The sequence below is a fragment of the Streptosporangium brasiliense genome (genome assembly GCF_030811595.1).
Taxonomy (GTDB): Bacteria; Actinomycetota; Actinomycetes; order Streptosporangiales; family Streptosporangiaceae; genus Streptosporangium; species Streptosporangium brasiliense.
The window spans coordinates 7223711-7279727 of record NZ_JAUSRB010000002.1 but is presented as its reverse complement, the minus strand read 5'-3'; the positions used below and the strand labels follow the sequence as shown (position 1 = coordinate 7279727).

Annotated in this window: 57 protein-coding genes (2 of these 57 cut by a window edge); 19 read left to right on the top strand and 38 right to left on the bottom strand. The window is 69.1% G+C overall.

What is annotated here, in order from left to right:
• Positions 1–435, top strand: the 3' portion of a protein-coding gene (locus J2S55_RS42240; protein WP_306872968.1) for a hypothetical protein. 336 nt of this gene lie to the left of the window's left edge; the window shows 435 of its 771 coding nt (coding positions 337–771); the start codon falls outside the window, past its left edge; its stop codon occupies positions 433–435.
• 369 nt (positions 436–804) lie between these two features.
• Here the strand turns inward: J2S55_RS42240 and J2S55_RS42235 are convergent, their stop codons facing one another.
• The 11 genes from J2S55_RS42235 to J2S55_RS42185 form a co-directional block, all read right to left on the bottom strand.
• Positions 805–2013 carry an MFS transporter gene (locus J2S55_RS42235; protein WP_306872966.1) on the bottom strand — a complete coding sequence of 403 codons (1209 nt, stop codon included), beginning with the start codon at positions 2011–2013 and terminating at the stop codon, positions 805–807.
• A complete protein-coding gene (locus tag J2S55_RS42230; RefSeq protein WP_306872964.1) occupies positions 2010–3335 on the bottom strand; it encodes an ATP-grasp domain-containing protein in 1326 nt (441 codons plus the stop codon). Before J2S55_RS42230 ends, J2S55_RS42235 begins: the two co-directional genes overlap by 4 nt.
• Positions 3328–4854, bottom strand: a complete 1527-nt coding sequence (locus J2S55_RS42225) for an amino acid adenylation domain-containing protein (protein WP_306872961.1) — start codon at positions 4852–4854, stop codon at positions 3328–3330. Before J2S55_RS42225 ends, J2S55_RS42230 begins: the two co-directional genes overlap by 8 nt.
• Positions 4855–6681 (bottom strand): hypothetical protein, encoded by a 1827-nt coding sequence (locus J2S55_RS42220; protein ID WP_306872958.1) that lies wholly within the window; start codon positions 6679–6681, stop codon positions 4855–4857.
• Entirely contained in the window at positions 6678–6935 is a 258-nt protein-coding gene (locus tag J2S55_RS42215; protein ID WP_306872954.1) for a phosphopantetheine-binding protein, read from the bottom strand. Before J2S55_RS42215 ends, J2S55_RS42220 begins: the two co-directional genes overlap by 4 nt.
• Positions 6936–6937: 2 nt before the next feature.
• A complete protein-coding gene (locus J2S55_RS42210; RefSeq protein WP_306872951.1) occupies positions 6938–7807 on the bottom strand; it encodes an aspartyl/asparaginyl beta-hydroxylase domain-containing protein in 870 nt (289 codons plus the stop codon).
• Between the two features lie 32 nt (positions 7808–7839).
• Positions 7840–8841, bottom strand: coding sequence for a proline racemase family protein (locus tag J2S55_RS42205; protein WP_306872949.1), 1002 nt, complete (start codon positions 8839–8841; stop codon positions 7840–7842).
• Between the two features lies 1 nt (position 8842).
• Entirely contained in the window at positions 8843–9676 is an 834-nt protein-coding gene (locus tag J2S55_RS42200) for a PhzF family phenazine biosynthesis protein (protein ID WP_306875845.1), read from the bottom strand.
• A 2-nt stretch (positions 9677–9678) separates the two neighbouring features.
• On the bottom strand, positions 9679–10779 hold the full coding sequence (locus J2S55_RS42195; RefSeq protein WP_306872946.1) for a DUF6421 family protein: 1101 nt from the start codon (positions 10777–10779) through the stop codon (positions 9679–9681).
• A 24-nt stretch (positions 10780–10803) separates the two neighbouring features.
• Positions 10804–11589 carry a DUF6202 family protein gene (locus tag J2S55_RS42190; protein WP_306872944.1) on the bottom strand — a complete coding sequence of 262 codons (786 nt, stop codon included), beginning with the start codon at positions 11587–11589 and terminating at the stop codon, positions 10804–10806.
• 460 nt (positions 11590–12049) lie between these two features.
• Positions 12050–12934: a LysR family transcriptional regulator gene (locus tag J2S55_RS42185; protein ID WP_306872941.1), complete on the bottom strand. Its 885-nt coding sequence runs from the start codon at positions 12932–12934 to the stop codon at positions 12050–12052.
• Between the two features lie 82 nt (positions 12935–13016).
• Between J2S55_RS42185 and J2S55_RS42180 the strand changes: the two genes are divergently transcribed.
• Complete coding sequence (locus J2S55_RS42180) at positions 13017–13937, top strand: MBL fold metallo-hydrolase (protein WP_306872939.1); 921 nt, start codon at positions 13017–13019, stop codon at positions 13935–13937.
• A gap of 190 nt (positions 13938–14127) precedes the next feature.
• Here the strand turns inward: J2S55_RS42180 and J2S55_RS42175 are convergent, their stop codons facing one another.
• On the bottom strand, positions 14128–14748 hold the full coding sequence (locus J2S55_RS42175; RefSeq protein ID WP_306872935.1) for a TetR/AcrR family transcriptional regulator: 621 nt from the start codon (positions 14746–14748) through the stop codon (positions 14128–14130).
• Positions 14749–14982: 234 nt separating this feature from the next.
• Here J2S55_RS42175 and J2S55_RS42170 point away from each other — a divergent pair, with 234 nt between their 5' ends.
• Both J2S55_RS42170 and J2S55_RS42165 read left to right on the top strand, forming a co-directional pair.
• The gene (locus tag J2S55_RS42170) at positions 14983–16134 is read left to right on the top strand and encodes an FAD-dependent oxidoreductase (RefSeq protein ID WP_306872932.1); all 1152 of its coding nucleotides are present in this window, start codon (positions 14983–14985) and stop codon (positions 16132–16134) included.
• Positions 16135–16757: 623 nt separating this feature from the next.
• On the top strand, positions 16758–17111 hold the full coding sequence (locus tag J2S55_RS42165; RefSeq protein WP_306872931.1) for a beta/gamma crystallin domain-containing protein: 354 nt from the start codon (positions 16758–16760) through the stop codon (positions 17109–17111).
• 472 nt (positions 17112–17583) lie between these two features.
• On the opposite strand, the gene J2S55_RS42160 is transcribed toward J2S55_RS42165, so the two are convergent.
• The 3 genes from J2S55_RS42160 to J2S55_RS42150 all read right to left on the bottom strand — a co-directional run bounded on the left by J2S55_RS42160 (position 17584) and on the right by J2S55_RS42150 (position 19315).
• The gene (locus J2S55_RS42160; protein WP_306872928.1) at positions 17584–17796 is read right to left on the bottom strand and encodes a DUF6223 family protein; all 213 of its coding nucleotides are present in this window, start codon (positions 17794–17796) and stop codon (positions 17584–17586) included.
• A gap of 191 nt (positions 17797–17987) precedes the next feature.
• Complete coding sequence (locus tag J2S55_RS42155; protein WP_306875841.1) at positions 17988–18686, bottom strand: sulfotransferase family protein; 699 nt, start codon at positions 18684–18686, stop codon at positions 17988–17990.
• A gap of 227 nt (positions 18687–18913) precedes the next feature.
• The gene (locus tag J2S55_RS42150) at positions 18914–19315 is read right to left on the bottom strand and encodes a DUF6223 family protein (RefSeq protein ID WP_306872926.1); all 402 of its coding nucleotides are present in this window, start codon (positions 19313–19315) and stop codon (positions 18914–18916) included.
• Between the two features lie 276 nt (positions 19316–19591).
• Here J2S55_RS42150 and J2S55_RS42145 point away from each other — a divergent pair, with 276 nt between their 5' ends.
• Both J2S55_RS42145 and J2S55_RS42140 read left to right on the top strand, forming a co-directional pair.
• Entirely contained in the window at positions 19592–20842 is a 1251-nt protein-coding gene (locus tag J2S55_RS42145) for a sensor histidine kinase (protein WP_306872924.1), read from the top strand.
• On the top strand, positions 20839–21537 hold the full coding sequence (locus tag J2S55_RS42140) for a response regulator transcription factor (RefSeq protein WP_306872921.1): 699 nt from the start codon (positions 20839–20841) through the stop codon (positions 21535–21537). Before J2S55_RS42145 ends, J2S55_RS42140 begins: the two co-directional genes overlap by 4 nt.
• 336 nt (positions 21538–21873) lie before the next feature.
• Here the strand turns inward: J2S55_RS42140 and J2S55_RS42135 are convergent, their stop codons facing one another.
• Positions 21874–22557 (bottom strand): class I SAM-dependent methyltransferase, encoded by a 684-nt coding sequence (locus J2S55_RS42135; protein ID WP_306872918.1) that lies wholly within the window; start codon positions 22555–22557, stop codon positions 21874–21876.
• Positions 22558–22776: 219 nt separating this feature from the next.
• Positions 22777–23976, bottom strand: a complete 1200-nt coding sequence (locus tag J2S55_RS42130; protein ID WP_306872915.1) for a DUF418 domain-containing protein — start codon at positions 23974–23976, stop codon at positions 22777–22779.
• A 112-nt stretch (positions 23977–24088) separates the two neighbouring features.
• Here J2S55_RS42130 and J2S55_RS42125 point away from each other — a divergent pair, with 112 nt between their 5' ends.
• Positions 24089–24841 carry a TetR/AcrR family transcriptional regulator gene (locus J2S55_RS42125; protein WP_306872912.1) on the top strand — a complete coding sequence of 251 codons (753 nt, stop codon included), beginning with the start codon at positions 24089–24091 and terminating at the stop codon, positions 24839–24841.
• A gap of 176 nt (positions 24842–25017) precedes the next feature.
• Here J2S55_RS42125 and J2S55_RS42120 read toward each other — a convergent pair whose 3' ends face one another.
• A complete protein-coding gene (locus tag J2S55_RS42120) occupies positions 25018–25827 on the bottom strand; it encodes a DUF2306 domain-containing protein (protein ID WP_306875838.1) in 810 nt (269 codons plus the stop codon).
• Positions 25828–25969: 142 nt separating this feature from the next.
• Here J2S55_RS42120 and J2S55_RS42115 point away from each other — a divergent pair, with 142 nt between their 5' ends.
• Positions 25970–28696, top strand: coding sequence for an AAA family ATPase (locus J2S55_RS42115; protein ID WP_306872910.1), 2727 nt, complete (start codon positions 25970–25972; stop codon positions 28694–28696).
• Positions 28697–28870: 174 nt separating this feature from the next.
• Here J2S55_RS42115 and J2S55_RS42110 read toward each other — a convergent pair whose 3' ends face one another.
• Complete coding sequence (locus J2S55_RS42110) at positions 28871–30556, bottom strand: IS4 family transposase (RefSeq protein ID WP_306861995.1); 1686 nt, start codon at positions 30554–30556, stop codon at positions 28871–28873.
• Positions 30557–30805: 249 nt separating this feature from the next.
• On the opposite strand from J2S55_RS42110, the gene J2S55_RS42105 reads away from it, so the two are divergent.
• The 4 genes from J2S55_RS42105 (at position 30806) to J2S55_RS42090 (ending at position 33593) form a co-directional block, all read left to right on the top strand.
• Positions 30806–31219, top strand: coding sequence for an SgcJ/EcaC family oxidoreductase (locus tag J2S55_RS42105; RefSeq protein ID WP_306872905.1), 414 nt, complete (start codon positions 30806–30808; stop codon positions 31217–31219).
• Positions 31220–31334: 115 nt separating this feature from the next.
• Entirely contained in the window at positions 31335–32390 is a 1056-nt protein-coding gene (locus tag J2S55_RS42100; RefSeq protein ID WP_306872902.1) for a sigma-70 family RNA polymerase sigma factor, read from the top strand.
• A 70-nt stretch (positions 32391–32460) separates the two neighbouring features.
• Complete coding sequence (locus J2S55_RS42095) at positions 32461–33042, top strand: helix-turn-helix domain-containing protein (protein WP_306871840.1); 582 nt, start codon at positions 32461–32463, stop codon at positions 33040–33042.
• Complete coding sequence (locus tag J2S55_RS42090; protein WP_306872211.1) at positions 33039–33593, top strand: transposase; 555 nt, start codon at positions 33039–33041, stop codon at positions 33591–33593. The genes J2S55_RS42095 and J2S55_RS42090 overlap by 4 nt, the downstream gene beginning before the upstream one ends.
• Before the next feature lie 120 nt (positions 33594–33713).
• Here the strand turns inward: J2S55_RS42090 and J2S55_RS42085 are convergent, their stop codons facing one another.
• The 3 genes from J2S55_RS42085 to J2S55_RS42075 all read right to left on the bottom strand — a co-directional run bounded on the left by J2S55_RS42085 (position 33714) and on the right by J2S55_RS42075 (position 35087).
• The gene (locus J2S55_RS42085; protein WP_306872900.1) at positions 33714–34193 is read right to left on the bottom strand and encodes a hypothetical protein; all 480 of its coding nucleotides are present in this window, start codon (positions 34191–34193) and stop codon (positions 33714–33716) included.
• A gap of 87 nt (positions 34194–34280) precedes the next feature.
• On the bottom strand, positions 34281–34721 hold the full coding sequence (locus J2S55_RS42080; RefSeq protein WP_306872898.1) for a hypothetical protein: 441 nt from the start codon (positions 34719–34721) through the stop codon (positions 34281–34283).
• A 132-nt stretch (positions 34722–34853) separates the two neighbouring features.
• Positions 34854–35087: a hypothetical protein gene (locus tag J2S55_RS42075; protein ID WP_306872895.1), complete on the bottom strand. Its 234-nt coding sequence runs from the start codon at positions 35085–35087 to the stop codon at positions 34854–34856.
• 433 nt (positions 35088–35520) lie between these two features.
• On the opposite strand from J2S55_RS42075, the gene J2S55_RS42070 reads away from it, so the two are divergent.
• Positions 35521–38271 (top strand): DNRLRE domain-containing protein, encoded by a 2751-nt coding sequence (locus J2S55_RS42070; RefSeq protein ID WP_306875835.1) that lies wholly within the window; start codon positions 35521–35523, stop codon positions 38269–38271.
• Between the two features lie 14 nt (positions 38272–38285).
• A complete protein-coding gene (locus J2S55_RS42065) occupies positions 38286–38702 on the top strand; it encodes a hypothetical protein (RefSeq protein WP_306872891.1) in 417 nt (138 codons plus the stop codon).
• Positions 38703–38897: 195 nt separating this feature from the next.
• Here the strand turns inward: J2S55_RS42065 and J2S55_RS42060 are convergent, their stop codons facing one another.
• Together J2S55_RS42060 and J2S55_RS42055 are read right to left on the bottom strand one after the other, a co-directional pair.
• The gene (locus J2S55_RS42060) at positions 38898–39473 is read right to left on the bottom strand and encodes a hypothetical protein (RefSeq protein ID WP_306872888.1); all 576 of its coding nucleotides are present in this window, start codon (positions 39471–39473) and stop codon (positions 38898–38900) included.
• A 53-nt stretch (positions 39474–39526) separates the two neighbouring features.
• Entirely contained in the window at positions 39527–40483 is a 957-nt protein-coding gene (locus J2S55_RS42055) for an SDR family NAD(P)-dependent oxidoreductase (RefSeq protein ID WP_306872885.1), read from the bottom strand.
• 54 nt (positions 40484–40537) lie between these two features.
• Here J2S55_RS42055 and J2S55_RS42050 point away from each other — a divergent pair, with 54 nt between their 5' ends.
• Positions 40538–40957: a MerR family transcriptional regulator gene (locus J2S55_RS42050; RefSeq protein ID WP_306872882.1), complete on the top strand. Its 420-nt coding sequence runs from the start codon at positions 40538–40540 to the stop codon at positions 40955–40957.
• Between the two features lie 158 nt (positions 40958–41115).
• Here J2S55_RS42050 and J2S55_RS42045 read toward each other — a convergent pair whose 3' ends face one another.
• From J2S55_RS42045 to J2S55_RS42030, 4 genes are all read right to left on the bottom strand, one after another.
• Positions 41116–41991 carry a sigma-70 family RNA polymerase sigma factor gene (locus J2S55_RS42045; protein WP_306872879.1) on the bottom strand — a complete coding sequence of 292 codons (876 nt, stop codon included), beginning with the start codon at positions 41989–41991 and terminating at the stop codon, positions 41116–41118.
• Positions 41988–42380: a VOC family protein gene (locus J2S55_RS42040; RefSeq protein WP_306872876.1), complete on the bottom strand. Its 393-nt coding sequence runs from the start codon at positions 42378–42380 to the stop codon at positions 41988–41990. The genes J2S55_RS42045 and J2S55_RS42040 overlap by 4 nt, the downstream gene beginning before the upstream one ends.
• A 358-nt stretch (positions 42381–42738) precedes the next feature.
• Positions 42739–45150: an ABC transporter permease gene (locus J2S55_RS42035; RefSeq protein ID WP_306872873.1), complete on the bottom strand. Its 2412-nt coding sequence runs from the start codon at positions 45148–45150 to the stop codon at positions 42739–42741.
• The gene (locus J2S55_RS42030; protein WP_306872870.1) at positions 45150–45854 is read right to left on the bottom strand and encodes an ABC transporter ATP-binding protein; all 705 of its coding nucleotides are present in this window, start codon (positions 45852–45854) and stop codon (positions 45150–45152) included. Before J2S55_RS42030 ends, J2S55_RS42035 begins: the two co-directional genes overlap by 1 nt.
• 272 nt (positions 45855–46126) lie before the next feature.
• Between J2S55_RS42030 and J2S55_RS42025 the strand changes: the two genes are divergently transcribed.
• Both J2S55_RS42025 and J2S55_RS42020 read left to right on the top strand, forming a co-directional pair.
• Positions 46127–46822: a response regulator transcription factor gene (locus tag J2S55_RS42025; RefSeq protein WP_306872867.1), complete on the top strand. Its 696-nt coding sequence runs from the start codon at positions 46127–46129 to the stop codon at positions 46820–46822.
• Between the two features lies 1 nt (position 46823).
• Complete coding sequence (locus J2S55_RS42020) at positions 46824–47900, top strand: sensor histidine kinase (protein WP_306872865.1); 1077 nt, start codon at positions 46824–46826, stop codon at positions 47898–47900.
• A gap of 178 nt (positions 47901–48078) precedes the next feature.
• Here J2S55_RS42020 and J2S55_RS48745 read toward each other — a convergent pair whose 3' ends face one another.
• The 7 genes from J2S55_RS48745 to J2S55_RS41980 form a co-directional block, all read right to left on the bottom strand.
• Positions 48079–49050 (bottom strand): RNA polymerase sigma factor, encoded by a 972-nt coding sequence (locus J2S55_RS48745; RefSeq protein ID WP_503167706.1) that lies wholly within the window; start codon positions 49048–49050, stop codon positions 48079–48081.
• Positions 49026–49268: a hypothetical protein gene (locus J2S55_RS42005; RefSeq protein ID WP_306872857.1), complete on the bottom strand. Its 243-nt coding sequence runs from the start codon at positions 49266–49268 to the stop codon at positions 49026–49028. The genes J2S55_RS48745 and J2S55_RS42005 overlap by 25 nt, the downstream gene beginning before the upstream one ends.
• Positions 49269–49427: 159 nt before the next feature.
• Positions 49428–49598 (bottom strand): hypothetical protein, encoded by a 171-nt coding sequence (locus J2S55_RS42000; protein WP_306872855.1) that lies wholly within the window; start codon positions 49596–49598, stop codon positions 49428–49430.
• A 61-nt stretch (positions 49599–49659) separates the two neighbouring features.
• Entirely contained in the window at positions 49660–50154 is a 495-nt protein-coding gene (locus tag J2S55_RS41995; RefSeq protein ID WP_306872852.1) for a hypothetical protein, read from the bottom strand.
• A gap of 65 nt (positions 50155–50219) precedes the next feature.
• Positions 50220–51353, bottom strand: coding sequence for a sensor histidine kinase (locus J2S55_RS41990; RefSeq protein WP_306872849.1), 1134 nt, complete (start codon positions 51351–51353; stop codon positions 50220–50222).
• Complete coding sequence (locus tag J2S55_RS41985) at positions 51350–51973, bottom strand: LuxR C-terminal-related transcriptional regulator (protein ID WP_306872847.1); 624 nt, start codon at positions 51971–51973, stop codon at positions 51350–51352. The genes J2S55_RS41990 and J2S55_RS41985 overlap by 4 nt, the downstream gene beginning before the upstream one ends.
• Positions 51974–52233: 260 nt before the next feature.
• Positions 52234–52893, bottom strand: a complete 660-nt coding sequence (locus J2S55_RS41980; RefSeq protein WP_306872845.1) for a TetR/AcrR family transcriptional regulator — start codon at positions 52891–52893, stop codon at positions 52234–52236.
• A gap of 366 nt (positions 52894–53259) precedes the next feature.
• Here J2S55_RS41980 and J2S55_RS41975 point away from each other — a divergent pair, with 366 nt between their 5' ends.
• The gene (locus tag J2S55_RS41975; RefSeq protein WP_306872843.1) at positions 53260–53775 is read left to right on the top strand and encodes an MFS transporter; all 516 of its coding nucleotides are present in this window, start codon (positions 53260–53262) and stop codon (positions 53773–53775) included.
• Between the two features lie 111 nt (positions 53776–53886).
• On the opposite strand, the gene J2S55_RS41970 is transcribed toward J2S55_RS41975, so the two are convergent.
• Positions 53887–54255 (bottom strand): VOC family protein, encoded by a 369-nt coding sequence (locus J2S55_RS41970; protein ID WP_306872840.1) that lies wholly within the window; start codon positions 54253–54255, stop codon positions 53887–53889.
• Positions 54256–54350: 95 nt separating this feature from the next.
• On the opposite strand from J2S55_RS41970, the gene J2S55_RS41965 reads away from it, so the two are divergent.
• Positions 54351–54812, top strand: a complete 462-nt coding sequence (locus tag J2S55_RS41965) for a MarR family winged helix-turn-helix transcriptional regulator (RefSeq protein WP_306872839.1) — start codon at positions 54351–54353, stop codon at positions 54810–54812.
• 312 nt (positions 54813–55124) lie between these two features.
• Here the strand turns inward: J2S55_RS41965 and J2S55_RS41960 are convergent, their stop codons facing one another.
• Positions 55125–55763, bottom strand: coding sequence for a helix-turn-helix transcriptional regulator (locus J2S55_RS41960; protein ID WP_306872835.1), 639 nt, complete (start codon positions 55761–55763; stop codon positions 55125–55127).
• Positions 55760–56017: the end of a threonine synthase gene (locus tag J2S55_RS41955; protein ID WP_306872832.1), read on the bottom strand. 921 nt of this gene lie beyond the right edge of the window; 258 of the gene's 1179 nt are visible here — the last part of the coding sequence; its start codon lies beyond the right edge, outside the window; the stop codon is at positions 55760–55762. The genes J2S55_RS41960 and J2S55_RS41955 overlap by 4 nt, the downstream gene beginning before the upstream one ends.

Here is a 56017-nt window from a genome sequence, read left to right as displayed (position 1 = left end):
GCGGGCCGGCTCGTCCTGGGCGGCGACCTGGCTCCCCTGCTGGCGCGGTACGACCTCGCCGCGTCCGGTCTGCGCGACACCTGGACCGTCTGCTACCCGCGGCTGGTCTCGGACGGCACGCTCTTCGACGCGATGCGGGTCGCCACCGCGCTCGGCACGGGCCCCGAAAGCCTCCTCCCCCTCGAGGCGGAGGCGGCCGAGGAGTGGCAGGAGGCGCTGGCCGGCCTCACGCCGCCCGAGCTGTTCGCCCACCTGAGCTTCTTCTGCACCGAAGGTGAGGAGGGGCTGATGTACCTGCGGACCGAGCGGTCGGGCGGCGACCTGCTCGCCGACGAGGGCTGCACGCTGATCGCCAACTGGGAGGAGGGCCAGGGCCAGGTCGAGTTCGCGGTCGTCCAGGTCGGCGAGCTCCTGGCAGGGCCGCGCCCGTCCTGAGTGGAGGGCCTATCGGGTGGGGCCGGCCCCTGACACCACGGCCTCGGCGGACATCATCGCGGCGACCACCGCCGACCGGGAGCTCGGCGACGCCGCCCGCGCCCGTGTCGCCGGTGGTCCGGCCGACAACACCAGCCGCGCCTACGCCCGCCACCGGGAGACCTTCACCGCCTGGTGCGCCACCCATCACCGCACGCCGCTGCCCGCCACCGCCGATGGCCTGGGGGGTCACCATCCGCCGGTCCAAGACCGACCAAGCTCGCGCCGAGTTCTGTCCGTCTCGGTGGTGGGCCGGCCGAGGAGAGCTGTCCACATTGTCCGGACCCGGCTCCGTCTCGGTCGCCGAGATGACGCTCGCCGTACTGCCGTTCATCTGACAGGGCGGGGGACAGGGCGGGAGACATGGGCCATGAGGGGGCGGCAGGCCAGGCCGGTGGCGAGGAACAGTGTGGCGAGCAGGAGCCAGCCGGGAAGGCCCAGGGCCAGGGGGAGGGCGCTCATGACCGCTGGTGACACCCCTTCGGCCAGCCCATGACCCAGGCCGAAGACTCCCGCGTACTGGCCCTGCGCGTGAATCGGCGCGAGACCGAAGGAGTACTCGGCTGAGGCAGCGCTGTGCCAGATCTCTCCCAATGTGTAGGCGATCACTCCCGCCGCCAGGAGGAGAACACCGGACCAGGGCGGAATTCCCTCGGCCAGCGCCATCAGGAGCATGCCCACCCAGAGGGCCGTGCCCGCCCAGCGCATCGCGCGTCCTGCAGACGGCACATCGGCGACGTTCCGGCTGATGCGGACCTGGAGGACGACCACCAGAATCGTGTTGAGGACGAGTACCGCGGAGATCGTCCATCGGGGAGCGGCGGTGTGATCCACGATCCACAGCGGGAGCAGGAACGTGGGGACTGCGAAGTGCAGGGACATCACCGCGTTGATCGCGGTCGCGGCCAGATAGGTGCGGTCACGCAGAGCCGCCCAGCCGCGGTCGGCGCCGCCGGAGCCTTCGAGGGTGAAGGGCGGAAGCCACAGGAGGATCAGCCCGGAGATCAGATAGGTCAGCGACCGGCAGATCATGACGGTCAGGAAGGCCGCCCTGGTGTCCAACTGGATGGCGAAGCCCGCCGCCACCGCGCCGAGCGCTATCGCGAGATTGCCCACAGACCGCAGATAACCGCGGAAGACGGCCGGTGTCGGCCCGCCGAAACCGCGCACGAGCGGGGCCAGCGTCGACCAGCTCCCCGCGATCACGGCACCGGACAGCATGGAGACCAGAAGGTAGGTCCAGAACGTGTCGACCAGCAGCAGACCGGTGTTCACCACCGTTCCGCAGACCGCCACCCCGATCTGGACGCGCTTCGGCCCCCACCGGTCCGCCAGGTGTCCGACATACACACCCGCGACCAGCCCTGTCATCGCCGCCGCGAACAGTCCGCCGGCCACCTGCGGCGCGGGAAGGCCGACGACCCGGGTGAAGAAGAGCGCGCCGGCCGCGATGAACAGTCCCGAGCCGAAGCTGTGCACGAAGGACGTCATCGCGACCACCCGCTGGCCCCTGTCGGCCGGGAGCAGGACGGCCGTCACCGCCACAGAGTGTCCCTGAAGTCGGCGGTCGGCCGCCATTCCCGCTGGAAGTCCCGCCTGCCTCTGGTCGGCAGCTCCTCGGGAAGCACCCAGAGGCGCTCGTCGAACCAACGTCTGACGTCCTCGAAGCGTTCGGTGAGCTGCTCGATCGAGTCCGCCACGACCATGAACTGCCCGACCCTTTGACTGGTGTTGGCCGGACCGGCCGCGAAGTGCGTGCCGACCGGGTGCTCGATCCGGACGAACTCGACGTACGGCAGAGCGAGGAGGTCGGCCGGCGTGGGGCAGTCGAGCAACGTCCCCGGACGTCCGGGCAGGTAGGTGCCCCCGAAGACCTCCGGCCTGACTTTGGCCTCGATCTCGGGACGGCGTCCGAGGGCGATCTGGACGGCGCACTCGGCGATGTTCACCCCGAACTTCGCCTGGATCTGCTCGTGGATCAGCGCGCCCCCGCGACGGGCGCCGCATTCGCCGAACGTCAGCACTCCGGACGATCGGTCGTGGAAGAGCTCCATGTGGAATGACCCGTCTTGAAGCCCGAGTGCTCCGAGCGCGGATTCCACGAAGCCCTGTGCCTTCTCGTATACCCAGCTCTCCCCGACCGGGTCGAAGTGGCGCAGCCAGAGGGGCTTCCCGCTCTGGATGGCGGTCAGGCACGGGTCCCCGTAGGCGCCCACGGCGCAGAACAGCAGTTCCCCGCCGTGGACGATCCCGTCCACGAACCACTCGTCGCCGGCGACGTACTCCTCCAGCACGAAGGTGCGCTGGCTGATCTTCTTCCGTCCGTACTCCTCACTCTGGGCCCGGAGATCATCGACGTTCTCGACCACCGAGGTGAGGGCAGTCGCGGCACCGGCCACCGGCTTGAGCACGGCGGGTTCGAAGGGCAGCTCCTCGAGGCCGGAGACGGAGAGGACATCCTCCACGACCACACACCGTGCTGCGGGCAGACCGGCGTCGCGCACCGCGGCCTTCTGCAGGCTTTTGTCGCGGAAGCGCACCGCCGCCTCCGGATCGAGGCACGGCAGACCGAGATGGCGGGCCAGGATGCTCGCCGAGACCATGGAGTACTCGTCGGAGGTGTGTAGAGCGTCGAAGTCGTCGGCGCCCAGCCCGGCCCGGCGCAGCGCCATCAGCACGGCTTCGACGTTGCTCTGATCGTCGACCCTGAGCACGGAGAGCTCGGAGGGGATGGTTATGAGCCCGTCGTCCCAGCTGGCCGCGCCGCAGACGACGACGGCGGCCACGCCCAGGCGGACACAGGCGTCGAGGGTATACCGATCCAGTCCCACGATCAGCAGGCGGGGATGGCGCTCAGTCATGGTTGTTCCTCCTGAAATGCGTGCTTCCCCAGGCCTCCAGGGCGGCCCGGTCCAACTTTCCGTTCGGCGTCAGGGGCAGAGCGTCGACGGCCACCGCATGCGTCGGCACCAGATACTCGGGGAGCACCTCGGCCAGGGCCGAGCGCACTCCGAGCGGGTCCGCGGAGTCGGTCACGCCCTTCGAGCCGGACGTGTAGGCCAGCGCCATGGACTGGTAGCTGCCGTCCGCTCCGCGGATCGGCACCGCGGCGCAGTTGAGAACGCCCGGCACCGAGCGGGCGGCATGCTCCACCTCGGCGGGTTCGACCCGGAAGCCGCGGAGCTTCACCTGGCGGTCCCTGCGGCCGAGGTAGCGCAGGTTGCCGTCGCCGTCCACGCGTCCCTGGTCGCCGGTGCGGTACACCCGCGTCGGCGCACCTTCGATCGACACGGTGCGGAACCGCTCCGCGGTCAGTCCGTCCTGTCCCAGGTAACCCACGGCCAGGCCGTCACCGGCCACGCAGATCTCGCCCTCTTTCCCGGAGGGGCACACCTCGTCGCCGGCCATCACGAAGATCCGTGTGCCCGGCGCCGCCGTACCCAGAGGAACGCCGCCGGAGGCGTCGCAGTCCCGCGCGGAGACCTGGTGGGAAGAGACGAACATGCAACATTCGACGGGGCCGTAGCAGTTCACCAGCGCAATCCCCGGATGGGCCCGGATGAACCTGGCGGCGTGGGCGCCGGACATCGCCTCACCGCTGACGAGAACCGTCCGCAGGCCGGCGAAGCAGCTGTGGTCCACATCGACGAACAGGTTGAACAGAGCGGTCGGCATGTGCACCGTGTTCGCGCCGTGCTCGGTGACGGCGGCGCGCAGGGTCTCCGGGAGGAAGATCCGGTCGTCCGGGACGAGACAGGTTCCTCCCGCGACCAGAGTTCCCCAGACCTCCAGGGCGTACATGTCCCATGCCGCGTTCGACACCTGCGGCATGACGTGGCCGGGGCCGAAAGAGGCCGGGCTGTCTCCGCGGAACAGGCGCAGCGCCGCCCGGTGCGGCAGAACCACCGCTTTGGGCACCCCGGTGGTCCCTGAGGTGAAGATGACCATCGCGGGTGTGGCGCCGTCGGCGCCCCGCTGTGGCGGGGCTGCCGCACGGCCCGCGGATTCCCGCGGTGACTCCTGGGGCGGGGTCCAGACGGGGAACCCGTGTGCCTGCGAGTCCGCAACGGCCAGAGGCGACGGCAGGCGCCCGACGAGCGACTCCAGCCGCTCGGCGGGCCATCCTGGATCGAGCACGGAGTAGGCCGCCCCGCACTTCAGCAGTGCGAGCTGGACGACGACCAGACGCGCGGACCGGGGAAGGATGACGGGGACCGTGCTCCCGGGGCCGACGCCCAGGTCGGTGAGGAGCGACGCGAAGAAGTCAGCCGCCCGGTCGAGGGTGCGGTAGCTGACGGTCACTCCCCGCTCGACCAGCGCCGGATGGTCCGGCCGCTCCCTTGCCCGGCGGGCCACCTCCGCGTGGAGGGTGCTGTCCACCTATGCCTCCTCGGGTGGCAGGACGGCGAAGGGACAACGCAACAGGGAGATCGCGAGATCCTGAACGCCGAAGACCGTGAAGTGGTGCTCCTGCGGCGGCGCCGACGGGTCGAGACGTATGTCGAACAGGACGCTCCGGCGCTCCCGTCGGCCGAGCCGTACACCGTGCAGCGCCGGGGATATCTGGGCACGGAGGCTCCAGGGGACGATCACGCCCACCTGCACCGGCCCCGGCCGCGCCGGCTCGACCGTGGCCTCGATGCGCAACGCCGCCCCGGCGAAGACGGCCGGGGCGGCGTCCGCGTCGAGCCGTACCCCGCCGTCCATCGTGTATCCGACCGGGCCGCAGCTCAGGCAGACGTGCGCGGTGGTGTCGGGGACACACACGCTGAACCCGCGACGCCGGTACTGCCACGCCGTCCGCCCGCACAGGACGCACGGCGTGGTCGTCGCGCCCGACAGGGAGACCGAGCTCCGGTCGCCGAAGAAGCGGGGGAACTCGGCGAGCCCGTCGTCGGGACGTTCCGCCATGCGTACGGCCATCGCCTCGTCAAGCGACCGGGCGTCGTCCCGGAGCGAGCGCAGGAACGCGGACCTTTCCGCGGCCAGGCCCATGATCGGCCGGACGGCCGTTGTCTCGGCCTTCTCCGCCACCCTCTCGAACCCTTCTCGCAGGGGATGCGCGGCGGGCAGCATGCCGGTCATGAGGAAGCCGCGGGCCCGGGAGCCGAGGTCCCTGACGAGTCCCGCGGGTTCCTCCTCAACTACCGGAGCCGGTGGCGCCGGGTCCCCGTAGGCCGAACTCGGTAGCCCTACCTGGATGAACGTGGGGTAAGGATGCATGGTCGTGAGACTCGCGTTCAGCAGCCGAGCCGTACTCCCGCCCCGGTCGGCGGAGTCCAGCCAGATGAGGTTCTCCACCCGGGCCGACTGGTGCATGGACAGTGCGGCCACCACCGTCTGGGCAGGACCGTCGACGGCGTTCAGGAGCAGCTGGTAGCGCGGGCTGTAGGAGGCGAGATCCGCCAGGGCACCGCTGTCGCAGCCGCTGAGCACGAGCTCCGCCGCGCGGACCCGATGTGCGGGGAGCAGCTTGTCCTCGGGCTTGTAACAGCCGCGTCCGTAGGCGCACGTGGGACCGGGCCGCTCGGGACCGGCGACCGGGCTCCGGCCGCATACCGTGTGCGCACCCAGGTTGATGCTGTCCTCGGTGCCGTGACCGCTGACCATGACGCGTTTCCAGACGCGCTCCGCCACGACGCGGGTGAGATCCACGCCGTCCACGGTCCGCGAGTCGTAGTAGGTCGCCGAGGTGGACACCGGCTCCGTGTCCAGGTCGGTGAACAGCCCGGTCTCGCCCCCGGCGGCCACCTCCCCGTACTGCTTGGCGATCATCCACGTGAGCGAGTGCAGGTCGCGGCCCGTCAACAGGAAGACGTCCCGGTCACGGCGATAGGCGTCCACCAGGACCGGCCCGAGAATCTCCATCCGCAGATCCTCGTAGCGGCCGAGGACCACCAGCGAGCCGTCGCCCGCGGACGGCTCGCCGTCCGTCCACTGCCGGGCCAGCGGACGGGCGAACGAGCGGACCGCCTCCGGAACGTCCCCCAGGACGACTCCCGCCACGTGTCTGGGGGGCTGCCGCAGTGCGGGGTAGAGCCCCGCAGCGAGGTCGAGCGCCGTCCCGAGGTCGGAGCGTTCGCCGATCCACACCGGAACAGCCGCCTCGCGGCGGCCCTCCGACCAGGCCGCCTGGAACTCGGCGACCGCGCGTTCGAAGTCGGCAGCGCTTGCCACGGCGCGGAACGCGCTCTGGAGCCCCGTCATCTCGTCGCTCCGATGTTCATGATCGCCGATGCGAGGGTCTCGACCGTGCGGTGCTCGAAGATCGCACGTAGGGACAGATCGCAGCCGAGGTCGTCCACAAGCCGCGCGGCGGCTCGCACCGCCCCCAGCGAATGGCCGCCAAGGTCGAAGAAGTCCTGGTCGGGCTCGATCCGGTCGAGGTGGAGGACGTCCCTCCAAACCTCGATGATGTGCCCGCACAGCTCCGGATACGACAGCTGGTCCTTGCCGGTCATGCTCACCTTGGTAGGAAGGTGAAGTCCTCGTTGACTTCACGGGAGAGGACGAAGAACTTCTTGGCGCGTTCGGCGATGTCGATCAGCTCCGCGTCGCCGGACTGCCGGGTGATGTCGATGAGCCAGTCCCACGAGGCCCCGATCGGCACCTCCTCCGTGAGGTGGATCCGGCCCAGCAGGAAGGCGATGTCCTTGATGTTGTGCCGGGACACGACGGTGCTCAGGGCGCGCAGCCGTTCGGGCAGGTCCGGAGCGGCCGGCTTGCGCTCCACCAGGGTGGGCCGGAGGCTGGGGTCGTAGAACTCGGGCCGGGCGAAGATGTCCGCCGGCTGGAAACCCGGACCGGCCGCGAAGTCGAGGCAGAGCGACCAGCGGCTGCGCGAGGACATGTTCATGGCCGCGTGGACCTGGGCCGCGTCCAGGAACCACACCTCGCCCGCGCGCATGTGGAAGACCATGTCCTCGTCGGAGTTGACCGAGTGCTCGTTGTCCTCCAGAAGAATGATCACCCGGAAGAACTGCTCCACCTCGCCGGCCTCGATGAAGTCCCGGTGCGGGATGATGGAGAACTCGACGACGTTGCGCCCGCGCACCATCGTCAGCCGGTCCGGGTTGAACCAGGTGGTCAGGACCTCGTGAAGGTGGGGAACCTCGTCGAGGAGCGGGGTGGGGCGTCCGGGGCGCTGCTCGTGGCCGTACCAGAAGCCGTCGGCGTGGTCGCCGGAGGCGTTCCACAGGTTGATGTTCAGCCAGGTGCCCGTGGTGAAGACCCGGTACGGCTCCTGCGGGATCGGCATGGACGCGAGCCTGGCGATGTCCTTGGCGATGCGCTCGTCGTCGAACGGGATCCGGCCAAGAATCGTGGAGGCCATGGGGAGGCGTGTCCTTCCTGACGGAGGGGTGGTCAGAGCTCGAAGCCTGCGGGGAAGGGGTCGTCGGGGGACAGGAAGTACTGCGCGGTGCCGGTGATCCAGGCCCGTCCGGTGACGGTCGGCACGACGGCCCTGCGATCGGCGACGGTCGTTTCCTCGGCGAGGCGGCCGATGAACTGCGACCCGATGAAGGACTCGTTGACGAAGTCGGCGCCGATTTCCAGCTCGCCGCGGGCGTGCAGCTGCGCCATCCTCGCGCTGGTGCCGGTGCCGCACGGCGACCGGTCGAACCAGCCGGGGTAGATGGACATGGCGTGGCGCGAGTACGACGCGTCGGATCCCGGCGCGGCGAAGTACACATGCCGGACGCCTCGGATCCGCGAGTCCTCGGGGTGGACCGGCTCGGCCGTGGCGTTGATCGCCTGCATGGTGGCCAGGCCTGCGGTAGTGATCTCGTTCTTGGCCTTCCTGTCGAACGGCAGCCCGTAGTCGTCGAGCTGCACGATCGCGTAGAAGTTGCCGCCGTACGCGAGGTCGTAGCGGACGGAGCCGAAGCCGGGGACCTCGAGCTCGGCGTCCAGCCGCTCGCAGAACGCCGGGACGTTCCGGAGGGTGACGCTCCGCGCGACCCCGTCGGAGACCGCCACGTCGACGACGACCAGGCCTGCCGGAGTCTCCAGGCGCACGGTGGTGACGGGTTCGGTCACGGTGACCATGCCCGTCTCCACCAGGACGGTCGCGACCCCGATCGTGCCGTGCCCGCACATCGGCAGATAACCGGACACCTCGATGAACAGCACACCCCAGTCCGCGTCGGGCCGGGTCGGCGGCTGGAGGATGGCTCCGCTCATCGACGCGTGCCCCCGCGGCTCGGTCACGAGCAGGGTTCTGATGTGGTCGAGGTTCTCGCGGAAGTAGATGCGGCGTTCCGCCATCGTCGCTCCGGGGATCACCCCGACGCCGCCGGTGATCACCCGGGTGGGCATGCCTTCGGTGTGGGAGTCGACCGCGTGGAAGATTCGCTTGGTGCGCACGTTATCCCTCTGGGTTCTGGTCGAGGTCGTCTTCGGACAGGTGAATCGTTCCGGCCATGTACTGCCTGGCCGCGCCGGACAGGGCGACCCGGTCTCCGTCCAGGCCGCAGTCAAGGCTGATCGTGTGGGTCCGGCCCAGTCGTGGCGAGAACTGCTGGGCACGCATCCGGGACTTCCCCAGCCGCCGCGCCCAGTACGGAACGAGCGCGCAGTGTGCCGACCCGGTGATCGGGTCTTCGGGGATCGACAGCTTCGGCCCGAAGAAGCGCGAGCAGAAGTCGGCCTCGGCTCCCGGCGCGGTGATGACCACGCCACGCAGGTCGAGCGCGGAGAGAGCGACCTGGTCCGGCACGACTGACCGGACCTGGTCCTCGGTGTCGTAGACCGCGACATAGTCCATGGACCTGTAGACCGTTGACGGTGCCGGTGCCCCCAGTCCTCGCAGGAGGCTCTCCGGCGGTTCGACCGGGGAGAGATCGAGGGCGGGGAATGCCAGGCCGAACTTGTCCCCGTGCCTGGCGACCACGAGCGGTCCGCTGGCCGAGTGGAACGTCACCTCGTCCCAGTCCGGCCTGAGATGTGTCAGCACGACGTACGCCGCGCCCAGTGTGGCGTGCCCGCACAGGTCGACCTCGGCGGCCGGGGTGAACCAGCGCAGATCGTAGGCGTCCCCGTTCCTGACGATGAAGGCCGTCTCCGGGAGGTTGTTCTCCAGGGCGATGGCCTGCATGACGGCCTCGGGCAGCCATCCTTCGAGCGGGCAGACCGCTGCCGGATTCCCCCAGAGGATCCGATCGGTGAACGCGTCGACCTGGAAGATCGGGATACTGATCATGTTCACACGCCCAGCTTCCGCTTGGCCTCGGCGAAAAAGGGGATGTGACGGTAGTCCCTCGCCTCCTCGTCGTAGTCCGTGTACTGGTTGGTGAATCGCAGCAGCCGTTCCCTGACCTGTTCCACGGGCTCGCTGTGGATGTGCCGTTCGATCGCCTGGATCTCGCCGAGAAACTCGGCCAGTACGGCAGGCAGACCTGGGCGGAGGTGGATCAGGCCGTTGTGCAGCCGGATCCCGTCCGCGGCGACGAGGTAGTTGAAAAGCAGCTGAGAGGCGACCGCGTCGTAGTTGGGCCTGGGTATTCCCTCCACCGCATAGCGGAGCAGCCGCTCGGACAGCACGTACTCATAGGTGAGCCTCGCGCCGCGCTCGGGCAGGGCGGAGTCGTTGAGGCAGGCGAGCATCGCCGATACGTCCACCCGCAGCTCCTCGAGGCCCGCCAGCGGCTTGAACTTCTTCACCGGAAGGAAGCCGGGAATCGGCATGTCTCCCTGCCGGTGGTGGTATTCGTGCAACCGCACCCACCATGCCGAGGCCTGTTCGATGTCGCCCGGCCCCGCGGCTCCGACCAGTGGGAACGATCCCTCCGCCATGACGTTGGTCACGAGAAGCCGGGTCAGGCGCAGATGCCGTTCGACGAACTTGTCGATGAAGTAGAAGATCAGGTCGCCGCTCTCCTGGCGGCCGTCGATGTGGTTTTCCGGGAAGAGCGCCACCACCGGCCGAGCCTCGAAGCCCTTCGACATCCGTTCGATCGTCACCGGCATCGTCGGGCTGGGATATTTGGCGTCCAGGTGATCGTCGGTCGGGAGTAGCCGGTAAGTCAGGAAATCGAGGGACAGCGTCGGGAAATAAGGCGCGTCGAACAGCGAGAAGATGGAATTGTCCGTCCGGCTGTTGATATGCGCCTTGGTCTGGAGCAGCCGGGGGTCCCGGGCGAAGGCCATGGCGTCGTCAGCGAAAGCCTGGACGATTTTCACGTGCCGGAGCGCGGGCGAGGTGATCAGCTCATTGGACAGATGCTTGAGGAATGCTCCGTTCCGAACTCTGTTACGTTGGACTGAACCCCGTAATGCGTTGACTGAGTCAATGACGTCGTTCACTGGCTTCGCATGCCCTTCCCCGGATCAGCCAGCAGAGACCTGATCGGCGAAGTCGTCGAGCGCGCCAGCCCAATGGGCCGCGTAATCCGTGGCGAGCAGCACGAACTCTTCGGCGTCTGCTCCGCTCTCGACCATGGCCGTCATGCCGGTCTCCTCGTCGCTGACCGACTTGGCATGACTCGTCTCGGCTTTGATATGCGCGTCGATCCACGTCAACGCGTCGGGCGCCGTGAACAGCTTCTGTCCGTTGACCAGCACCTTTCCGTACACGCGCCGGAACGCGACCGCGATGTCCAGTGCGATGGCCTCCACGACCCGCAGTTGAACCGCCGCGCCCAATCGGTGGTCAGCCATTGCCTCCATCGCCTCCAGCAGCTTGGCGACACCTTTCGGGAAATCCCCTGCTGCCTCTTCGCCGACCGCTCCGGTCAGCGGCTTCACGATCGAGTCGGCCCACCATAGGTAGTGGATTCCAGCTGCCCCCGGTGGCGCCACCGTGCTGAAATCCTCGGCCAGGTTGTCCAAATCGTCGCCGATGACCCGGTAGGCCGTTTGGAATGCCGCCAGCACCTCCCGATCCGGAGCTTTCTGTGACGCGAAGTGCCGCGCCGCCACCCCCAGTCCCGAGATCGTCGTGAACATGAAGGCCTTGGTCATCACCTCCCACTGCCGCGCCACGGCCAGCGCATCCGCCGCCGTGACCTGGTCAACGGCCTTCGCCATAGCGAAGAACCGGTTTCCCGGCCTGACCAGCCCGGCTGCTTTCACCACTTCGGCTACACGTTCGTCAAGTCCTGTACTGCTTGACACGACATCCCCCCTCAACTCGGTTGGGAGCCTAATATGTCACACATCATAGATCACCTTGTACGAGATGGCCATTATGAGGCAACTTGAGACTTCAGAAAGTTTCGGTCGGACCGAAACTCCGCAACGGAGTAAGTCCCTGGGTTGTCGGTCCGCTAGTTCTTCATACGATGAGCAAGGAAAACAATGGACACGCAGTGCGACTCCCGGCTCTCCTGTCGGAAAATGCCGCCATTGTCCGAATCCTGCATCCCGCTTCGCGCCCCGCTGACCAACCTTGACCAGTGGGCTGGTTCCTCAGCGCTCACGCTGTCCCGTGAGGAGTTGTCCACGGCAATCGAAAGCTGGGTGCAATTCGACTCGCCCAGAACAACATTTACTGCATTGACGTGGGTCAGCAGGATCTGCACCGGACTTTCCGCCCGGCGGCTACTACGGCTTCCACCGATACGGCCGTCCTGAACTATCGGGTGGGGCCGGCGCCGGACCCGGCCTGACCTGACCTTCGGAGCTGGTCGTCGCGCTCCTCGGCGGCCAGGCGGAGGAGCGAGCGGACGAGCGGGTTGCCGTCAGCTCCGTTCCAGGCCAGGACCATAGGGCTGGGTGGCATGTCGGCCAGCCGTACCGCCACCAGACCGTCAGGCAGCGCGTGGGTGAGCGGGGTCAGGCCGACGGTGCCGTTCCACAGCACCGCCTGCAGGCATTCCTGGACCGTCCGCACGGTCGGCCCCTCACGCGGCACTCCGGCGTTCCAATAGGCGCGCCAGAGCTGATCGGTCCCGTCGGGGAACTGGAACCAGCGGCGGTCGGCCAGGTCGTCCACCCGCACGCTGTCGCGCCCGGCCAGCGGGTCGTCGGCGCGCAGGACGACGCCGACCGGATCGGTGCGCAGGATGTGAATGCGGATCCCGGTGTCGTCGAACGGCGCCCGGGTGAGCGCCACGTCCACCAGACCGCTGCGCAGGCCGATGGTCGGATCGGTGAGATCGGCCTCGCGTACGCGGACCGCGACGCCCGGATGGCGCCGGCGGAAGGCGGCGGCCAGCCCCGCCTGCTCGGCGGTGTCGGCGAGGATGCCGATGGTGAGGCCGGCCGTGGCCATCACCCGGGCGCGCGCCTGCTCGGCCTGGTCCAGCAGCGTGCGAGCCTCCTCCAGCAGCGTGGCCCCGGCCTCGGTGAGGAGGACACCCGCCGACGATCGGTGCAGCAGGGCGAGGCCGAGGTCGGCCTCCAGGTGCCGGATGGCCCGGCTGAGCGGAGGCTGGGTCATGTGCAGCCGCGCGGCGGCCCGCCCGAAGTGGCGTTCCTCGGCCACGGTCACGAAATAACGCAGCAGGCGCAGTTCCATCACCGGCCACGATACCCGCGCGGTATCAGCGGTGCCGGATCGGTGTTGGACCGCAGGAAGACCGTGGCGATCAACTGGGGTCATGACTGAATACAATCCCGTCGTCCGGGTCGAGGAAAGCCGGGAGCTCGCCCGCGACCTGGTAGTGATCCCCAACAGAGGCGTGGAACTGGTGCCCAACATCGGCGTGATCGGCGGCTCGCAGGCCGTCCTGGTCGTGGAGACCGGGATGGGGCCCCGCAACGCGCAGGCGGTCCTGGCGTTCGCCGCCGAGTACGCGCGCGGCCGCAAGCTCTACCTGACCACGACGCACTTCCATCCCGAGCACGCCTTCGGCGCCCGGACGTTCGCCGGGCAGGCGACGTTCCTGGTCAACCAGGAGCAGGCCGGAGAGCTGGCCGCCAAGGGACCGAGCTACCTGGAGATGTTCCGCGGTCTGGACGGAGGGATCGCCAGGGAACTGCGCGGCGTCGAGCTGCCCACGCCCGACCTCGTCTACCCCGACGTCTACGACCTGGATCTGGGCGGCCGGGTGGTGCGGCTGCGGGCCGCCGGGCGGGCGCACAGCAGGGGTGACCAGGTGGTGACAGTGCCCGATGCCGGGGTGATGTTCACCGGTGACCTGGTGGAGACCGGGCAGTTCGCGATCTTCCCGTGGTTCCCGCCCCATGACACCGACGTGTCCGGTCTGCGGTGGATCGAGGTGATGGATCGGCTGGCGGCCGAGCGGCCGCGCGTGGTGGTGCCCGGGCACGGCGAGGCCGGTGGGCCGGAGCTGCTGGCCGACGTCGGCGACTACCTGCGGCTGCTGCGCGATGAGACCTGGGTACGGCGAGACTCCGCGATGAGCGAGGAGACGATCATCGAGGAGGTTCGGGCCCTGCTGATCGAACGACACCCGGAGTGGTGCGGGCGCGAGTGGATCGACAAGGGCGTCGCCTGCCTGTGCGCCGAGCACGCATGGGGGTCCAAGGCTCGGGTCGGAACCACCGAGGAAAAGTAACGCCGACTGAGCTCAGCACAGGGCGCCGACCCCATCAATGATCTGCGAGCACAGTGCGTGCGCTTCCGCCTTCGCCGCGGACAACGAAGGTTGTCGCGCAACCCTTTGACGGCCGAGGCGGCAGTGGTCTCGTTCCGGGTCGCCGGTGATCGGTGATGGAAGGGTCTGATGCCGCCCGGTCGCGGGGCGGTCAGACGGCGGTCGCGGAACCGTTCGCGGACGCGGCGGTGGGAGTGCTTGGTGGTCGCCAGCCGTGGGTGAGGATGTCGAAGCAGGTCTGGATGGCGGCCGGGAGGTCGTGCCGTCCGCGGACGAGGGAGGGGATGTCCAGGACGTAGCGGGCGAGGGCGGCGCAGGCGAGGTCGTCGTGGTCGACGCCGAACTCGTCGGCGATGACCACGGCGAGGGCGCCGGTGTGCCGGGTCCACATGCGTTCGGAGTAGGCCCGCAGTTCCGGGGTGGAGTCCACGAGGCGGGCGAACGCGGCCCGCTGTGGATGGGTCTCGATCGGCGGCAGGGTGTCCAGGGCGTGCTCGCGGAGGGCGTCCAGGACGCTCTGGCCCGCGGGACGTTGCCTTACCACGGTGATCAGTTCGGACTCCTGGTCCTGGTCCTGGTCGAAGACGAGCGCTTCTTTGCCGGTGAAGTGCTTGAACACCGTGGTCTTCGACACGTCGGCGGCGTCGGCGATGTCGCTGATGCTCACCTGGTCGTAGCCGCGCTCCAGGAAGAGCTCCAGGGCGGCGTCGGCGATCGCTTGCCGGGTGGCCGCCTTCTTGCGTTCGCGGCGGCTGACAGGGGACGCGGTCATGGGGCAAGCCTATACGATCGCGGTCTCAAGCAACTAGTGGCACAAGTTTATTAGTTGACTCAGTTCGCTTTCGTACTTAGTCTTCCGTGGGGACGGCGAGCACCCCGAGCGGCGCACCTCCCGGGATGGCCGCCGGCCGCGCCCTGCCGTCACGGGCATGCGCGAGCGCCGCGGCCGACAGCGCCGCGCTCGTCCCCTGAGCCCGTGTCCCGTTCTTCGAAAGGAATTTCCGCGATGACCTCTCCCGCACCCGCAAAGGCCCGTATCAGCGTCATCGGCGCCGGCCCCAGTGGCCTGGCCTGTGCCCGCATTCTGCAGAGACACGGCCTGGCGGTGACCGTCTATGACCGTGACGAGGACCGGGACGCCCGCGACCAGGGCGGCACGCTGGACCTGCGCGCCGACGACGGCCAGATCGCGCTGCGCGAGGCCGGTCTGCTGAAGGAGTTCTTCGCGCTGGCGCGTCCGGAGGGGCAGGAGATGCGGCAGATGACCCCCGCCGGCGAGATGACGCTGCATCACGTGCCCGAGGAGGGAGAGCGCTTCAAGCCGGAGATCGACCGCGGCCGGCTCCGCGACCTGCTGCTGGACTCGCTGGAGCCGGGCACCGTGCGGTGGGGACGCGCTCTCGACCGGGTCGGCGGGCCCGCCGACGGGCCGCGGCTGCTGCACTTCACCGACGGCACAGCCGTCGAGACCGACCTCGTCATCGGCGCCGACGGCGCCTTCTCTCGGGTCCGCCCGGCCGTCTCGCCCGCCGTCCCCGCATACACCGGGGTCAGCTTCCTGGAGGCGTGGTTCAACGACGTCGACGCCCGTCATCCCGAGATCGCCGACCTGGTCGGCCAGGGCGGCGCGGCCGCGGGCGACGGCGACCGAGGCCTGTTCGCCCAGCGCAACAGCGGCGACCACACCCGCGTCTACCTCATCCGGCGCGTCCCGATCGACTGGATCGGCCAGAGCGGCCTGACCGTCGACGACACCGAAGGCATCCGCGCCAAGCTCCTGAAGGAATACGCCGACTGGTCTCCCCGACTGCGCCGGCTGATCAGCGACAACGACGGCCCCTACGTCGACCGCCCCATCTTCGCCCTCCCGGTCCCGCACACCTGGGAGCACAACCCCACCGTCACCCTGCTCGGTGACGCCGCCCACCTCATGCCCCCGCTCGGCGTCGGCGTCAACCACGCCCTGCTCGACGCCGGCGAACTCGCTCTCGCCCTGGCCGGCTCCGCCACCCTCGACGAGGCCATCCGCACCTACGAGGCGACCATGCTGCCCCGCTCGACTCAGACCGCCAAGCTGCTGGAAGGCGGCGCCGAGCAGTTGCTGTCTCCCCGGGTTCCCGACTTCGGTGACGACGAGTTCGGTGACGGCGAGCACTGAGCAGGACTCGACCGCTCGAAATCACGCTGAGCGGGCCTGCCCGGCGCGCTCAGCAAAGCCCTCGGAGTCCTCGCCATCGAGATCGACCTGTCAACGCCCCCTCCGGAGAGCATCACCCGCATTGGAACGGCCGGTGACGACACGACGAGTCCCGCGGTCTCCTTGTCGCCGCTGGCCGTTCGGTCGCCGCTCAACCTGGAGGCGGTACCTGTGTAGCCCGTCCACCGAGAGCGAGGGAACGAATGTGCGCCAAGGCCCCCACCTGCGAATGCCTTAAATGCCACCGTTGAGCTGGATGAATGGGCTTGGCGTACGTTTTCGTTCCGCCACACCCCGACCCCTTCGTTCCGCCGCACTCCGACCCACGGCACACGGCTCGTCGGCCGCGCGTGAGCGCCACGATCGGGTGATGCTCCTCGCGTTCGGAGCGTTGGCCGGACGGAGAGTTATATTACTTTGAGTTACCAGTCAACTCAATTGCGTCACGGAAAGGCGTGGCCGCGAGGGGCCGCTCCGGTGCGCAGTCGGCCGTCCGCCGGCCAGGCGAAGCACCGTTCCGTCAGGACGCGACGTCACCAACAGGGCCGGGGCCGGGCGCGCCGGTCTCCGCAGGAGGAGAGTCCGTGATCTCGAAGAGCAAGAAGAAGGCCCGTTCCATGGCCGTGGCACTCGCCGGAGCCGCCGCCTTCGCCGTCACCGTCCCGGGCGGCACCGCCTTCGCCATCGACCACGTCCAATGCGTTGGCGGCGAGAACTTCCTGAAGATCTGGTCGCACCTCGACGGCCGTGAGAGCGTCGACTGCTACGCCAACGGCGGAAAGACCGACTTCGGCGGATGGTGGGTCGACCGGATCTCCACGGGCAACAACGACCTGATCTACTACGACGCCAACGGCGACTCGGTGAAGATCGAGCGCTGGCATGACATCACCTTCCCGAACCGCCCTCCGAAGGTCGTCGCCATCCAGATCGTGTGACATGTTGTCATCCGGCCGCCGCCGGAATCGCCGGCCGGTCACGCCCCGCAGGCGTGACCGGCGGCGGGCGGTGAGACACCCCGGTACGAGCGCGGCCGAGCCGGCGGACCCGTCATGGGCGGAGGCAGACCTGCGGGCTCGCCTGAAAGAGGCGTACGGCGACGCCTGGATGCTTGGCGATGAAGTTCTTGACCGGTTCGGTAACCGTGAGCAGTGTCTCCGACCTGAACACCTGGTACGGCTCCTATTACGGTCAGGGGCCCGAGTCCTCGCCGGAGCCGCGCATCGCGGCGGATGCACCGCCGTTCCTCATCGCCCACGGCGATCTGGACCCGCAGGTGCCCGCGGCCGATGCCCGGCACTTCGCCGACCGGCTACGCGCCACCCCTGATACGGCACGTCCGGGGCCAAGCACGGACCAGGCGGTGCCGTTGAAGAACGACAGGGGCACTGGCCCGGCGCCGGGGCCGGGTCAGGCCGTGCGGCGGGAGCGGGCCAGAGCCAGCCCGCCGATGACGACGCCGGCCAGCCCCAGCAGCGCGGCCACCGCCGACCATAGACGCCCGGAGGTCAAGGTGTAAGCACTGACGGGCTGAACCAGGACGTGCGCGGCCGCCGGTGTGGCGAGCCCCACGATTCCGAGCAGGGCGGCTGCGGCGGTGGCTGGCAAGTGACGGACGGACATGAGGATCCTTTCTGTCGAATGACAGGCGCCCGCAGCGTGTACAGCGCGGCGACTCGGCCTATGCCGGTCGAGGTGCCGGTGACGAGCGCGAGCGCCTGGGAGGGGTTTCACGGAATCGCATTGACAGGGGGCGAGGACGACCTCCGCGCCCCTCCGCAGGACGGTCCTGTGGAAAGGCGCGGTGATGTCGTTCAGTCGTGCGTGCCGGAGATGAAAGCCGAGTCGATGCTGCCATCGGTCACCAGTTGTTGCAGCGCGCGCTGCATGGTCTCGGAGTCGTTGAGGTGCGGGAACGGCTCGCCGGCGGGAGCGTCGACGCCCAGGAACCGGCAGAGCGGCTCCCAGCCCTCGCGGACGTCGAACACCAGGAGGCGATCCGCGGGCACGCTCTTCTGGACAACGGCCACGTGACGGTGGAACGCCGCTACCGCGATCTCTTCGTCGGGCATGCCCCGCTGGAAGTCCCAGGTGTCGCCGAAGGTGGACTCTCCGATGAGATCGAGAACCGGGCGGAGCCTCTCCATCGTCCTGAGTACCGCGGCCCCCGCTTCAGGCAGATCCGGCGGCACGTCCCGGCGGGTGGCGATCAGAGCCTGCATGCTGACATACCAGCGATGCGGATCGCGGACGGTCAGCACGACCTTCGCGTCCGGGTAGACCTCCGCCTGCTCGCGCCAGAAGAAACTGGCCGGCCAGTCCTGGGTGGATCGGTAGCCGTCGAGCACGCTGTCCCAGTCCAGCGGCAGGCCGGAGGCGGCGGGCAGCCACCGGTCGACGTGGTCGGGATTGCTCCCGATTTCGGCCATATGGTAGCAGGGACCGAATCCCAGCCTTTCCAGCGCGGTCTTCATCGATCTGGTTCCGGTGCGCGGGAGTCCCGCGCCGATCACGTGTAGCACGTCAGCCTCCTGCGGCTGCGGCTGCGGCGTTCACCTTTCGGCAGACGTCGACCGCGGCCTTGGCGTTGGTGTCGGATTGGTAGGGCAGCCGCCCTTGTTGATGTACAGCTGTCTGCCTGTACGTATGTACGTACAAGATCACGAGGAGCGGTCGCCGCGCGGTGATCGAGGTGTGTACGGTCATCAGGGCCTCGATCGCGCGCTTGTATCCGCTGCGGTCAGCCGCTCAGCGCGGTGCGGCGGGAGCGGGCCAGAGCCAGCCCGCCGAGGACCGCGCCGACGAGCCCAAGCACCAGGGCCAAGGCCGCCCCGAATACTCCGTTGCCGGTGCCGAGACCACCGTCGGCGACAGCCAGTTTCACCGCGCCGTTGAGCCCGCCGGTCAGCCCCACCACCAGGGCCGCGATGGCTCCCTTCCTCCCGCTGTTGCCGATACGACGGACGGAGCGCAGCGCCAGCCCGCCGATGACCACGCCGCCCAGCGCCACCAGTGCGGCCACACTGGCCCAGATTCGCTCAGGGGTCCCGAGGAAAGTATCGACACCCTGGCCCGCGCATTCTGCCGACGTCGTACAGACGGGCGAGGCCGCCTGTGCGGCAAGCACCAACAGAACAGACATTGAGGATCCTTTCGGTCGAATAACGGGCGTCGGCGGCATGCGCAGCGCGGTGACTCGGCCTATGGCGGCCGAGGCTACGGTGACGAGCGCGAGCGCCTGGGAGGTCTTTCGCGGAATCGATCATCGCGCCGTCGGGGCGGCCGCGGCCTCCGACAGTGGATGGCAGCGGCTACGCAGTTCTGCGTAGAGCACCTCGTGCCTCGGTACGCCCGTTGTCGTAGGCCACCGCGCGTCTGGGCGGAGTGTTCTCACGCGCGGGAACCGTAGGATCGCGGCATGGAACACCGCGTGGTGCCGTGGCGCCTGCCTGTGCCGGCGCAGGACGTGTTGCTCGCGCTCTTCATCACCGTGATGCAGGTTCAGGGCACGATCGTCCGTAATACCGGCGAGGTGGTACAGCGGCCGCTGAGCGACCTCGGAAACCTGGGATATGTCCTGCTGATCGCCAGTGGCGTGGTCGTGGCCGTCCGCCGCCGATGGCCGGTGCCGGTGTTCGTCACCGCCGCGCTCGCCAGCTTGGTGTACTTCGGCCTTGACTTCCCGGACGGGCCCGGCTGGCTCGGGCTCTTCGTCGCCCTGTACACCCTCGCCGCCTACGGAGACGGGCGCCGGTCGCTGGTGATCGCCGGCGTGGGCACCTCGGTGCTGGCCATCGGCTGGCTGGTCGCCGCGGCCGACATCGAGCCACGCGCCGCCATCGGCTGGGTGTTCTTCCGGATCGGCGCGTCGGTCATGAGCGCGGCCCTCGGCGAGTCCGTCCGGTCCCGACAGGTCATCGCGGCCGAGGCTCAGCAGCGCGCCGAGTTGGCCGAACGGACTCGCGAGGAGGAGGCGCGGGCGCGTGTGGACGCCGAACGGCTCCGGATCGCGCGCGAGGTCCACGACACCGTCGCGCACGCCATAGCGATCATCAACGTCCAGTCCGGCGTCACCGCGCATGTGCTCGACAAGCGGCCGGAAGTGGCGCGCGAGGCGCTGCGAGTCATCGAGCAGACCAGTTCCCGGGCGCTGCGGGAGATGCGGGCCATCCTCGGGGTACTCCGTGACGACGACGGTGACGACGGGCGGGTGCCGTACCCCGGGCTGGGGCAGATCGACGAACTGGCCGCCAAGGCGCGCGAGGCGGGACTCGACATCAAGCTCGAGGAGGCCTCGCCCGCGGCGCCGTTGCCCAGCGCGGTGGGAAGCGCCGCCTACCGAATCCTTCAGGAATCGATCACCAACGTGATCCGCCACGCCGGCCCGACCCGGGTGACGGTGGCGCTGAAGGCCGGCATCGACGCCTTGGAGATCCGCGTGACCGATGAGGGCCGCCGTGCCGCCCCAGGTCATGACTCCGCGGATCCGCGCCTACCGGCCCGGCATCCGAGCGGCACGGGCAGTTCGGCCGCGTCCGGCCGCGGGATCGTCGGCATGCGCGAGCGCTGCCGGCTGCTGGGCGGAGACCTCGACGCCGGGCCGCTTGCGGGTGGCGGGTTCGAAGTCAAGGCACGACTGCCCCTCACACCGACCGGGTCAAGCCTGTGAACGCGGCGGCCGCCTCACCGTCGACCAACGCTCCGATCAAGGTGCTGCTCGCCGACGACGAGGGTCTCGTGCGATCGGGGTTCAGGGTCCTGCTCGACCTCGAGGACGGCATCACCGTGGTGGGAGAAGCCGCCAACGGCGCCGAAGCCGTGGAACGGGCCCGCGCCACCCGCCCCGACGTCGTCCTCATGGACATCCGCATGCCCAGGCTGGACGGGATTCAAGCCACCGCCCAGATCGCGCAGACGCACGGGTTGGAGCAGGTCCGCGTCCTCATCCTCACCACCTACGACACCGACGAGTACGTCTTCGACGCCTTGCAGGCCGGTGCCAGCGGCTTCCTGCTCAAGGACGCCGGCCCGGCCGAACTCCTGCATGCCATCCGGGTGGTCGCTGATGGAGAGGCGCTGCTCGCACCGCGGGTCACCCGACGCCTCATCGCGCAGGTCACCACGCGACGGACAGCCGCGCAGGCCGGAGAGGGCCGGCTCGCGGTGCTGACCCAGCGTGAGCGCGAAGTGCTGGCCCTGGTGGGACAGGGCCTGAACAACGACGAGATCGGCGGGGAGTTGTTCCTCAGCCCGGCCACCGCACGCACCCATGTCAGCCGCGCGATGACGAAACTGGGTGCGCGCGACCGTGCGCAACTGGTCGTCATCGCCTACCAAACAGGACTGGTCGGCCCGGCGATGTAGGGCACGGCCAGGCCGTGCTCGCGCAGCGACCGGGCGTAGATGATCATGTCGTTGTCGAACACCTGGGACGCCCGCCGTGGCGGCCCCGCTCGCGGCCGGCGGATGAGAGAACACCAGCGGCACGCCGTCTCCGCCACTGCCGGCGTAGCGGATAGGAGGGAGTTCGGGGCTGGACCGGTGGATGGCGGCAACTCCGCCCGCGTCGGCCTGCTGACGCCACTGACCGTTCCGTTGCCGATCAAGCCCCGCAGCCCAGCTGTCTCGCACTTCTCGGGGTGTCGGTGACACGAGTCTTACCGACACCCCGGGTCCTGGCTGCGCGGGGAGGACTGTGGATCAGCGAGGCACGGCGCGCACCCATCCGCGGTCATCGTCGAGGAAACCGGAGACCGTCAGGCCGACTTGGTCGAGCTCGCGGCTGAGACGGTCGTCGTCGAGACGGCGGCTGACGAAGGTATGGGTCCAGCGCCGCTCGCCGATGACGTACTCCATGGTGGCCTCCAGCAGATCTGGTCCGGGACGGCCGATGTCGGTCATGCGGACGGTGCGGCCGTCATCGGCCCGGCGTTCGAACGGCTGGATGGTGTCGTACCACTCGGGGGGCTTGCGCTGCAGGATGACGCAGCCGTCGTCGGCGACGTGTCGGCGGCAGGTACGCAGGAACGCGGCGCGCAGGTCGTCGTCGGCGGTCTCGACGACGAACGACATCAGCAGCACCAGATCGAAGGTCCGGGGCAGGGCCAGGGTCTGGATGCGGGAACAGACGGTCTCGGCTCCGGTGATGTGGGCGAGCATCTCGGGGGATTCGTCGACAGCGACGACCTCGTGCCCGAGTTCCAGCAGGGGATGGGTGATGCGCCCGGTGCCGGCTCCGAGTTCGAGGATGCTCGCCCTGGGCGGGACAGCGGCGTGGATGAGTTCAGGTTCGCCGCCCGCGGTGAGGGTGGCGTAGTAGTCGACCGCGCAACCGTCCGGGGTGATCGGCCCCGGGCCCGTGCCGTGGTAGATCCGTGAGGTCATGCCTCCCATTCTGGGGCGTCGCGGGCAGCCGGAGTGAGGGCAGCGAGACGGTCACCGAATGTCGCGGAGGATGAACCGGTCCTTGCGTCGGTCCAGCTGCCGGGCGACACCCTGCCCCACCGGCGGGGAAGCATCCTCGGCTCGGCGGTGGAAGGGGGGGCGCCTCGGCCATGGCCTCACCATGCCGGGCGCCACCGACGATGCTTCGTGCTGCGGCGACTATGCCCGAGGCCCGTAGGTCAGGCGGCGCAGGACGGTCTCGGCGGGACCGGCCTGATGACGCTTTTCGAGCAGGCGGGCGATCAGGACGGTCGCGAGCCAGACGGCCACCGCGATGACCAGGCCGGTCACCGTGGGGCTGCCGAAACGGTCGCCGAGGTCGAGTGTGAAGGGCGCCAGGAGAACGAGCCAGGCCACCGACTGGAACAGGTATCCTGACAGGGAACGCCGGCCCAGGGCCGAGAGCGCGCCGACAACGGGGCCGGGCCGGGTGATCCGCATGACGATCAGGCCGAAGACGGCCACGTACCCCGGGCCGGCGAACATGCCGCTGCCGCCATGGAGCAGCAGCATCAGACTGGCAGCCGACTCGTCGACGTGCAGCCATCCAGCGCTGACCAGGGCGGTCGGGAGACCTCCGGCGACGGCGACGCCGAGTCCGAGGACAGCGGTCCAGGAGAGCAGGGTCTTGTGGCGGGCGGGCTCTTCGAGGACGCGGTGGCGGGCGGCCCACATGCCCAGCCAGGCGATGAGGATGAAGGGCAGGACGGTCAGCGTGTGCATCGGCCATTCGGCGAGGCGGTCCAGCATGGAGGCGAAGTATCCGGCTGCGGCGAGGGAGTCGACGTGGCCCGTCGGCAGCGGGGCCGACCCGCCCTGACCTCCGAGGGTGCGGCTCAGCACGATGACGCCGAGGACCAGGATCTCGACCGCGTACAGCGCCCAGAGCACCAGCACGGTCCGGTGGAACTTGTCGCCGCGACGTAGCAGCACCAGGGTCATCACGATCCCGACGATCCCGTACGCGCCGAGGAAGTCGCCGTAGTACAGCAACGCGGCGTGTACGGACCCGAATGCGACGAGCCAGAGGTTGCGGCGCATCAGCACCGAGCGGACCTGCTCCGGCGTGGCCCCGGAGGCATCCTGGCGGCGGGCGAGCTGGACGAGACCGTAGCCGAACATCACGGCGAAGACCGGGTACCCGCGGGCATGGACGAGTTCGAAGAGCAGGAAGTTCAAGCCGCGGTCGACGCCGTCCGGCGTGGCGTCGAGGCCGGGCTCGCCGGCGAAGACGACTCCGGCGACGTTGGCCAGCGCGATGATCAGCAACATCGCTCCCCGGGCCAGGTCCGGTGCGAGGGCGCGTTCGGCGCGCCGCACCGGACCTCTCGATGTCCGCGGTGCGGTGTGAATGCTCATGTTTGTACCTCTCCTGAGACGCAGGTGTTAGTTTCACAGAGAAAGTATTGTGGATACACTAATGAGGACCCTGGCATGACGGGGCTGAATTCCTGGGGTGAGCGAGGGAGCCATGACCAGCGAGCACTTCGTTCCGGCGGCGCTGCGCCGGCTGTGGAGGATGACGGAGCCCTCGCGTCTCGGGCGGCCCGCGGCCCTCGACGTCGACCTGATCGTCGCCACGGCGGTGGAGATCGCTGACTGTGACGGGCTCGGCGGCGTGACGATTCCCAAGGTCGCCAAGAGCCTCGGCTTCACAGGGATGTCGCTCTACAGGCACGTCGGATCCAAGGACGAGCTGCTCACGCTCATGACCGACCACGCCCTGGGCATGCCGCCGGACATGGGCACCGGCGACTGGCGCGAAGGGCTGCGCAGGTGGGCCTCCGCACAGCGCGCGGTGTTCCAGCAGCGGCCGTGGCTGACGCGCGTGCCCATCTCCGGACCGCCTTCCGGACCGAACGGGATCGCGTGGATGGAGGCCGCGCTGGCGGTCATGTCCCGCACCCGCCTCGACCGGGCGCACAAGGTCGGCGTCCTGTCGCTGATCGGTGGCTACGTGCTCCAGTCCGTGCGGCAGCACAGCGACCTCGCCGAGAGCAGAGCCGAAGATCAGGGGCAGGCCGACGCCGAGCGCGCCCAAGCCCGCGCGCTGGTGCGGCTCGTCGACCCCGAGCGCTTCCCCGAGACGGCCCGGCTGTTCTCCTCGACACTGTTCGAGACGCCGCCGTCGAACACTCCCGACGAGACGGTCGCCGACGCGGACTTCTCACTTGGGCTGGAGCTGATCCTCGACGGGGTCGCCGTACGGATGGAGCAGTCCTGAGCCGCGGTTCGGCGGGCCTTCTCGGCGGCCTCCACCTGTCCGCGGGCGTCCACGGCGCCGGCCGCCCTGTCATCCCGTTCACGAGCGAGGTGACCTCCCGGTCGACCGCTCACATGCCGCCGGTGGCCGGATCCGGAGGCCGGCCGCCAACCGGATCGCCGAGCACGACGCCCGGCTCAGCCGGCGGGCCGTCCTGCCCCGGAGGCGGCCGTGGACGCGGAGGCGGCGCGGACCCGCGGACGTCTGCGGGACCTGGGCTTGCCCGTGTGGTCCGTGTACTCCAGCCACCATTCCGCGATCAGCAGGTTGACGACCCAGCTGAGCCATACGCCGGCGGAACCGATCGCCTCGATCATCGCTTGCTGGTCGCCGCCGTAGGCGCTGTCGAGCCGCGGCAGCTGGACGGCGAGCAGCACCCCGGCCCACAGCCGGCTCGCCACGATGGACGTGGTCAGCGCGAAGCTGCGGATCATCCACCTGCGGTGCTCGGGGAACCGCCGCTGCCGAGCCATCCGCCACCCGGCGAGACCGGTGATCAGCCACACCACGCCCAGCATGGTGTTCCCGGTGTTTCCACCGAACCCCGTGTGGCCGAACGGGGCGACTCCCAGAACGGTGATGCCGGCGGGGAACACGCCGAGGAAGAAGTACGCCCGCCCCGTCCAGCGGTGAGCCCTGGGGTAGGAGCGGCGGAACCACGGCCACACCTGGAAGCACCCCGTCAGCAGGGCCACCGTGCCGAAAATGATGTGCGCCACAAGTAGGGAGTAGAAAAATGGCGGCGAATCGGACAGCTCAACCCGTGATTGCGCCGGGTCGAAGGTGAGGTACGGCGGCACCGAGTACACCACGAACGCGAGCATCACGATGAACAGCGGAATGATCCAGCCGAGCTGGCGCCGACGCCGTGACTGCGCCGCCGGGTGCGGAGGCGGTGTCCCCGCCCCGTCCTCGCCGGGCGCCGAACCCGATCCCATCAACGTCATGGCCACAGAAGGTCTCCTCACCGAAGTCGCGGCGGGCGCGCAGCTCGCCCATCGCGGCCAGCCTCGCGGGTACGCGGATCCGAGGCCAGAGTCGAACCGACTGCAGTCGCCCGGGACACCCCCGGCGGAGACGGGGAAGGTGATGCACGGCCGGCACCGGGAACGAGAGACCATCGCCCGGCTGCTCGCCGACGCGCGAGGCGGACGCAGCGGGGCGCTGGTCCTGCGCGGCGAGGCGGGCATCGGCAAGAGTTCGCTGCTGCGCCATGCCGCCGAGAGCGCGGCTGCCTCCGGGCCCATGCGGGTGCTCGCGTGCGCCGGCGTCGACTCCGAGGTCGAGCACGCGTTCAGCGGGCTGCTCGGACTGCTCCGGCCGGTGCTCGATCACCTTGACGCGCTGCCCGGCGTCCAGGCCGAGGCGCTGCGCGGGGCGCTCGGCCTCACCGACTCCGCGGCCCCGGACTTCCCGGTCTCGGACTTCCTGGTCTCCGCGGCGGTGCTCACGCTGCTCGCGGCGGTGGCGGCGGACCGCCCCCTGCTGGTCACCGTCGACGACGTGCAGTGGCTGGACCGCGCCTCGGCCGCCGCCCTGCTGTTCGCCGCTCGCCGGCTGGCCGACGAGCCCATCGCGATGCTGCTCGCCGTACGCGAACCCGAGCCGCTGCCCGTCAACACGGCCGGGCTGTCCGAACTGGTGCTGTACGGGCTGCCGCCGGAGGATGCCGCGCGGCTGCTCGACGCGCACGGCTGGACGCTGCCCGCGCGCCAACGCGATGCCCTCTTCACGGCGACCGGCGGCAACCCGCTCGCCCTGATCGAGCTGGCCCGGCTCGACGGACCCGATCGTGCCATGCCCGACCTCGCCATGACCCGGACCCTGCCCGTGAGCGCCAGAGTCCGGGCGGCGTTCCTGCGCCAGGTCGAAGGCCTGTCGGCGGACGGTCGCGCGGTACTGCTGGTGGCGGCGGCCGAGGAGACCGGGGACGCCGGCACCGTGCTCGGGGCCGCCGCCCGGCTCGGCCTGCCGGCCGACGCGCTGGACCCGGCCGAGCGGTCGGGACTGGTGGAGCTCAACGGGATCGAGATCCGCTTCCGGCACCCGCTGATCCGCTCCGCCGTTTACGCGGACGCGCCTTTCGAGCACCGCCGCGCCGCGCACCTGGCCATCGCCGCGCACCTGAGCGCGACCGGAAAGGACGGCCAGGCGATCTGGCACCGCGCCGTGGCCACGACCGCACCGGACGAGAAGATCGCCGCCGAGTTGGAGCACAGCGCCGACGCCGCCCGGCGGCGCGGCGGCGCGGCGGCGGCGATCTCCGTCCTGCAGCATGCCGCGCGGCTCAGCGAGTCGCCCGCCGATCGCCGCCAGAGGACGGTGACCGCCGCCTTCGTGGCGCTGGACGCGGGCCGGCCCGGCCTGGCCAGGACGCTCGTCGACCAGGTCATGGCCGAGCCCGTGCCCGCTGTGACACTGGCCCAGCTCAACGGGATCATCGAGCTGTACGGCGGAGACCCGGCGATCGCCTACTCACACCTGATGCGGTGCGCCGAGCTCATGTCGTCGGCCGAGCCCGAGGAGGCCGCCTGGACCCTCCTGCTCGCGGGCGGATCGGCGTTGCACGCCGGAGACATGGAGGCGGCGCTGCTGGCGACCCGGCGCATCACCGACCTGGACTGCTCACCGGCGACGCTCCGCGCCGCCGCGGGTCTCCTCGGCGGCTTCGAGGGCGTCATCACCGGGGCCGAGCTGTGGGAACTGCCAGGCATCCTGCCTCGGGGCCGAGGCGGGGGCGATGAGCGGCAGTGGATGTGGGCGACCGTGATCGGCTGGATGGGGCCCGACGACCACCAGGCCCTCCGGCTCGCCGAGGCCACCGGCCGCCGGGCCCGCGCCGAAGGCTCCGCCGCGCTGCTCACCGAGGTGCTGTTCTACCAGGCCGACATCGAGTTCCGGCTCGGGCACTGGGCGGAGGGGACCGCGCATGCCGAGGAAGGTCTCCGCTTCAGCTACGAGACCGGCCAGCGGGGCTGGACGGCCAACTTCCTCGCCCAGTCGGCCCGGTTCGCCGCCGTGCGCGGCGAGGCCGCGGCCTGCCGCCGGTATGCCCGGCAGGCACTGGAGATCGCGTTCCCGCTGCGCGAGCGCATCGCCGCCGCGACGGCGACCGGCGCGCTGGGGCTGCTGGCACTGGGGGAGGGCGCGTCAGCGGAGGCGTTCGCGGAGCTGATGCGCCTGTTCGAGCGGGGTTCGCCTCACTCCAATGACTTCGTCGCGCTCGCGATGCTCCCGGACCTGGTCGAGGCCGCCGTACGCGCCGGGGATCCGGAGCCGGCCCGGCGGATCGTCCAGGCCGTGGAGCCTCGGACCGGCGCTGTCCGCGGGCCCATGGCCCAGGGCGGCAAGCACCGCTCCCACGCGATGCTCGCGGACGACGCCCACGCCGAATCGCACTACCGGAGCGCGCTGGCGAACTGCGGGCTCGATCAGCGCCCCTTCGACCGGGCCCGGACCGAACTCCTGTACGGCGAGTGGCTGCACCGCAACCACCGCAGAACCGAGGCCCAGCCAATGCTCAGGGCCGCGAGCGAGACCTTCGACACGCTCGGGGCACAACCGTGGGCGCGGCGTGCGCTCGCCCGGCTCCGTGCGGCCGGCGGCACCCCGCCCCGCCCGGACCGGCCGGTCGCCGCCCTGCTCAGCCCGCAGGAACTGGAAGTGTCCAGGCTCGCCGCCAAAGGGCTGAGCAACCGCGAGATCGGTGACCGGATGCACCTCAGCCCGCGCACGGTGGGCTCGCACCTGTACCGGGCGTTCCCCAAGCTCGGGATCTCCACCCGCGCCGAACTCCGCGACCTCGACCTCGACTGACGGCGGCGTGCCCGCCCTGCCCGGCATCAAGCCGCATGCCCTGCCGGCGTCAGGAGGCGCGACGGCAGGGATGGACGGCATGCCCAGGCGGCCCAGAGGTCGCACGCCCGGCGGGACGGCGGCCGTCAGGCCGCCTTGAAGCAAGGCCGCGTAGTTAAGGTCGTGGGACCTGTGTCAAGGGAGGGTGTAGATGCCACGGCCGGTCTTGCGGATCAGACCTTGGCGTGCCCATTGGGCCATCTGCACGCAGAAACTGTGTAGGTCCGGGACGCCGAGTAGCTGTCCGACCTCGCGCGCGTGCCAGGAGCGGCCGAGCTGAGTCTGCATGAGGGCGAGGACGTGTTGTTTGCGTCCGATGCGGGCTCGGGCGGCGGGCTTGTCCCGGCGGGCGGCTGGGGTGGGCCGGGTGGTATCGGCCAGATGGCGGTCCAATGCCCACGATCGCAGGGGGCGTGGCTGTACGGCAGGTGGTGCGGTGCGTCCATGGTGGATCAGGAAGCACAGGCTGGTGATGGTCACGCTGCCTGGTGGCCGGTCGTCGGTGCGATGGGTGTGGTAGCGGGAGATCGGGGACTTGACCTTGCGAATGCTGAGGCGCCGGCGGCGCGCGGGCAGCAGGCCGGCCAGGACCGCCCGGCCGATACCGCCCAGCAGATCGACAGCGCCGTCATCGGTATCGGGCAGGATCCGGTGGGCGGTGATGACCTGCTCGCGGGCCCGTTGCAGGGCGGTGGTGAAGCAGGCCCGATCGGGGTCGGTGCCCGGACACGTCTCCACGGCGTCGGTCATGGCCCGGCGCAGGACTTGGTAAAGGGTGAGCGCGGCCCACATCTCCTGTTCGATGCCGGCCGGGTCGCCCGAGCGCAGAACGGCGCCGGTCATCAGGGTGTGGCGCAGTGCCAGATAGGCCGATTCGATCTCCCAGCGCTCGTGGTAGAGCTGTATCAGTTGCTCGGCCGGATCGGTGCGATGGTCGGTCAGGGTGGTGACCAGCCGGTAGCGGCCCTGGACGCGGCGGCCGTCGGCCAAGGTCACGATCACGTCGGCGTCGATGATACGGACCTTCAGACCGGCCAGAACGGACAGAAACGAGCCATCGGATAGCTGAGCCAGCACCGGTGGGCGGCGACTGGTGCGGATACGGACCAGCAGTTGGGCGCCGGTGGCGGTGACCTCCCTGAGGAAGGCGTCGGCGTCGAAGGCGCGGTCGGCCAGCACGAGCATGTCGGAGCGCAGATGCTGTAGCAGGCGCAGCGCGTAGGTGCTCTCGCCTGCGGCAGGAGCGCCGAAGGTGGCGCCGATCAGGGCGCGGGTGCCGGTCTCGACCAGCGTCATGAGCATCAGCATCGGATAGCCCGCCCAGGCTTGGCGGTAGCAGGCGCGGCCGTAGTGGTCGCGGTTGCGGGTCGTGTCGGGGACCTTCAGGGAGCTGCAGCCGTCGAAGGCGACGGTGCGCCGGCGGCGGTAGCACACGCCCGGGGTGTGCGGCTGAGCTATGGGTCCGGCCAGTACCTCGAACAACGCCTTCAGCGGGGCTGATCCTATGCGGCGGCGCAGATCACGCAGCGCCTTGTCGGACGGGGTGGGCACGGCAAGGCCGTGCAGGCCGGCGACCAGTTTGTCCCATACCCGCAGGTAGCCCATGCGCGGGAATAGGCCGAGCGCAAGCGTGAAGTACACCCCGACCCGTGAGGGTAGATCCCGCAGTCTGCGCTGCACGGTTCTGGTGTCGGCGAGGACCGCGTCGACCATCTCGAAGGGGACATGCTGGGTCAGCTCGCCCAGGTGGCCGGGGGCGTAGATGCCGTCGGCGACCGTGATGGCACGCGTGACGGTGGTGGTGGCAGACTGGCAGTTCAACGGGACCTCTAAAACGGGACGATCTTGGCGGATTGCCCTGATTTATCAGAGGTCCCGTTGCTGTGTCTGCCCTGAACGGCACACCCGCAGATCCCTTGACTCAGCCCCCGAACCCTTAACTACGCGGCCTTGGCCCTTGAAGACCTGGAGAAAACTCTCGTCCGCCGCGATGAGTTCCGACCTCGCCGCCGGTATGTACTGACGAGCTCGCCGGAACACCCGGGCGAGCCGATCACAAGGGAGAATCCGGTGTCAGACAGTCATATGGAAGACGAGGCCGCCATCCAGGCCGTGCTGGTCGACTCCTACAGGGCGTGGGAGGCCGGCGACGCCGACGGCATGGTCGCCAACTACACCGCGGACGCGACCGCCATCATGACCGGCTCGCTCCGCGACAGCCGTGACGTGATCCGCGAGAACATGGCCCTGGGCTTCGAGGGGCCGCTCAAGGGCAGCTCCACCTTCAACAAGCAGCTCAGCCTCCGCTTCGTCGGCAGGGACGCCGCGATCGTCATCAGCGAATCCGGCATCCTGTTCCCCGGCGAGACCGGGGTTCCGGACGACCGGCGCAAGGTGAACGCGACCTGGGTCCTCGAGAAGCGGGACGGCCGGTGGCTGATCGCCGCCTATCACAACAGCCCGGTGCTGGCGCCTGGGCAGTGAACCCTTCCCCTGCCTACGAGTGAGGTTCAGGGACGAGCACTAAGTTGTTCTTTATCCAAAATCAGACGTATGTCGTGGCCGGGTTGTTGATGGCCACGTGGTGATCTATCCGCCCATGGCGGATTGTCACTGTACGTCGCCAGGAAAGGGGGTTGTGGCGGCAGTGGAGACGGGGCGTGGCGTGATGACGGGGGAAGAAGGCTTCGATCGCTTGGTCGGACCGTTCCGGACGGAGCTGCTGGCGTACTGCTACCGGATGCTCGGCTCGGCTCACGACGCAGAGGACCTGGTCCAGGACACCTACCTGAGGGCGTGGCGGGCGCGGGAGCAGTACGACGACGCTCGCAGCTCACCGCGCACCTGGCTCTACCGGATCGCGACGAACGCCTGCCTGACCGCCCTGGAGGTCCGCGGTCGCCGACCGCTGCCGTCGGGGATGGTGGCCGCGTCGGATCCGCTCGGGCCCCTCGTCCGGGGAGAGCACGCCGCCTGGCTCCAGCCCTTGCCGGACTCGTCGCTGGACGCGGGTGATCCGGCTGGGGCCGTGATCGACCGCAGCAGCCTGCGTCTGGCGTTCGCCGCCGCCCTGCAGCACCTGTCGGCGCGTCAGCGTGGTGCGCTGATTTTGCGTGACGTGCTCGGCTTCTCCGGGGCCGAGACGGCGGAAATCCTCGGCACCACCGTCGTGTCGGTGAACAGTTCCCTGCAGCGGGCGCGTGCTCGCATGGAGGAGGTCGGGGTCCGGCAGGAACGGGTCAGCGAGCCGTCCGTGGCCGAGCAGCGCGCCTGGCTCGAACGCTACATGAAGGCGTTCGAGCTCGCCGACGTCGAGGGCCTCAAGCGACTGCTCGCCGAGGACGTCATCATGGAGATGCCGCCGATGCTCAACTGGTTCTCCGGCCGCGGCAACTACGGCCTGTTCATGGAATGGGTCTTCGGGGCGGCCGGGAAGGACTGGATCCTCAGGGAGGTCACGGCCAACGGCGGCCAGCCCGGATTCGCCGCCTATCAGCGCGTCGGCGACGGGTACGGCCTGCACACGCTCCAGATCTTCACCGTCACCGACGAGGGCATCACCCGGAACTCGGTGTTCCAGGACCCCGACGTCTACGCGACCTTCGGCCTGGCGGCCAGGCTCGACGGCCAGGGACTTGCCGCCGCCGGGACCTAGTGCTCCATTCCTGAATGGGAGTGGAGATCCCTATCGACCTGGGGTGATGATGGTCTCAGGGGGGATTGCCATGCCGAAACTGCTGTACGCGCGTCCGCCGGTGGACGCCGAGGAGGACCGGCAGATCCGCAAGCTGGCCGGTGCCCGTCATGCCCCGGCCGACTGGATCATGAGAGCGCAGATGATCGTGTTCAGCTGGCAGGGCCTGCGCACCAGCGCCATCGCGGCCAAGCTCGGCTGTCACATGCAGACCGTGCGCGAGCGGATCGAGCGATTCAACGCCGAGGGCCTGGCCGGACTGGGCGACCGGCCCGGGACGGGTCGCAAACCACGGATCACCGAGGTCGAACGCGGACAGCTCATCGCGTTGGCGCGCTCGACCCCGCCCGGACGCCTGACCCGCGACGCGGCCGGCGACCTGGCCGCCACCGACGACAGCGGCCCGGCGCAGTGGACGCTGGACAGCCTGACCGCCGCCGCCCGCGCGCAGGGCATCGTCATCGCGCGCAGCCAGGTCCGCCGGATCCTGCGAGCGGAGAAGGTCCGCTGGCGACACACCCGCTCCTGGACCGAATCGACCGATCCGGACTTCGCCCCAAAAGAGCCACGATCATCGGCCTCTACACCCAGCCGCCGGCCGCGACCACGGTGATCTGCGCCGACGAGCTGGGGCCGGTGACCCCGCGCACCTTCGCACCCGCGCCCGCCTGGTCTCCCGACGGGCACCGGATCAAAGCCAGGTTGGAGTATTCACGCGGCACCGACAAGACCTGGGTCTACGGCGCGCTGCGCATCCGTGACGGCACCGAGCTCACCTTCTGCGCGCCCTCACGCAACAGCGACGGCTGGATCCAGTTGCTGGCCCGCATCGCAAAAGCCAACCGGCGTGGCGCGATCGTCGTCATCACCGACAACCTGTCCAGCCACTTCAGCTGGAAGGTCGGCCAATGGCTGGTCCGTCACCCGCGGATCCGTCAGGTGTTCATCCCGGTCAAGGCGTGCTGGCTGAACCTGGCCGAGGGCTGGTGGCGACTGCTACGCAAGGCGGCGTTCGCCGGGCAGACCTTCGCCGACGCCGTCGAGATCGCCCACGCGGTCGCCCTTGCCACCGCCCAGCTCAACGCCCACGCCCAGCCCTGGATCTGGGGGCGACCACCGCCACGGCCCCGGATCCTGCGCCGCAAGTTCGTCTACCTGCTTTGAGGAACGCAGCACTAGTACTACAGCAGCACCTGCCACGACCCGGCCAGCTCGTAGATCTCCTGGTCGAGAACGAACGACGCTGGCGGCCCCAGGACCGCCGGCCGCGACTCCCCCCACCAGCTATCGCGGCGCGGACGCCGAGCGGGCCGCACGCGCCCGAGCCGGGCGCGGCTGACGGCTGCCCGCGCCAGCCTGCTCCTTCGCGTGCAACGTGCGGATGATCTGCGGAATCAGGTTGAACAGGTCGCTGCGCTCGAAATCGTCGTCGTCCTTCGCCCTGCTCAGCAGCCGCCGCAAGCTCTCCGCGGTGACGACGGTGTGCAGGAACTCCCAGCCCTGCCACAGCACGTCCGGGCCGGTCGCGCGCCGCGCCGCCGTCTCCTTCAGGGAGACCAGCAGGTCCTCCCACTTACGTGGCTTCACCAGGTAGTAGGTCTCACCGTCGAGCTGGAAAACGACCGTCCGCTCCTCAACGGACGTTTTCGTCAGGTGCGGCTTGGTCTTCGTGGTGAACACCAGCTCCGGGTCGACGACGACCTCTTCCATCTCCGCCTCGCCGGCCGCCGCCTGGGCGTTGTCTTTCACCGCTGCGTCGCTCATCGTTCCCCCGAACGTGTCGATCCGCTGATCCCCTGAAGCCCCTATCATCGCGCGAGCGTGGAGCTTCTCGAGCGCCTGAGCGTGCCGTTACTTCGGCCCCAGGTCCACCACCGAGTACGGGCAGGCCGTCGCGAACGCCCGCCGTAGCCAGCGGTCGCCCTTGATACCTTTCACCGCCGCGGCGAACACGGTGACGTTGGAGCCCTTCGGCGTGAACACCAGCACCTTCGCCCGCTTCGGCACGATCGGTTTGCCCGCCGGCCCGTAGATGCCCGTGCCGACGTCCAGCCAGTAGGCGTGCTTGGCCAGCGAGCCGGCGCGGCCGACGACATGGTTGGCCAGCCCCAGCGCGTTGCTGTAGATCGTGCCGCGGGCGACACCGGTGTCGACGCGGATGGTGCGCTTGCCGATGTTCGCCGTCTCCCGCATGATCTTCTCGACGTGCTGGACGACCGGCCCGGCCGGCGACCGCAGGAACCGGTTCAGCGCCGCCTGGTTGTTGCGGACCCGCACCCGGTACGTGGCCACCGCCTCCTCCTGTTCCGGCGGATCAGGCCGTCTCGTCGTCAGGCTTGTGCACCTTCAACTCGATGCGCGGCACCGGCGGGTTACACAGCGTCTCCCATTCGACATCCGGGCCGTCGGTCAGCTGTATGGCCGTCACTGCTTGTCCGTCTTCCGAGCCGGGGCTGCCTCGTCGGCCGCTTGCTCCTGGTCGTCGGCGCTGGCTGGGCCGTCACTCCAGTTCTCCTCGACGAACGAGTGGTCGGCCAGCAGCGTCAGCTTCCGCGACTCGATCACCTTACGGATGAATGGCGAGTCCGCGATGTCGTACTGGCGGCCATCACGCATACCCAACACCGGCGCGTTCGCTTTCACAGTCAACATGCCCATGGCCAGCAGGAAAGCAGAAGCCTTATCCGCTGGGTCGGTGGATGCTCCACCCGGACTTACGTGTCGTGATCTTGCTTGGGTCAAGTCGCTGGGCGTTCGCACCAGTCCGAGAGTCAGCCGGCCGCGTCTGCCGGCGTTGAGCACCACCCTCTCTTGACCCTCGGCGAGGATGTTCTCCCCGGTCAGCGTCCGCCATCTCTTTTGGCCTCCGTGCGGTCAACGCATCCGTCCTCCACCGTCGCGGGGAAGCACCGCTCGCCGGTCATCGGTCGAACGTGGCCAAGCCCGATCTTCCGCGGAGGAGCGGAGGCAGACATCTCTCCTGAGCGACGTCACCCGACACAAAGACGCAAACCGCTTAAATGAGCACTAATCATGTTTGTAAGTGATCAATTGACCTTCAGTCAACCAATTGTTAGGCTCCAACCGCTTGATGATCTTCACATGGATCGGAGCTTTAGTGCACATCCCCCCCACGTCCTCGGCCCACCATGCGCGGAAACGCCTGCTGAGGGGAATCACGACGGGGCTGCTGATCACGCCCCTCCTCGCGATCGCCACCACTCCGTCGGCTTCGGCCGATCCCGCCCCCAGCACGCCCTCCCAGCAGAACCCCACTCCCACCGGCTCGCCGAAAACGCCCGTCGAGCTGCTGGGCGCGGCGACGGAGACAACTCGGTTCTGGAAGCACCCCGACGGCCGCGTGACCTCGGAGGTCTGGTCGAGGCCCGTTCGTGTCAAGCAGCGCGGCGCGTGGGCGTGGATCGATCCCACCCTGGCAGAGCAGAACGGCACCGTGAAGCCCAAGGTGATCAAGGGCGACCTCACCCTGTCCGCCGGGGGCAGCACCGGCCCGTTCACCATATTCAGCCCGAACCCCCAGCAGTCCTTGGCGCTGTCATGGCCCACCGACCTGCCCAAGCCCACACTGCAAGGCAGCCGAGCGACCTACCCTGACGCGGCCGGCCCCGGAGCCGACCTGGTGGTCACCGCGCTCCCCACCGGATTCCGGCAGGATGTGGTCCTGCGGACCCGGCCGGACAAGGCGCCCCAGCTGGAGATCCCAGTCAACGCCAAGGGACTGAAGCTGGTTGAGGCATCCGACGGCCGGCTGCGGCTTACCGATCAGCACGGCAAAAACGTCGCTGCTGCCCCCAAGCCCGCCCTGCGCGACACCATGGATCCCAAGGGCCGCGACCACCGCGGTAAGCGCGGCACCGTCGACGTCAAGGTGCGCACCGAGGGCGACCGCCAGACGCTGCTCCTCACGCCCGACTCCGGCTTCCTGGCCGACCCGGCCACCGCCTACCCGGTGACCATTACTTCCGCGTTCAGCATGGCGATCACCGCCGACACCGATGTCAACAGCGTCTACGACTTCAACAACGTCGACGGCCCGGCCCTCAAGGCGGGCACCGAGTCCAGCGGCGAGAAGGCCCGGGCCTACCTGAAGTTCGACGTCTCAGCGATGATCGGCCAAAACGTCAGCAACGCCACGCTCTCCCTGCTGAACATCGACGGCCCCAGCTGCGGCACAAAGGTGGGGGCCGGCATTCAGGTCCGCCGCGTCACCAGCGCGTGGGATCCCTTCACCCTCACCTGGTCTCCTCAGCCGACCAACACCACCGAAAACGCCGTCATCAACACCAGCAGCGTCCACTCGGGATCCTGCGACCCCGCTCCGATGAACTGGGACATCACCGCCATTGCCCGGCAGTGGACGGGTGAAGCCGGTAACTACGGGCTGGTTCTCATCTCCCCTACCGAGGCCAAGAGCGCCAACTCCCGGGTCTTCCCCTCCTCCGAAGACACCGACTTCAACAGCCCACCCAAGCTCACCGCTACCTTCACCCCGGCCGGCGGCCCCACCGTCGTCAGTCCTGCCGGACCAGACGGCGTGGAGGTCTTCACCGCCCCCAACAACTGGGGGACGGATGCGCTGCCCGTCGCCGAGGCGCAGGCGCACGCCCTGAGCTCGGCGTACGATCGCGCTGAAGCCCATCCGGACGCGCTTGCCCCGCCGCACCTTGATATGGTCAGCGGCCAGGTCATCGCCCCCGCCGCCACCGTAGAGGGTCGTGACCTCGGCTCTGCGGCACTGACCGGCGCGGCCTATCTAAGTAACGGCGCCACCGACTGGACGACCCCCGGCGAGTACACCGGTGCTGACACTGACCCGGACCCAGAAGGGCCAGCAGGTACGACCGAGAACTACACTTTCACCCCTCAGGTCCTTGACGTGGCCAACAGCACCAATCGACTCACTGCCATCGCCGATGAGGTGCTGGACTTGGACACTACCCAGCTGCCCGGCGCTAACAGCCTGTTCGCTGCCCGCCCCTGGCCCGAGCGGAACCAGGTTCTCCTCCAGGCAAAAGCAGTCACCCCAGAACTGCGACTGGCCTTGGCTCAGCGCTATGGCACCAATACAATCGCCATTTGGCTACGCCCCAATGCCTCTCTGCCGCAAGCCGACGAGAGTCGGGACAATGACGACGACGATTACGTCAACGGCGGAAGTGCATATACGATTAACGCTGGCGGCTCTTGCAGCACCGGATTTGCCTGGAGGGCTCCGGATAAGGACTACATGATCTCAGCCGGTCACTGTCTGCCGCGGGATCCTAACGATATTGGGGGTACTTCCATCGGCCTCCGCGTACACAGCACCTGGATTGACGGAAAAGGCACTGAGAAGCTTGCCGGGCAATCCACCTACTATGGCGACACCTCAGCAATCGGCATAATCATGAGAAAGCCCACTGCATCCATCTTCGTCGGTGGTGTCACTTCAACCGCGAAACGCTCAGTGGCAGGCCGATGGAGCCGCCGAGCTATCGTAGGCGACCAGTATTGCGTCGGCGGCAAGTCAACAGGCCAGACCTGCAGGTGGAAGGTCACCGACCTCGGTTGGAAGGTTGATTATAACAAACAGAACGGAGGCGCTTTCGCTGGCACGGCTCGCTGGGTCCATCGCGGTACGAGGGCTGGCACCTGCACGCGAGGCGGAGACTCCGGCGGGCCCGTCTACACCATTCGACCTGAGGATGGATATGTGGTGGCGAAGGGCATCCATAGCGGGAGCGACGATGTCGGAGCCTCGTCAAGTGAATGTGTAGAGTTCTTCACCGATATCCACGATGTCATCAAAGCGTACGGCGGCGACATCATGAAGCGCAAATAGCGAAGGAACACTCCGTGCCCGTTTCCGCCTTAAGGGGGCCTTGCTGTGCATTTCTTTTGGCATCATCGATGATGGTGTTGACAGCATGCAGCAGTCAGACAAACTGGCAGCGGATCAACATCGTGACGCTGTCGAATGACGGGTTAACCCTGACCGCAGAGCTGGCCTTCGGAGAGCCTAAGGCCGACGGCACCTACTGCGAGAAAGTAACGAAAACGGAAGTGATTGAGTCCCCCTCTCAAGTAATCCTTGGAGTTCAGGTGCTCAATTCCTGCGCCCCGCGCTTTCCATGGGAGCGGGCATATACCGCAGGGATAGAATACTCATTCCCTGTGAAGCTTAAGCTGAAAAAGCCACTTTCGGGACGTACTGTTCTCGACAAAGAGAGCCTGCTGTCCGTCAAGGTTAAGCAATCAAACAACGGGTCGTGAGTGACCCCTTCTCCTAGACGTTAGGTATGGCGGGGCCTTTGATGGCACCGCCATACCTACTTCTCTGTAATTAGCTAATACTTACGGCACGACCGTCGTGGCGCCACTTGCGTCGGACATCATGATTCTCCTCGGGCTCATGGGTAGGTGAGAACCGGCCATGCCCCGGCGCCGTGCAGGCCCAGCCGGGAAAGGTCAGTAGCAGCTACAGACAGGCGAGCAGCGGTCATGGCCTTTGCCGTGTGGAAGCGTCCCACTGGCCGTGTGGCACCACTGGTCGATGCGGGCGTACACGTCCCGCGGCGAGTTGCCCGCCGTAGCGCTGACGTTGAGCGCCCACCTCTCCAGATCGGCGACCTCCGTGTAGGCCGTCCGGACCAGGTCACCGATGCGGGAGCCGACCGTCGTCAGCGGGGCCGTGTGGCCCGCCCGGTCGAGAATGATCTTCGCCTCGCCCAGGTGCAGCAGCGCCGCTTTCACATGCCGGGCGAACTGCTGCGCATCAACCGGGTCGAGCGGCAGCAGTTCGGGCTGGGTCTCGTCGAGGCGGGGCAGTTCGACCATCAGCGGCGCGATGGCCCGCAGCACGCTTCCGGCGAGGTCCTCACATGACGTCGTCAGGATGGTCGAGGGGTGCCGGCGGACCGCTTCGTAGGCGGCGATGACGACGTGCCGGGCGAAGGAATCCGGTACGGCACCGGCCTGTTCCTGCGACTGCAGGACTAAACCCTGTTCCGGGAGCGGATCACGCGTTCGAGGACTCGCCCGCACAGTGCTCTCCGGTCCGGGCGCACGAGACGTGGCGCGTGACCTCACCCCCTGAGTCAGGAGAAGCAATCCAGCCCGGTGAGTTCGCCGGAGAGGGCCCACAGCCGGGACGCGGAATCGGGATCGATCGCCCACGTCTTGACGCCGCCGACGAGCATGTCGTCGGTGGTCGCGGGTTCGGCGATGTCGCAGTCCTGGCAGTAGGCGCCGCCGTACTCGTCGAGCAGGGGTGAGGTGGCCGCCCATACGGCCGTCGCCGCACCCTGCGCCGGGGTTTTGAAGCCGTCGGCATGGCGGCCCTCCGGGGTGATCCAGCCCTGGGCGATCTGCTGCTCGCGGGGGATGCGCCGTTGCAGCGGGGTGAGGATGCTGCCCGGGTGCACCGCGAAGGCACGCACGCCGTCGGCCGCGCCGAGGGCGTCGAGATGGACGGCGAACAGGGCGTTGGCCGTCTTGGACTGTCCGTAGGCGAGCCAGTGGTCATAGCCGTGGCGGAAGTGCGGGTCGTCCCAGCGGATGTCCGACAGGAAGTGCCCGGACGAAGCGACGGACACCACCCGCGCCCCGGTAGGGGCCAGGGCCGGGCGCAGGCGGTTGACCAGGGCGTAGTGCCCGAGGTGGTTGATGGCGAAGTGCGGTTCCCACCCCGGACCGATGAGCGTGTTCGGGTAGGCCATGACACCCGCGTTGTCGATGACGATGTCGAGGGGCCGGCCGGTCTCCAGGAACCGGTCACTGAACATCCGGATGCTGTCGGGGTCTGCCAGGTCGAGTTCCCGCACCTCCGTCCGCGGAATGCCGCACAGCGCCTCCGTCGCCACGGCGGGACGGCGGGCGGGCACGGTGACGTGCGCCCCGGCGTGGGCCAGCGCGCTCGTGGCCTCCAGCCCAAGACCTGAGTAGCCGCCGGTGATCAGGACGTTCTTGCCGGACAGCTCGATGCCGGCCAGGACTTCGTCCGCCGTGCTGTGCGCGTTGAATCCCGAGCCGATCTTGTGTTGCGTGATTGCCATGGGCTCGACGTTAAAATCTAGAGTGCAATCTAGGTCAAGCTATGGCGGTGCGGCATGAGCAGGGACGCGGACGGCCTTTCCATCGGAGACGTCGCGAAGGCGACCGGCCTGGGTGTGCACGCCTTGCGGTTCTTCGAGCGTGAGGAGCTCTTCATCCGTCCGATTCCGCGCACGGCCGGAGGGCGGCGCGTCTACGGACCGGCGGACGTGGAGTGGCTCCTGTTGTGCAACCGGCTGCGAGAATCCGGCATGCCCATCGCCACCCTGAAGGGGTTCGCTCGGCTCGTCCGATCGGGTCCGGGCAACGAGGCGGAGCGGCTCGCGCTCCTGGAGGAGCACGAAAGAACCGTCCGGGACAGGATCGCCGATCTGATGGCCAGCCTGGAGATCATCCATGGCAAGGTCGTCACCTATCGCAAGCACGTCGAGGAGGGAACCGCGGCCGGACTCTGGTCGCCGACACCCTCCGCGTAGCCGTGGCCAAGCCCCCCTCCCGCACCCGCTGTCCGCGCCGGCGGCCGCTGGGACCTGATGCCACCCTGGCCGCCGTCACAACGGCGGCCAGGGGCTCCTGCTGGCAGTGACGGCCCAGGATGACCCGCACATGCGCGGGCAGACCTGATGACACCGGCTCAGGCCGGGGCGGGCAGATGGATCGAGGCGAGCTTGGCTGGGTCGATGACGATGTGGATGCCGGTGATCCGGCCTTCGGTGACTGTGAAGGCGATGACGGAGAGAGGGGTTCCGTCGGGGCGCCAGGACATGTGGCCGGGGATGCCGTTGACCAGCACGGGTTGGTGACGGGCGACCTCGCCGGAGAACATGCGGGCGCCGGCGGCGACCTCGGTGGCGCCGAGGGTGACGACCACGCCGCCGGGGGTGTCGACGGTCAGCTTCACATTCGGGTCGAGGACCCGCAGGAGCGCTTCGAAGTCGCCGCTGAGGGCGGCGGCGCGGAATGCCTGGACGACCTCTCGGTGCTCGCGGCCGGGGCCCGCCGGCCGGTCCGTGGCTTGGACCTTGCGGCGGGCGCGGCTGGCGATCATCTTGGTGGCGTCGGTGGATTTGCCTAAGATCTGGCCGATTTCGTGGAACGGGACCGCGAACATGTCGTGCAGGACGAACGCCAGGCGCTCGCTCGGGGTGAGCGAGTCGAGCACGACGAGCAGGGCGAGGCCCACCGAATCGGCCAGCGCCACCTGCTCGTCCGGCGCGGGGTCGTCGGCCGGCGTCACCACGAGGTCCGCGAACTCCTGCCCGTAGGCGGTTTCGGGACGGGCTCGGCGGGATCTCAGGAGGTCCAGGCTGATCCGACCGACAACGGTGGTCAGCCAACCCGCCAGGTTGCCGATGGTCGCCTCGTCCTGGCGGACGAGGCGCATCCAGGCTTCCTGGACCACGTCCTCGGCGTCGGCGTGCGAGCCCAGCACGCGGTACGCGAGGGCGCGCAGCCGATCGCGCTGGGCTTCGAACGCCTCGGTCACGAGGCCGGACGGGTGGGTGGTCACGGCTTCCGCTGCTGACGGAGCGAGACCCGGTTGCCGTCCGGGTCCACCGCCTCGATGCGGACCCCGAACGGATAGTCCACGGGTTCGGGCTCTTCGAAGGTGACGCCACGCCGGCGCAGGATCTCGAAGTCCTTTCGCAAATCATCGGATTCGAGGATCAGCGGACCGGGCGCGGCGTGCCGGCCCACGTCGCCCGGCTGTCCCGCGGCCGCCGCATGCGACCACAGGAGGATCTGCATCGGGCTGTCGGGGACGCCGACGGTGAGGAACCGTCCGTCGGGCCCCGAGAAGTCGATCCGCTTTTCCAGGCCGAGTCCCTCGGTGTAGAACTCCAGCGCGCGGTCCTGATCGGTGACGTAGATCGTCACGTACATGATGTCGGTCAGCATCCTGTTCTCGATTCACTCGTTGGTGCGACGGCCGTTCGTATTCGGTCGTCGCACCTATGACGAGCACCGACGGGAGAAGGTAACAGGTCCGGTCCGCCGGAGCGGTCACCAGGGCGCATGCCGGTGCGGCTCGGCAGCGCGCGTCCGGGCCCGGCACATGATTCAGCTGATCGAAACGGAGCGCCCCCCGCCAGGGAGTCGGCCGCCGCGATCGTCTGCGCCCCGCAGGTGGCCCTGGTCCACCTGGAGCAGCCGGGCCCGGGTCAGTGCGGGCACGTTCGGCTTCTCGATCGGCACCAGGCCGACGTTCATGGCCGACGGACGTCAGCAGCCGCCGGCCAAGCGATCGACGAAGGTGTCAGTCGAGGGACAGCCCTGCGGCCGGAGTCACCCGGGCGGCCCGGCGCGCCGGGAGAACAGCGGCGAGGAGTCCGGCCAGGGCGGCGGTGAGGACGACGACGCCGAGTGATGGCCAGGGGATTTGCATGGTGGCGTCGCTGAGGGCCCGCTTCACGAGCGTCTCGTAGCCGACCCAGGCGAACCCGACGCCGATCACGGTGCCGAGCAGGGCGGCCACCACCGACAGCAGCACCGCCTCGGTCGCCAGCATCCGCCGCAGCTGCCTGCGGGTGAGCCCGAGCGCGCGCAGCATCGCGTGTTCGCGGGCGCGTTCGAGTACGGAGAGCCCCAGGGTGTTCGCGATCCCGATCAGGGCGATCACCACGGCGATGCCGAGCAGGCCGAGCGCTGACCAGGTGTAGATTCCCAGCTGTCGGTCCAGCGACTCCCAGGTCCGCAACCCGTTCTCGATCGTCGCGCCGACCGGATCCGCCAGCTCGTCCAGGTCACCGCTGAGTTGAGCCGGGTCGGCGCCGGGGGAGGCGCGGATCCAGATGGCATGCGGCTCGGGAGCGTCGGTGAGCGTCGCCAGAGTCTCGGGCGCGACCACGCCCGCCGGGCCCCAGCCGGTGCCGACGGCGACCTGCAACTGGGCTCGCCGGTCGCCGACGCGCACCGTGACCCGGCCACCGGGCCGGAGACTCAGGCCCTTGTCGAAGGCCTCGGAATCGATTCTGATCTTCCCCGGCTCGACCCGTGCGAACACCCCGCCGTCGCGGGCCACTTGCTCCGCGGCCGGCGCGGTGACAACCGGGATCGGTCCGTCGAGCCCGGACACTCGGGCCGTGGCGCCGTCCACCGGAACGGCCCGCTCCACACCGGTTGTGCGACGTACCTGGTTGAGGAGGTCAGTGGTGACCGGTCCCTCGGGCGAGGTGAGCGCGACATCGATGGGGTGGTCCCTACCGATCTGCTCATCCAACGACGTACGCCACGTGGCCATCCCGGTGAGTACGGCGGTCGTCAGGGTGACGCCGACCAGCAGGGAGGCAGTGGTGGTGGCGGTCCGGCGCGGATTGCGCACAGCGTTCTTGGTCGCCAGCCGCCCGGCGGGGCCGAGCAGCGCGCCGGTGATCCAGACCAGGCGGGGGACGAGTACCGGCCCGAAGAGGAGTACGCCGGCGAACACCGATCCTCCGCCGCCCAGCATGAGCGCCGTACTGCCCTGGACCATCGCCACCCCGAGCAGGGTCGGCCCGGTGACCAGGAGGAGCGCAGCGAGCGCCAGCCGCGCCAGGCCGGTGGCCGTGTGCACGTCGACCGCGCCATCCGGGCGCAGCGCCGCCAGCGGGCTCACCCGGACCACACGCCGGGTCGGCAACCAGGACGCGACCATGGTGACCACCAGGCCGACGGCGAACCCTCCCAGCAGCCAGAGCGTGGGCAGCTCGGCGGCGCCCATGGGGACGGTGGGCGCGAGGGCGCTGATCAGGGCGATCAGCCCGTAGCCGAGACCGATGCCGACCAGTGTCCCGGTCAGCGACGCGAGCACCCCGACGACGGCCGCCTCGCGGCGTACCGAACGCACCACCTGCCGCCGGGTCGCGCCGACGCAGCGCAGCAGTGCGAAGTCGCGGAGTCGTTGCGCGAACAGGATGGAGAACGTGTTCGCGATGACCAGGACCGCGACGAAGAGCGCGATGCCGACGAACAACAGCAGCATCACCGACAAGCTGTCCACCCTGTTCTGGACATAGGTCAGCCGCTCCGCGGTGAACGCCTCCGGCGACAGCACCTTCGCGCCTTCCGGGAGCTGACCTACCTCCCCGCGCACCGCCACCGAGCCCAGATGGAGGTGGTCGCGCCACTTCAACAACTGCGGCCAGGTGACGTACACCGAGGCCTGGGCCGGGGGCGAGGGCGACTCCACGAGACCGACCACTCGTACGTCGGTCGCGGCGGCGCCCTCGCCGATCCGGACCCGGTCGCCGACCGCGATGTCCGCGGCCAAGGCGGAATACACGTCCACCACGGCCTCGCCCGTGCGTGCCGGGAAGCGACCCGAGCTGAGCTCCTGCCAGCGCCACCCCTCCGAGGTGGTGATCGGCCCCACGGTCGTTCCGGAGAGCCGCCGGCCGCCCGCGCGCGCCGGCAGCGTTGCCCGGCCGATCGCGGATGCGTTCTCGCCGTGTCGCTCGGCGAATGCGATCACGGCCTCCGCGTCCAGCTCGGCCGATGGCCACCCCGCCGGCGAGACCACGTGGTCGGCATTGCGGTACGGCGCCCCCAGACCGTCCATGAGTCCGCTACGTGCCCCGGACGTGAGCACGCCGACCACGACGGCGAAGGTGACTGCGACGGTGACCGCGATCGCCGCTGCGACGTACCTGCGGATGTGGATGCGCAGCGACGCGAGGAAGACGGTACGCATCAGGCGATCCGCCCGTCCTGCATGGTGACCACGTCGTCGGCGTACGCCGCCGCGTCCCGCTCGTGGGTGACCATCACGACGGTCTGGCCGAGCTCGCGCGCCGACCGGCGCAGGTGACCCAGCACCTCCGCCGACGTGGTGCTGTCCAGGTTCCCGGTGGGCTCGTCGGCGAACAGCAGGTCCGGCTGAGTGATCAGGGCCCGGGCGATCGCGACCCGCTGCTGCTGGCCGCCGGACAGCTCCGTGGGCCGGTGGCCGAGCCTGTCGGCGACGCCGAGGGCATCGGCGAGCATGCGCGCGCGCTCCCGCGCCGCGTCGTCGATCCGGCGACCGCCAAGCTCGAGCGGGACCACGATGTTCTCGCCCGCGGTGAGCATGGGCAGCAGGTTGAACGACTGGAACACGAAGCCGATGTGCTCGCGGCGGAAGATCGTGAGCGCGTCGTCATCGAGTGATCCGAGGTCGATGCCGGCCACGGTGACGGTGCCGCCGCTGGGCTGGTCGAGTCCGGCCAGGCAGTGCATCAGCGTGGACTTGCCCGACCCGCTCGGCCCCATGATCGCGGTGAACCTGCCTCGTGGGAGGTCGAGGTCGATGCCGCGCAGGGCATGCACCTGGGCATCGCCTTGGCCGTAGGTCTTGGTCAGGTCCCGCGCGCTGGCGGCCACGGTTTCCTGAGCGGCTTGCTGGGTGGTGGTCGTCATGGCATGGAGGCTTTCGGCTGACGGCTGGAATCGATGCCGATGCCGGCGGGCTCGGGGTCGCCCGGAAGGATGTCGACGGGTGATGCGGCGACACCGACAGGCGCCGCGCCGACGACTGCAACGGCGGCGACAACGGCCGATCGGGTACAGCGCGCTGCTGTTCGTGCCGGCTCCCGGTAGGTCATGCCTGTAGTCAAGGCAGGATGGTGTTGCCAGCACGTATGTGGTTTTCGATATGCCGACGATATGCTCCGGCGCGTAGCCTCGAGAGCATGCGTGTGTTGATCGTCGAGGACGAGCCCTACCTGGCAGAAGCCGTCCGCGATGGCCTACGCCTGGAAGCGATCGCCTCCGACATCGCCGGTGACGGTGACACCGCTCTGGAACTGCTGGGCATCAACGCCTACGACATCGCCGTCCTCGACCGCGATATCCCCGGCCCCTCCGGCGACGAGGTCGCCAAGCGCATCGTCGCCTCCGGCAGCGGCACGCCCATCCTCATGCTCACCGCTGCCGACCGGCTCGACGACAAGGCCACCGGGTTCGGGCTCGGCGCCGACGACTACCTCACGAAGCCCTTCGAACTCCAAGAACTCGTGCTCCGTCTCAGAGCACTCGACCGCAGGCGCGCGTACAACAGGCCGCCTGTGCGAGAGATCGCGGGTCTGCGGCTGGATCCGTTCCGCCGCGAGGTCTACCGCGACGGCCGCTACGTCGCGCTCACCCGGAAACAGTTCGCCGTGCTCGAAGTCCTCGTCGCTGCCGAAGGCGGTGTCGTCAGCGCCGAAGAACTCTTGGAGCGAGCGTGGGACGAGAACGCCGATCCCTTCACCAACGCCGTGCGCATCACCGTCTCGGCACTGCGTAAACGCCTCGGCGGACCCGGGATCATCGCCACCGTGGCCGGCGCCGGCTACCGCATCGACCCGGCACCCGGCACCGGGCGTGAGGCAGGAGACCGTGGATAGAGTGCTCGGGTTGAGCGTCCGCCTCAAATTCACCCTCAGCTACGCCGGATTCCTCATGCTTGCCGGCGTCTTGCTGCTCGCGGCGGTGTGGGTGTTCCTGCGTGTCGACGGTGCGACCAGGATTACCCCGGGGTCAGTTCCCAAACGCTTCCTTCTCCTGCACGACTTCGCGCCGGCCGTGGGCACGGTGCTGATCTTCCTGCTGGTGTTCGGTCTCCTGGGAGGGTGGATTCTCGCCGGCCGCATGCTCGCCCCGCTGACCCGTATCACGGACGCTGCACGCATGGCCGCGAACGGGTCGCTCTCCCACCGGATCCAGTTGGAAGGCCGCAAGGACGAGTTCCGCGAACTCGCCGACGCCTTCGACACGATGCTCGCACGGATCGAAGCACACGTCGCCGGACAGCAGAGATTCGCAGCCAACGCCTCTCACGAACTGCGCACCCCGCTGACGATCTCGCAGTCACTTCTCGACGTGGCCCGCAATGATCCGACACACGACCACGGCGAACTCGTCGACCGCCTTCACGCCGTCAACGCTCGAGCGATCGACCTGACTGAGGCGCTACTCGTGCTCAGCCGCGCTGAGCAGCGGTCCTTCACCCGAGAACCTGTCGACCTGTCCCTACTCGTGGACGAGGCCACCGAGACACTGCTCCCGCTCGCCGAGAAACGCGGTGTCACCATCCACACCTCCGGTGACATTACCCCGGCTGTCGGGTCGCAGGCGCTCCTGCTGCAGATGACGACGAACCTTGTGCACAACGCCATCGTGCACAACCTGCCCGAACAGGGCGCCGTGTGGGTGAAGACCAGCGTCCGCCCCGAGACCGTGGTGCTCACTGTCGAGAACACCGGTGAGGAGCTGTCCCCACAGCTGGTCTCGACGCTCACCGAACCGTTTCAGCGCGGCACCGGAAGAATACGCAACGACCACGCAGGCGTCGGCCTCGGCCTGGCGATCGTCAAGAGCATCACCCAAGTACACGACGGATCCCTCACCGTCGTCCCGCGCCCTGCGGGTGGACTCCGTATCGTCGTTCAACTGCCCCGAGCCAACTTGAGGTTCTCCCGGTAGGCCAGTCAAGACTGTCGTGCCGATACGGCACCCCGTGCTGTTCGGCCCGCCGCACCATCAGGTGCTCAAGGATCACCTGCTGCGTGACCCGCACGATCGCCGCCTGGGCGTCAAGACGCTGCACCTGGGGCTGGTGGAGGACACGGTGCCGGTGCCCGAGCGGTCGGTGAGCGCAGACTCAGACGCAGTTTCTCGGCTTCAGGGACTTGGACCAGGCCGGGAGTACGTCGGTGATCTGCGGACAGGTCATGGACCAGAGTGCACGCCCTCGCCCCGGCGCGAGTTCCTGGCCGCCCAGGAGGACGTAGGTGGTCTTGTCGAAGATGAGGGATTCGCGGCCCCGGTTGTCCACCCGGGTCACGGCGATGCCCGATTTGCCGGTGGCGTCCTTGAGCTCTTCCATCTCGTTACCGTGTTCGGCCAGCTTGTGCCGGAGCTGCTCCTGGTCGGTCGGCCACCCATGGAGCTCGGCGTAGGCGGGGCCGCCATGGGTGCGGCTGGGGCACCGGGGCAGGAGTTCCTTGTACTCGCGGCCCTGGGGGATGGACTTCGCCGGCTTGTGCCAGATGAGTTCTGGGCGGGGCCGTCGACGGACTCCCAGACCTCGCCCGTAATGTGGCGCGGAAGGACGTTGGGAACCCCGTTCTCGCTGCGCGACTCCGCGATCCGCTCGTAGTGGAGGTGCTGGTCGTCGCGGGGTTCCGGCCACGGGGCGGAGGCCGCGGCCTCGGCCGCCAGCCTCAGGACCTCGGCGGCGCTCGCGGGCCTTCAGTGAGGCGAGCGCATGGGCGAGAGGGCGGCGTACGGCATGCGCGCTCGCCCGCTCAAGAGCTTGTTCGGCGGCGTCGTCGGCGTCGGGAAGCACGCCCATTTTCGAGTACGCCTTGTAGCGGTGTATCTCGGCGCGCTGATGCCGACGGATGAAGTTGGTCGCGATGCCGTACAACCAGGGGAGGGCCTCCGGACGGGCGATGTCGTAGTCGCGGCGCTGCCTGAACGCGGCGAGGAACGTCTCGGAGACGACGTCGTCGGCCGCATTCCCGGCATGGCCATCACCCGTAAGCGGACGACGGTGCCCGGTACCGGCCAGGCCGTCCGGATCACGGTCGTCATGGGGGAAGAGGTTCAGATCAACCGCACGTAGTACCACGAATTGCCGTTCCAGGGGGCGGCGAGGTCGAAGCAGGCCCTGGTGATGTGGTTGTAGTCGTAGGACCTGACGGCTTCACAGACCCATGCGGCGCTGTAAGGGCCGACATACTGCCAGGTGCCGTCCGACGGCAGATCCTCATCGGCTTGGGCAGGGTCGCTGACCATGGTGACGGCGATGAGAGTTCCCGCGAGCAGTGCCGTGACGCGCTTGAGCATCTTCTTGTTCCTTAGTGTGACGTCATCGCTTGATGACGTGATTTCGGGATGGCTGTCTGTCGTGGACGGCGTGGAGCGGATCGCAGCGCGAGTCGGCGCTCGATGCCGATGATCGAGTTGGTGGCTGCCGGCCGCGGGCGCGCCCCGGCCGGCAGCGGCTCATACCGACAGATCACGGTTGACGGTGTCGGCGTAGACCGGCCGGGCCCGCTGCTCGAAGGCCCGGGCGGACCCGTCGGCAGCCGCCGGGGTCGCCGAGCGCGGCCCCACGTGGTAGGCCTTGCCGTACCAGATCTTGGTGATCTTGCTGTCCTTGAAGCTGTGGCGCATTCCGTGGAGGGGCCGGGTGTGCTGCCCTGCCCGCCTCCGTTCAGCAGAGCGGCGCCCAGGGTCAGATCCACTCCGTGCACGCGTGCCTGGTCCAGCTGCCCGCTGTGACACGCCCCTCGGCGGGCACGTCCACGCAGACCATTACCTGGGCTTCGGGCGCGTAGAACATGGTCGTGCGCAGGCGGACCCCCGGGATCTCGTTGGCATGGACTCGCTGCGGCGGCCTTCCGTGGCCGATCCACGGCCGATCGCCGACCTCCTCGCGGTAGATCGACACCTTGTAAACCCCGGCGACGGTGGGGTCAAAAGCGCCCCAGTTGGTGGAGCATCTGGGTCCCCAGAACACCCGCAACACCCCGCGGTCGGTGGTGACCTTGGCGCCTTCCTTCTTCGGTACATAGGAGCCGGCGTTGCAGCCGGTGGTGGAGGCCAGCGTGGCGTCGCACCCGTAGCCCTGGCAACGGGGCCCGGCGGCGGAGGCGGAGGCGGGCAGGGCCGCGGTCAGTCCGGCTACGGCCAGCAGGACGGCCGCCGCCTGAGCGATGGATCGTTTCATGCCGATCAGTTTCCACAGCGGTTCCCATGCCCCGACAGTCGGGAAATCGCGGGACACTCCCGGGCTCAAAGGGGGACACGCAGCTCCACGAGCGTGCCTTCCCCCGGCGCGGACTCCACCGAGGTGCTCCCGCCGATCTCGGCGACGCGCCCCTCGATGGACTCACGCAGTCCCACTCCCCGGCCACGCGAGGTGAATCCCACGCCGTGGTCGAGCACTCCGACGACCACGAGGCCGCCCTCCACCCGCGCCCGGACCACGGCCTGCCCGGTGCCCGCGTACTTGCGCACGTTGGTCAGGGCCTCGCGCACCGCCCCGGACAGCGCCTCGACGGTGGCCACGGGCAGCACGGCGCCGGCGGCGCGCAGTCCCGCCGCGTTGAGATCGACCGTCAGCCCGGCGCGGATGGCCTGCTCGACGACCTCCTCCAAAGCGGCGGTCAGGTTGCTGCCGGAGCTGTCGTGGTCGCCACGCACGTAACCGCGCAGCCAGCGGGCTTCGGCGGCGACGTGGGCACGGACCTTCTCGTCGGCAAGCCATCCGTCGCGCACCAGCGCCTCCATCGTCTGGAGCACCCGGTCGTGCAGGATGCGCCCGTTGCGGGTGCGTTCCTGCTCGGCGGCCAGCCTGGCGACCTGCTCGCGGGTCTCGTCCAGCTCTGTGGCGTTGCGGCGCAGCAGGGCGGCGACGGACCAGGCGATGGCGGAGTCGACCCAGAAACCGATGGTATGCGGCACCGCGCCCAGCCAGAAGAAGCCGCTCCAGGCCTGCATGTACAGGTAGGCGGCCGCCAGTGGGACGGTGGCCGCCAGGGCCGCCCGCAGGGTGCGGAAGGCCACGCCGATGCCGATGGAGACCAGCAGCATGTAGGGCAGCATGAAATCGGGTCCGGAGTCCTTGATCGCGCTGCCCGCGACCATGGTCATCGTCATCGCGATCGCAGCGGTCAACACGGAGTCAGTGATGATCAGCCAGGCGGGCGGCACCCTCCTGCGCCGCCAGGTGAGGGCCACGACGAGCGCGCTCTCCAGGCCCAGGACGGCCAGCGCGGGCGCGAACCCCGGCACCTGCCTGCGCAGCCCGCTGTCGCCCACGAAATTGAGCGCGACGACCTCGGCGAAGGCGGCGACGCGGAAGAGGATGACCGTCCAGGCCAGCGCGCTCTCGGTGCGCTGGCGCGCCTCCCCGGGACCGCTCATCTCCTCCGCTCGATCCGGCGCAGCGCCGCGGCGATCAGCTGGGCCTTGTTGTCCACCTGCAGCTTGCGCCGGATGCGTTCGATGTGGGTGTCGACGGTCGACTTCTTGATGCCCATGCGCCGGGCGATCTGGTCGTAGGTGAAGCCCTGCGCGATGTAGGCGAGCGTCTCCTCCTCGCGCGGCGCCAGCCGTACGATCGGCTCGGGGTCCGGCGCCGGAGCGGCCAGGTGCGCGTGCAGGATGTCGGCGAGTCCCGCCGACAGGTAGAAGCCCCGGGCGGCGACGGTGCGCAGTGCGGTGGTCATGAGCTCGGCCGGGTCGCTCTTGGTCACGTACCCCCGGGCGCCGGCCCGGATGGCGTGCACCAGGTCGTCCGGCCTGGCGGAGGCGGACATCACCAGCACGTTGTACAGCGGCGACAGCTCGGCTATGGCGATCAGGCAAGGCTCGTCGACGCCGAGGTAGAGGTCCAGGATGAGCACGTCCAGATCGGTCCGGCCGTCCAGGACGTCAAGGTCGCGGCCGCTGAGCACCACCTCGAACTCGCCGGTGCTGTGCAGGAGGTGCTCCAGGCCGTGACGGATGAGATCGTGATCGTCGACGACCGCGATCTTGATCATGTCCCACTCCCGCATGAGCCAGCCTGACCCGCAAGATGATCTCATGCCAAGTCCCCTTTTAGGGGGACAGATCCACTACACGGGCAGCTGCGCCTGGCCCGCGCGTGACCCTGTCGGCGACCCGGGTCGTCGGCGCGGTCCGGCGGCATGCCGGGCATGGCCCGGACCTGGCTGTGGTGAGCGTCAACTTGCGGCAGGCCGACGGGGTGGTGCTGCTGTGCATGGCCTGGAACGGGCGACGCCTCGCTCCGCCGGACAGGTCAAGGGTTGATGCGGCCGAGGCGGCGGGCCATCTGTTCGACGGTGCCGGTGGGGGGCCAGGGGAAGTCGGGGAGGTCGGCACGGAGGGTGACCTGGCCGTGGAGGGCCGTCCAGAGGGTCACGGCGTCGGCGAAGGGGTCGGTGCTGGACGAGCGGCCGGCGCGTACGCAGGCGTCGAGGTTGTCGACGAGGGTCCGGAAGGCGTCGAGTCCCTGGCGGCCGGGGACGTCGGCGGCGGGGGCTTCGGGCTTGGGGCGGGCCCAGCCGAAGAGGACGCGGTAGCGGGCGGGTTCGCGGACGCCGAAGTCGACGTAGGCGGCGCAGCCTGCGAGCAGCGCCTCTACCGGGTCGTCGTGCGCTGTGACGGCGGCGGTGACCGCCTGGTGGAGTTGCGTGATCGCCTCGATGACGACCGCTTCGACGATGGCGTCCCGGTCGGGGAAGTGCGCGTAGATCGAGGGGGCGGCGATGCCGACCTCGCGGGCCACGGAGCGCAGGGTGACGGCCTGGTCGGAGCCGGTGCGGACGATGAGGGCGGTCGCCGCCCGGATGATCTCCTCGCGTAGCAGCAGGCCCTGCCCGCGCCGGTTCCGCGGCCGGGGCGAAGCGTCCTCGCCCTGGTCGGCGGGGAGCTCGGTAGCTGTGGGGGCCTTCTTCATGGCCGCAACTTTACAGGTGTTAGCCGATCGCTGTAGCGTCCCGTCATTAAGCTAACACCAGTAAGCTTATGTCCATAAGGACATCATGTGCATCGAGGACACGCCCGACCCGGAGTCAGGTCACCCGCGCCGCAGACCCGCACTGACGGCGCTCTGCCTGGCGCTGGCCGTCACCACCATCGACAACACCGTGCTCAACACGGCCCTGCCCGCACTCGCCGAGGCACTGCCGGCCTCCACCGCCGACCTCCAGTGGATCAACAACGCCTACACCCTGGTGTTCGCCGCGACGCTGATCACCGCGGGCAGCCTCGGCGCCCGGTTAAGGCGCCGCCGCGCACTGGTCGGAGGCCTGAGGCGCTGGCCATGGCGTCGGCGGCGGCCGTGCTGCTCACGGCGTTCGCCCACTGGGAACTGCGCACCGCCCACCCGACGGTCGACGTGCGGCTGTTCGCCGACCGGACGTTCAGCGTCGCGAGCGGCATCCTCGGGATCACCTTCTTCGCCCTGTTCGGCGTGCTGTTCGGCTACACCCAGTACCTGCAACTCGTCCACGGATTCAGCCCGTTCGCGGCCGGGCTCGGGGCTCTGCCGTTCGCGCTGTCGATGGCGGCCACCGCCGGCACCAGCGACCGCAGCACCGCCCGGTTCGGCCCCCGGAACACCATCGCCGCCGGACTTGCCGTCATGGCCGCCGGCCTGGGCGGTCTCTCCCTCGTCACCGTCACCACCCCGTTCGCCGTGCTCGCACTCACCATGGGAGCGGTGGGCGCGGGGATGGGCCTCGTCACGGTGCCGGCCGGCACGGCGACCGTGGCCGCCGTGCCACGCGAGAAGACGCCGGAGAAGGACAAGGTGTCGGTGTCATCCCACGGCGCATAGCTACCTCGCCGAGGCTGTCGGACCGCTGCACCACGTTCCCGCCTCGGCGGAATCCGTACTCGTCGCAGGCGCGCGGCTCGGAGTCACGGCGGAGAGCGCCGAGCTGCGGGTTCAGCCTCCGTGCACGGTGAGGGCGTAACCCTCGGGGCCGCGGAAGGTGAACATCCGGCCGAAGGGGCCGTCCTGCGGCGCGGTGAGGATGGGCACGCCGGCGGCGGCGAGCTGGTCGTGCAGGGCCTGGGCGTCGTCGGCGGCGAGCCACAGGGCGACGCCGATACCGGGCTGTCCGCTGTCGAGGTCGACCCCGGGCAGCGGCTCGCGGACGGCGAACGGGATCGGCTGGGTGGCGAAGACCACGGCGTGCGGGGGTGCGGCCGGGGCCCGGACCAGGCCGAGATGCTGCTCGAAGAAGACGGCGGCGGCCTCGAGGTCGCGCACTTGCAGGGCAAGGAAGTCGGGGCCGGTGACGGTGGCGGTCATGGGTGCTCCTGGGAGGGGCTGGGATCGAAGCTTCATGTCAGGACTTTGACATCTCGATGGTAGGTTCAGCCCGTCGTCTATGTCAAAATACTGACATGGAACAGGGGGGGAAACCCGCTCCGCCGCACGCGGCCGGGGACATCACCGAGCATGTGGGGTACCGGCTCAAGCGGGCCGCCGCGGCGCTGCGCGGCGCCATGGACAGGGCGCTGCGCGAGCACGGCCTGACCGTGCCGCAGTACTCCTGCCTGGAACTGCTGGACGAACGGCCGGGGATCTCAGGCGCCGAACTGGCCCGGAGCACCTTCGTCACGCGGCAGTCCTCCAGCGTCGTGCTACGCGGCCTGCAGGAGGGCGGGCTGGTCACCCGGCCCGCCGCCGCCGACCACGGCCGGGCTCTGCCGGTGCACCTCACCGAGGAGGGGAAGCGCCGCCTGACCGCGGCGCGCGCGGTGGTCTACGCGGTCGAACAGCGCATGATCGGCGCTATCCCGGACCGCCGCCTGGACGCCCTACTGGCCGATCTCGACCGGATGGCCGACGCCCTCGACGGATGAGCGGCCGACGGAGGTCCGGCCGCCCATCTGGCCGGTGACGCATTGATCTTGCACCTACCCGAAGCCCGGGAGGTGACGGTGCCTCAACCGGCGAAGTGAGGACGACGGTGGCCCTCATGCGCGCCGACGGGGGCGCCCTACTGACCATCGACCCCGCCGAGGCGGTGCGTGTCTGGAATCCAATCGCCGGCGGTTGGTACGCGGAGGCATTTGCTGCCTCAGCAGCAATCCCCTGGAAGATCCCGTTCCCTGGGACATTCCCGGATCGGTGGCGCGGCAGCGGGTGCCGGCGACGGCGCCAGGGGGCGGTGGTCAGGACTGCTTGGCGTAGTTGTAGACGGTGCTCCGGGAGATCCCGAGCAGGTCTGCGATGGTCTCGGTGGAACTCCTGGAGGCGAAGTAGCCGTCACGGTGCAGTTGCCTGACAAGGTCTTTCTTGGCGGCACGGCTGAGTGCTCGTGGGGTGGCGGCTCGTTCGGCGGCGAACGTCTCGATGACGTCACGCAACTCCCGCGCTGTACGGTCTCGCAGGGTCTCCAATGCCTCGCCTCGGTGCTCGACCTCGGTTGCCACCAGGTTGGCCAGGCTGAGCATCATGGGGGAGAGGGTCGACACGTCGAGGTTCAGGCAGAGTGCCGCGACGTAGCGGTCCTCGGCATTCTTGATCCCGATCGATGTGCTCTTGACCGGACGGCCGTCGGGGAACTGGTTGGGGTAGTTCTGGATCACGCTGGGGTAGTTCGGGTCCGCGATCCGGCGGAGCCCCAGCTCGGTGGCGGAGTCACCCACCTTGCGTCCGGACAGGTTGTTCTCGATGACGCGGATCGCGTGCTCTGGCTGGCGCAGGTCATGGAGGACCACTTCACACAGGCCTGGGAACATGCGGCCGATCGCGATCGCGATCTTCTCGGCTTCGAGCAGAAGGTGCTCGTCGGGGTCGTCATGGTTCACGCGCGGCTCTCCTCGTCTGGATTGCTGTCGGTGTCGAAGACGGTAGCCATCTTCTCCGCGGACTTGAGTCCGGCGCCGGTGAGGACGACGACGGTGGTCTCGTCAGGGCCGATGGTGCCGTCGGCCAGGAAGTGATCGAGGGCCGCTGCAGCGACGCTGCTGGTCGGCTCGGCGTACAGGCCACGCGAGGCCAACTTGCGCACGGCTGTACGGATCTGGTCCTCGGTGACTGCCACGGCCGCACCACCTGAGCG

Excerpts from the sequence above, each read along its gene's own strand:
- J2S55_RS42230 (WP_306872964.1), bottom strand. The coding sequence starts at position 3,335 with ATGACTGAGCGCCATCCCCGCCTGCTGATCGTGGGACTGGATCGGTAT.
- J2S55_RS42220 (WP_306872958.1), bottom strand. The coding sequence starts at position 6,681 with ATGACGGGGCTCCAGAGCGCGTTCCGCGCCGTGGCAAGCGCTGCCGAC.
- J2S55_RS42215 (WP_306872954.1), bottom strand. The coding sequence starts at position 6,935 with ATGACCGGCAAGGACCAGCTGTCGTATCCGGAGCTGTGCGGGCACATC.
- J2S55_RS42210 (WP_306872951.1), bottom strand. The coding sequence starts at position 7,807 with ATGGCCTCCACGATTCTTGGCCGGATCCCGTTCGACGACGAGCGCATC.
- J2S55_RS42200 (WP_306875845.1), bottom strand. The coding sequence starts at position 9,676 with ATGATCAGTATCCCGATCTTCCAGGTCGACGCGTTCACCGATCGGATC.
- J2S55_RS42185 (WP_306872941.1), bottom strand. The coding sequence starts at position 12,934 with ATGGAACTGCGCCTGCTGCGTTATTTCGTGACCGTGGCCGAGGAACGC.
- J2S55_RS42180 (WP_306872939.1), top strand. The coding sequence starts at position 13,017 with ATGACTGAATACAATCCCGTCGTCCGGGTCGAGGAAAGCCGGGAGCTC.
- J2S55_RS42175 (WP_306872935.1), bottom strand. The coding sequence starts at position 14,748 with ATGACCGCGTCCCCTGTCAGCCGCCGCGAACGCAAGAAGGCGGCCACC.
- J2S55_RS42170 (WP_306872932.1), top strand. The coding sequence starts at position 14,983 with ATGACCTCTCCCGCACCCGCAAAGGCCCGTATCAGCGTCATCGGCGCC.
- J2S55_RS42160 (WP_306872928.1), bottom strand. The coding sequence starts at position 17,796 with ATGTCCGTCCGTCACTTGCCAGCCACCGCCGCAGCCGCCCTGCTCGGA.
- J2S55_RS42150 (WP_306872926.1), bottom strand. The coding sequence starts at position 19,315 with ATGTCTGTTCTGTTGGTGCTTGCCGCACAGGCGGCCTCGCCCGTCTGT.
- J2S55_RS42145 (WP_306872924.1), top strand. The coding sequence starts at position 19,592 with ATGGAACACCGCGTGGTGCCGTGGCGCCTGCCTGTGCCGGCGCAGGAC.
- J2S55_RS42135 (WP_306872918.1), bottom strand. The coding sequence starts at position 22,557 with ATGACCTCACGGATCTACCACGGCACGGGCCCGGGGCCGATCACCCCG.
- J2S55_RS42130 (WP_306872915.1), bottom strand. The coding sequence starts at position 23,976 with ATGAGCATTCACACCGCACCGCGGACATCGAGAGGTCCGGTGCGGCGC.
- J2S55_RS42125 (WP_306872912.1), top strand. The coding sequence starts at position 24,089 with ATGACCAGCGAGCACTTCGTTCCGGCGGCGCTGCGCCGGCTGTGGAGG.
- J2S55_RS42120 (WP_306875838.1), bottom strand. The coding sequence starts at position 25,827 with ATGACGTTGATGGGATCGGGTTCGGCGCCCGGCGAGGACGGGGCGGGG.
- J2S55_RS42115 (WP_306872910.1), top strand. The coding sequence starts at position 25,970 with ATGCACGGCCGGCACCGGGAACGAGAGACCATCGCCCGGCTGCTCGCC.
- J2S55_RS42100 (WP_306872902.1), top strand. The coding sequence starts at position 31,335 with ATGGCGGATTGTCACTGTACGTCGCCAGGAAAGGGGGTTGTGGCGGCA.
- J2S55_RS42095 (WP_306871840.1), top strand. The coding sequence starts at position 32,461 with ATGCCGAAACTGCTGTACGCGCGTCCGCCGGTGGACGCCGAGGAGGAC.
- J2S55_RS42085 (WP_306872900.1), bottom strand. The coding sequence starts at position 34,193 with ATGAGCGACGCAGCGGTGAAAGACAACGCCCAGGCGGCGGCCGGCGAG.
- J2S55_RS42075 (WP_306872895.1), bottom strand. The coding sequence starts at position 35,087 with ATGGGCATGTTGACTGTGAAAGCGAACGCGCCGGTGTTGGGTATGCGT.
- J2S55_RS42070 (WP_306875835.1), top strand. The coding sequence starts at position 35,521 with ATGATCTTCACATGGATCGGAGCTTTAGTGCACATCCCCCCCACGTCC.
- J2S55_RS42055 (WP_306872885.1), bottom strand. The coding sequence starts at position 40,483 with ATGGCAATCACGCAACACAAGATCGGCTCGGGATTCAACGCGCACAGC.
- J2S55_RS42050 (WP_306872882.1), top strand. The coding sequence starts at position 40,538 with ATGAGCAGGGACGCGGACGGCCTTTCCATCGGAGACGTCGCGAAGGCG.
- J2S55_RS42040 (WP_306872876.1), bottom strand. The coding sequence starts at position 42,380 with ATGCTGACCGACATCATGTACGTGACGATCTACGTCACCGATCAGGAC.
- J2S55_RS42035 (WP_306872873.1), bottom strand. The coding sequence starts at position 45,150 with ATGCGTACCGTCTTCCTCGCGTCGCTGCGCATCCACATCCGCAGGTAC.
- J2S55_RS42030 (WP_306872870.1), bottom strand. The coding sequence starts at position 45,854 with ATGACGACCACCACCCAGCAAGCCGCTCAGGAAACCGTGGCCGCCAGC.
- J2S55_RS42025 (WP_306872867.1), top strand. The coding sequence starts at position 46,127 with ATGCGTGTGTTGATCGTCGAGGACGAGCCCTACCTGGCAGAAGCCGTC.
- J2S55_RS42005 (WP_306872857.1), bottom strand. The coding sequence starts at position 49,268 with ATGCTCAAGCGCGTCACGGCACTGCTCGCGGGAACTCTCATCGCCGTC.
- J2S55_RS42000 (WP_306872855.1), bottom strand. The coding sequence starts at position 49,598 with ATGCGCCACAGCTTCAAGGACAGCAAGATCACCAAGATCTGGTACGGC.
- J2S55_RS41995 (WP_306872852.1), bottom strand. The coding sequence starts at position 50,154 with ATGAAACGATCCATCGCTCAGGCGGCGGCCGTCCTGCTGGCCGTAGCC.
- J2S55_RS41990 (WP_306872849.1), bottom strand. The coding sequence starts at position 51,353 with ATGAGCGGTCCCGGGGAGGCGCGCCAGCGCACCGAGAGCGCGCTGGCC.
- J2S55_RS41985 (WP_306872847.1), bottom strand. The coding sequence starts at position 51,973 with ATGATCAAGATCGCGGTCGTCGACGATCACGATCTCATCCGTCACGGC.
- J2S55_RS41980 (WP_306872845.1), bottom strand. The coding sequence starts at position 52,893 with ATGAAGAAGGCCCCCACAGCTACCGAGCTCCCCGCCGACCAGGGCGAG.
- J2S55_RS41975 (WP_306872843.1), top strand. The coding sequence starts at position 53,260 with ATGGCGTCGGCGGCGGCCGTGCTGCTCACGGCGTTCGCCCACTGGGAA.
- J2S55_RS41970 (WP_306872840.1), bottom strand. The coding sequence starts at position 54,255 with ATGACCGCCACCGTCACCGGCCCCGACTTCCTTGCCCTGCAAGTGCGC.
- J2S55_RS41965 (WP_306872839.1), top strand. The coding sequence starts at position 54,351 with ATGGAACAGGGGGGGAAACCCGCTCCGCCGCACGCGGCCGGGGACATC.